Origin of the sequence: Legionella pneumophila subsp. fraseri, assembly GCF_000586315.1 — a bacterium.
Classification (GTDB): domain Bacteria; phylum Pseudomonadota; class Gammaproteobacteria; order Legionellales; family Legionellaceae; genus Legionella; species Legionella pneumophila_B.
In genome coordinates this window covers 133,899-189,909 of sequence record NZ_KK074228.1, presented here as the reverse complement: position 1 = coordinate 189,909, position 56,011 = coordinate 133,899, and the positions used below count along the sequence as shown (strand labels likewise).

Here is a 56,011-nt window from a genome sequence, read left to right as displayed (position 1 = left end):
ATCCTGCGTAATAACCCATGCTTTGAGTTAGTAGGAATAGACAAGGCTCTGTGACAGCAAGCAGTGCAAGTGCTGTACAAGTTAGGCTGGTATAGATTTCAGTCGGCTCTCGAAGCATATTTTCAACAGGATATTGGTTCATTACTATCTCCACCAAATCAATAATTCAAAAAAGACTAAAGCAGCTAACAGATACCATCTGGCTTGCAAGGCCAATTTGATCTGGGATTCATTAATCTCATGTTTGCAACGATTTATAAGAACAGTAATCAGCCTTGGCCAGCACCAATATAAAGCAAGATAAAATAGGCCATGAATGATAAGAAAACTCATTTGATGAGTTTGAAAAAAACGGTTGGCCATACTTAACTCTAAATTAAACCGAATGAGTTGAGGTGTCAGTAATAAAAGCAGCACTACTGGCAGAAGGATTTTGCTTATGCCTATAATGGATTTATGAATACGTTTATTTAACATGGAAAAGCTCCTTATGATTAAGCACATCAAACCCACACAATCGGTGGTTTTTAGGGGATTGAAAATTCTTGGTAAGGTCAGTGTTTTGGCCTTGCAAGCCATTGCAGCCTTTGTCTCTGATGAATCTAAAAAACCACGTTTGACTGCAGGGAAAGCTCAGCAGCTTTACGAAGATGGAGTAATTAGCGGAACAGAGCTTGCTGAACATATCCATGGGGATTAGTACTGGGATATTCATCGTACTTTCCCCATACTTGCTATTTTTGCTCCCTGTTTTAACGTCTCCGCTCCTGAGTTTGCTACCTTATTACTGTGCTGACCGGCATCATAGACTAAGCTGGCTAATCCAGCCCCAGCTTCACCACCAAAATGACTGGACAGTTTCAAGAGCAGCATGGGCGCAATAAAATAAAACAATACGGCCATATTTCTCATGGCTGAAATCGCATCATTTTGTCCTAAGGGATCTAGCACGCTTCGTTCTACAAAGCCTACCAGATGCCACAAGTATTGCAGAAAAATCGCCATGATGAATAACCCGCATAAACTGCCCAGTGCTTTAGGGTTATAACCACTTAGAGCCAAAATCACAGGAGTTAGAATAATCAGGAAAAAGTACAAAAAAGCCTGCATGACTGGGAGTGTTTGCATGATGGCTTCACGCTTTAAAGGCGTTGATGTCCATGATTTAGTCCATTGCCCGATATTAACCAGTCCATGAGAAATAGCACCTCCAAAAGCACCATTGGTATTATCCATCAGATTTTTAACACTATTAGCCTGCATATCACGACTGTCATTAAGCAGCATCTTGGCTATATAGTCTTCTGAACTAAGCTGTGAACCCCAGGATTTAGGATGATTGTTTTTAAAAGAGCGTACTCGTTCCAGCACAGCATAGTAGTTAAGGTGACTGTCAAAAACACTGGCGTTGTTGGCTACCTGTACCAAATCTGTTTTTAGTTTTTTCCACCACTGATTGCAGTTGGGATAACCTTGCTCTGGTAAATGTTTGGCATCAATGTCGCCACGTTCCGCTGCTTTTTCCAGATTCTTGTTGGGGGCTTCGTTGAAAGTAAAACCTGGTACAGGCTGTCTGGCATAAATTTTATCGTAATAGAGTGTTTGATAAACTTTGGAGCCAACCCATTTCAAATCTTCCTCACCACCATACTTCTTTAAAATTTCATTAACCTTTGCTTTGTCATGAGGCACATTATGGTATTGGCTTCTGGCCTCAAGAAAGCACTGCCTGTGAAAATTCAACGCCTGTTCGCGTACATCAGAAGGTAAATAAGTAGAAATTAAATCACCTTCAATAGCTTGCAAACTGTCAGTACAACCGGTAATTTTCATCAGACCATAAGTAATACCGGACATGTAGTTTTGCAAAATGGCAAAACCTATAGGCATTTTCACGTGAGGCGTTAATACATCAGCAAAGGCTTCATCATACGTTGTTCCTGTATCTTTCAATGTCGATGTTTTGGGGTCACTTCCTTTTTTAATTCCACACATGGGTTTAAAGCTTATGGCCTTTTCTTCCAATGGCACACAGGGGTAAATAAAAATCCCGCAAATCAAAAAGGTGACGGCCAGTTCATACAGAAAGTGGTTCAAGGCATGCTCTGCTGCGTGATGCGTGGCACCAGAAGGTGCCAACACATTTTTTAAGAAACGATACCCCACTATTAAAAAACCAAGGTATAACAACCCTGTTTGCCACAGGGCATTGAAAATAACCTCGTACTGTTGCCAACCTAAATACGTTGTGTAAAGTGATAAAGGGCTAAATACAATCATCTTATTGTCCTTTGGAATCGGGTTTAACGTAGACCGCGCCATTTTTAACCTGTGATTGTTCATGGTCATCACCAGGCAAGCCTTTGGCAATGTCATTACCCCGTATATCCATAAGCAGGCCTAAGGTTTCGGTCATCATTTTTTTACGTACTTCATTTTCAAAAGCAAGAGAATGAATGTCATCATCGAGTTTTTTTAAGGCAAATTTCACCATGTCTAAAGCGGGTTTTAAGTTTTGTACTTCTTGTACCTGCAATCCTGCTTGTAAAATGCGACGCATCATCAATGCTTTGTCCAGCATGTTTTGTACGGCAATTTCTTCTGCCAGTTTGGAAACTGTCAGAATTTGTTCCTCACGCGGCATGCGCTGAATGGTGATAATGATTTCATCAGTAATCATCAAATTGGAGGCACTGACCATTTTGAGTTTTTCTTCAGTTAGTGGCCATTGCCTGTCTACCAGATTCCATAAGGCCTTGGATACGTTGGATGTACAGGTATTAGAAGTGTCGCAACTTTGCAGGAGTGCAGATAGGCCAATGCCTGCCTTGGCATCGTGTTTGGTTTTGTCCACATCATCTGCAGAACTCACATGAATATCACCCAAGACCTTGACCGCCCAATTGCTGGCATCCACAGGCGTTGGCCAGGTTTGGGTCATGGGCGTTTTACTGTCCGGTTTCTTATCGTTATTGAGTGGTTTGCGGTTCAGTAAAATGTTATAACCCGCAATCACCACATCATTAATGACTTTGATGGGGCGTTGGTATTTGCCGCCAGCATTACCACTTTCTCTACCTATCCAGGGTAGCCCGTACTCATCCCTTTTTTTGGCTATGCTTTTAGCAGTGGAGGTCACATCTACATTTTCAGTTTTTGCACGTTTAGCCGCTTCAAGCCACCCCTGACTGTCAGAGACAGACAACATACTTTCCATAGGTGATTGGCCTTCTTCCAGCGTCTTTTTAACGTCCTGACAATCTTTGACTTTGACGCTAAATTCATTTTGTGCATACGATGCGGTATTTTGCAGTACGTTATAAAGGGCTGGCATGGATTGTTGCAGCTTATAAAGTGGAAAACCAGCAACCGAACCCTTGAGGTTATCAATAATCCCGCCAGGGATATTCATGGCTGATGACTTCATATCTTGAAAGGTATTGGTAATGGATACCACCGGATTAAATCCGTTACATGTAAATCCAAGCCGTCCATCCACATTACCGCCTATGGTAATGGTTTGGTCATTATTTACAGGTGGTACATACAAGTTGGATGAACCACCCAACTTATAGTAATAATCCGATTCATTGGGCATGAACGAGCTTGCCAATAGTGTTTGCGGCAGCAGTAGCGCAAGTAAAGAAAAGGATAGTTTTTGCATCGTTAGCTCCTATCGTTTTTGGGGTTGACCTACTTTGGGGAATGAAAGCGCACGGACAAGTTTTCCTTCATGCTGGATACAGCCTCGGTACTTACGCCAGATCGCAAAAACATAATTACCATTTCCAGCCTTTTCATCGTTTATCCCCATATCACTGGTATCATTGAAATTGATGTTACGATTTCTGGGATATACTTCCTGCCAGATGATATTCTTGTTATGTGCATCAAATACCACATTGGATACCACGCAATTAGCACCACAGGCATTGCTGGTACTTTGGGTGATATGAAGGCTGTTTTTGTTGGTAACAATGTCTGCTGCATGAAGCGCTGCAACCATGGATGCTCTAAAGCGTGAAGGATGAGTCACACGCATCAGTCTGGGGATTTCATGCCCCCATACCTGGGTAGTGCTACCTATGTCATGGTTAAACAGCAAATGGGGATGAGTTGCTATATAGACAATTTCAGCCAACTCTGTACGGTCTGATACGGCATCAGCCTCACTTAAATAATAAGGATAGCCAAAACGCGTTTCAGATTTATGTGATAGATAAGGAAAGCGATACAGTCCTGCAGGGCTGCCAATGACATCTACAACTCGCGTGCGTTCTTCATTGATGTGCATGGCACCCGTTTGCCCCGCATCATCACCAAAACCAAGCTCAGAACCAGTCGCTAATTTATAGGTTTTCTGATACAAGGCTTGGCTTGTGGGATTTTCGTAAAGAGCTTTCGCTTCAATCCATGGATTGGTTTCAGGACGATTGGCCACAGTGACAATCAGATCCGGCAAGAATTGCTCCACCGCGGGAACGGCTACCAGCTTAGGTGGTAATTTACCTACCGCCCAGGTACAAGAGCCTATAACTTTATAGTGGCTGTTGGTAAAGAGTTTGCTCAATACTTTGGTTGCAATGCCAAAACTGCTGATGGGATGAGGCGGCTTTATACTCTCTGTTGCATGAAGATTTGTGCTAATCATCATAGAAACAAGCATCATTGCCTTGGCTTTGCTTTTTGTTTTCGAGTTGTTCTGCAATAAGTTCGGCAGCTTTAAGGACATCATGGTCTTTCTCCAGGGCATAACGCTTTGCTTTTTCTGATTTTTCATTCATAAGAAGTGCAAGCAGATAACGAGGTGGAATGACACGAAATAATCCCTGATAACGTGAACCTAACAAGACAGCTTCCGCATATAAGCCTTTTTGTGAGTCAATATCCCTGATTAAGGCTTCCTGTTGCGGGGTTAACTGTTTAAATTGTTTCACGTCACTAATTTCCTTTTCATCCAAGCCTAATAAAATCCAGGTTTCAACCAGAGATAAAATCTTGGTGGCTTTTTCTGAATTCATGTCGGTGACGTTTTGTGTAATTGCGACGAGCCACAATCCGAGTTTTCTTGCGACTTTAGCCACCAGAAGACAACTGGTGACGACTGATGGAATTTGAAATTGCAGATGCGATTCGTCAATAAAGAGAAAGGTAGGTCTGTTATCGTTTTGGGTTGCCTCTGCCATAGCTAGGATTCTAGGCAATAGAGATACCATAACCAAAGCCAACTTTCCGGTATCATCTTTAATTGCTGAAATATCAATATGGAAGATATCAAAATCACCTAATGGTTCTGTAGGTACATTAAAAAAGCGTGATTTGGCGCTGTTAATCACATAGCTGTTTAAGCGGTCGTGCATATCAAGAATTCGGTCTTTCTTGCGGACAACCGTTTCTTTCTCCATACGCCGTTTAAAAGCAGCTACGACATGCTCAGTCAGCATTTGCAGTATGTCATTCTTGAATGAAGTTAAAATGGCATCACTCAAGACCTCGATTAAAAGCGTTTCATCAGCCAGGGTAAATTTTTTTTCCTCTAATTCATTCGCTTCAGTAATCATAGTACGCAAAGCCAAAGCAAGTTCCGCGAGATAAGAACGAGAGCTATCATCACAAGCAAGCTCTTCAGGATTAGCAGGCTGTGCCAAATTTTCTTTTAAATCCACTATCTTTTGCGCAATTAAAGCCGCTTGTTCTACATCCAGATTATCAGTGATTTCAGAAATCGCTTTGTAAGCCTCACAAAATGGGTTTAACGGAACCGCTTCACCTTTTTTATTGCTGAGTAATAACTGTTTGGTATTTTTGCCATGTGCCTTGGCATGAATGAGCATGCGGTCAAAAGAATTACCCATTTCAAAAAGAATGATGCGCGCATTTTTGGTGGCCATAAGAGAATTAATCATCCACCCCGTGGCAACTGATTTCCCACCACCTGAGTTGGCAAATAGTGCCATGTGAGAGTTTTGGCTGATAAAATCGTGATGTAAGACATCAAACAGCACTGGTTCACCCAAACGGTTAAAAAAGGTAAAACAGGGCAAGTGCCTTGCACCCTGATTACGACCATAAACGGGTAGTAGTGCTGCCAATTCTGAGGCATACATCAGTCGATCAAAACGCAAATATTGACGGGCGTAATGAGGGATAAAATTAAACGGCAAGGCATTCAAATAACTGTTCATTGGGTGAAGGTCATAACAGGAAGGAATCAAGGGCATTTTGGCTTCAATAAATAATTCCTTGAGTTCTTTTTCAATGTGTATTGCTTCTTCCTTTGTTTGAGCGCGGTAGAATATGGCCTGATTTACCCAAAACAGGCGATTTCCCATAGACAGTTCATCACGCGCTGTTTTGATATCCTCTCTGACTTGCTGCGGCTTGATACTGGTACCAACAATTCCTTTTTCCAGACGAATCAAATGGGAATCCAATGCTTCATCACTGCCAAAAGTAACCTGAATGGTGTAGGTTGCCCCTTCTGGTAACTTATCCAGCAATGCGTATCGGTGTTTAGGATTGGCCTGTGGTTTTTCACGGGAAAGAAGACCGATTTCAGGGGCTTCTTTTAAGCCATCAACATACAGGATGCGTTGATGAATACCATCGAAGATAAAGCCTTGCTCATCACTTTGGGGTTCATGGAACAAAATGTTCTGACTTAAGCTGTATCCAGCAGGCTTGTTGTCTTTTGGGTAAGGAAAACGAGCCAGGATTTCTTCAGGATTTGAGTTAAACCAGCGCACCCACCATTGGTAGTAATCTTTACCGGTTAGTTTTTTCAGTTGAAGCCCAGGCGATTTTAATTTGCTTTCAATCTGTGCCATGACTTCTTGATGTTCGGAAAGCGCTTCTTCACACGTTATTTGTGCTTGTTGATATAAACGGTAAAACAAAACCCGTACTCGTCTTCGTCTGCCACGGTACGGTGCATCTGTTTTGGGATCAACAAACAAACCATCGGGTCTGGTCATCTTGGAAAACAGATCATCAAGCCGTGACAAATAATCACGGGTAAACTGTGTTTCGACAATTTCTGGAGCGATGCTCTGTTTGATATGATGAAGTACCGGTTTTAAACTGTACTCATCATTCACATACATTTGCATAATCCAAGGATCTTCCTTATGTAAGGGTACAACCGTTGCAAACGTGTCTCTGATTTTGTTAAAAACAGCGTGCAGATGTTCTGGTGAGGCTGCCTCTGCCGGAATGCTGGCCAACTCAAAACCCGAACCAATACTGATACCATCGTTGAGTAAAAAGAAATTGAGTTCGTCATTGAAATCAACAACGGAAAGTTTGTCAGAAAATGAAGGATTATAGTTTTCAAACCTTTTTTTAATGCTTTGCTCTGTAAGTGCTGTATGGTTTTGCTTGCCTACTAGCCAGTCGCTTATTTGATTCAATAGTTGTTTCATTGCGCTCCCCTTAATAACGCTCCGAAGCCAGCGCAAACTGGTTTTGCTTATAAAGGAAAAATCCGGTGGTGTAGCCTGGCTTTAACAACTGTTCATCACCAATAAGTGCTACATGCGGAAACACGTAAATGGGAACTTGTGGATTATCCAGAGGCTTGAACAAGTTTTGAATTTCATTGGATGCCTCTCTTGTATAGCCAGCATAGCTTACCGGTTTAGCCTGCTTTTTACGCACAGACCAGCCAGGCATAGGTTCTCCCAAGCTTTGCTGATAGAGCTGGCTTACAGTTAACCCACCTTCGGGGATAGCTGTGGAGCTAATCGAGTTTGAGGCACAAGAGCTTAATATAAATGCACTACCTAAGACTAAAATCGTGTGCAGTTTGTTGTAAATGACCATGATCCAATACCCTCCCATTGGTTTCTTTATCTAGTTTGATGGTTTGTGTGACATGAAATGAAAGTTGTGTTGGTCTGTATCCGATGGAAGCAGGAACAAAAACCATATCGAAGCTGCCCTGAATCCGTTTTTCGAGCCAATCAGCAGCTTTAACTGTTCCCTGAGACAAGGCACCGCCCAAGGCATAATTACCCATAGATCCAGTTGGTGTACCGGTCGCACCATTGGCATTGGCGGTATAGGTCATTTGCCATTGAGATAGTGCATTACCAAAACCTTTAATACCATCTGAAGCCATGAGCGCCGTTAATACTCTAGGGGCATTGGTAAAATATTGACCTTTGATGCAGGGATTACCAAAAGCGGTGGTGAGATAGCCCAAACTTTCATTATTGACCATCTCGGCAGTTCCCGTCATTTGCTCTTTACCTACGGTGACAAAATGTCCATCATCAAACACAAACAAGGCAGAAGTCACATAGGCACGGACACAACTGATGTTATCAAGGAAAGAACCTACTCCTATGGCATAACCATTCACTTTCATGCCGGAAATATTGGTTGGTAAGGGGATGCCATTGGCTGACATCAAATCACCGCGGTTAATGATGGCTGAAAAAGAGAACAATGGTTGCATTAACTTTCCCTCAACCGGTACTTCTCCAATCAGCGCAGATAGCAAAGTAGTTCGCCCTAGATCAGAACCGGCTGGAATGGTGTAATAGGGAATACTTTTTTTATCTTCATTTTTGGGCTGTGCCGTTTTGGCTTTTTGGGTCAATTCATGGTGTTTTTTCCTGATGCGTTCCCAATAAGCCAGTTCGTTAGGATTATTTTCATGTTTCATTAATAACAAATCGATATCTTTAATGTTTTGTTCTTTGGGTAGATTATTTTCTCCATTGACGGCGTAAGATTGATGTTCCTGTTGGTTATCCTGATTATTCTTAAAATTGGCCAATTCTGCTTTCAGTGTTTCAATTTCTTTGATGACCTCAGGATTATATGAGGCTTGAATATCAGAGCCTTGGAGTTTTAATTGTTTGTTCTCCGATTCAAGGCTTGCCAGTTTCTTTTCTGTTTCTTGTAGTCTTGCTGCGACATCCCGAATGTTGTCATTAAACTGACTCGCAATGGCTTCATTTAAGTTATTCGGATCATTATCTTGCTTTGAGGATTCGCTCTCATGATGATTGCTGTTCATCATAATGAGTGCGACTACTGTAATCACAGCGCCGGTTAATACCTTAAGTCCAGTGTTCTTTTTCATCGCACATACTCCCGACTGGAGGCTAATGCAGTGCCAAAAGGTCTGTCTGATACCAGGAATACGGTGGTGGTATCTTCTTTGCCACGAGGTGCCAACGTATTGGTTGGATAAAAGGTTGCCGTTTGCCAATTGCCAGTCATTTGACGGGGATCAACAATGACTTCCTTGTTAAGAAGATTTTTTAATTCCACCGCAGTCACATAAAAAGCATCGCCATGCCATGAAATGAGAGGTCTTGCCTCAATACTTGCCCCATAAAAAAGACTTACCTGTTTTCGGGTCTGCATGGGAACACGACCTACACCTTCAGGGATAACTAATAATCTTTGTGGTGCATATAATGATTGAATGGCAAAACGGGTGAGCGTTACGGCATTCAAATCCAGAGGGTTGCTTGCTTGTTGCGTGGTATTAGCGGCGTCTTCTTTAGATTCCAATAGAATATCGACCGGCTTAACGTTATGTGTTTTATCATTAACGCTTAAATTTAAAATAATGACCTCACCCTGAGGCATTAACTGCACTAAAAGTCGTTTGTTTTGAAAAATCTCTTTGCTTTTCAGGTACAAAGTATCTTGAACCTTCAAGACGGCAATTTTGTCGGCAGCTTCATTGTCTATAATGCTTACTGCTTGTGGAAAATGCACCAGTCGTTCTTCATTTAAAGGCAATTCAAGCGGAATGGGTGTTTTATCCCACAAGACGTGTTCTGCATTAAGGGCCAATGCGTGCATACTGTTTGCTAAAGCAAGCAAGGTCAGTAACCATTTACCTGTTTTCATGTTGTGTACCTCCTGAATCAGTTGCCAATAAATCTTTAACCAGAATTTCTGGCTGGGTGTAACCATCCAGAGCCAATTGAAAAGGATTTTGAAGACGCGACAGACTTATCTTGACTACACGCACATGGTAGTCCACCACCTTGTCCGCAATGACCATGGGGCTGTCGTCTTTGAGTCTTTGAGTAATGCGTAAAACCATATGGACTTCCCATGTGTTATTACCAAGAGGTTTCACATCATCGTCTTCCATAAAGCGATACAGACTTGCTACTTGTACCCGATTAAAAAGCTGGGCATCTTTGTAGGCGTTTAATGTTTTATCCATTAATGCCTGATGACGTGGCGTGAAATAATAATGAAATCCTGAAAGATTATTGGCAAACTCCGTTTTTCCTCCATTTGACCAGGTGTTCAACGTAGGCAAAAGGGTTGCAACAAAACCTTGCACGTATTCTCTGGAAATTTGGTTTTCCTTGATTAAACCACCATTGGCACTCATTGCAGGAGTTAACCAAAACTCAAAGCGTTTGGGCATGTTGGTAAGCGTTATAATCAGGCCTACCACAATCAGAATGAGGACTGTAACAAAGGCAAGTAACAAGCGATTGATATGATTTAAACTGTCTACTTTTTTCCAATAATGAAACATGGGTTTACCTCACGAGTTTGGATTTTTGCCAGACACCAATATGGTGAAGATAGGGAGAGCGCCTTAATCCCCAGCGCGCTAACAGCAGCATGGTCTTTTTCATCATATAACCATGGGGTTTTCCTGCCTTGATAGATGCTGCATGTTTGGGGCAGAGGGTAATGGATACAATAAAACCCGCGATGAAACCAACACAACCACAAGCCAGTGGATATCCAATAAAAAGACCGGCCAAAGAGAAAAAAACACTAATGATCGGTGTTGTAACAAGTACTATCCAGAATAGTTCTCTCAGGCTTAGCCCTTTATAGGCCTCATAATCATGAGACAGATGGCGTGAGGATGGTTGATTCATAACGCTTCCTAAATCTTGAATTTGGTGATCATGCTGTAACCGACGTAGCCCGCTACAATACTGATGGCAAGATAAGTAATTCCCATGACAGCAAAAGTACCAAAGGCTACCATTGAGCCATCATTTTTCTTTGATTCTTCAATCCCATGCTGAATGGTGGTAATGAATTTGATAAAGCTCATGACTGCTGCGATAAAAAGCAACAAACCTAAACCTTGTCGGACATAGTTACTGGTTACGGTCATCATGCTTTTATTACCATCACTGATATCATCTGCGTTTGATATTTTAGGAAACCAGTTATCCGCAAAAAGTGCGGGCGCATAATTTAAAGTAATCAGCCCCAGACCCATTCGTTGACCCCAAAATTTCATGCTTGCAACCGACTTTTTCATCTCAACTCCCCTTAACGATTAAAATAAGAATGAATAAACAAAACCCCAGCACGATACGGATTAGGCGCGACCCGAGCAGAATGAGAAACCCTTCCTGTTCTTTTTCCGTATTGCCCATAAATTGATTGATGCACCAAATTAGTCCGATAATGACCAGCATGATGGCTACAAACCGGATACAACCTGAATAGGCACTTGCAGCAGTGTCGCCTGCTGCCTGCTTGAAACTTGCTGCAAAAGTTTTAGCAATATCCACTTTGCTCATGATTACTTTCCAACAAAATCAAGCGCTAGAGGCTTAATGGTTTTAGGCTCAATGGCGGGTTTATTGATGTAATCAATCAGCGCATTGCGAATAGTCAACAGGTCTGTACGAAGCCCTGCGTGGGTTTTACCGTCAGAACCTTCAAAATTCTCGATATGCAATTGAATACGGGTATTAGGTTCGATTTCGATCTGTGCTTCATCCAGCAATGGCATAATGGCATTAATTTGATTAATAACCCTGACCAAGGTCTGGTTAAGTGCGTCTTCTTGTGCATAGGTGGCTAGAGGTAGGCTTAATATTAGTACTAACAATAATCGTTTCATGTTTCCTCCTTACAAATATTTTTTGAAGCGGCTTGCGGTGACGGAAACCATAATGCTTAACAACAGGCTCACCGGCACAAAAACAAAAGCGGGGGTTATGCTTACTGGCAAAGCAAGCCATAAGCTCAATAACAGCAAAAGACCACGTTTGAAGTAGCGGTTTAGCTGATGGAATACGTAGGATGATTCACGGCCCAGAGATGCTGTGCGTATGGCGCGTTGATTCAGCCCATCAACAAGCCCTGCGGTAGTCGCCAGCAAAAATAAAGGGATAGCCGAGACAAGAATAACGAACTTGATGAATATGACCTGAGTTGTTAATCCCATAAGTAACCAAACTTGTTTGGCTATGTAAATAAAGTCTTCCGCTATATCATTTAATTCATTTTTTTCGTCAGGAAGCACCTCATTCAGGCCGTTTTTAATTAAGGAATTGGTTTGAACTGCCTTATCGGTCAGTCCTTGTGTGGGCATGTTGCCAAACCAGGACTTCACTTTGTTGGCGATTTTCATACCATTAAACTCTGTGATAACTTGTGTTTGTTTTTGCGAAAGGGTCATGACAGCATGTAATGCCTGATCAAATCCTGAGAAACACCAAAGACTGGATACCCACCCCATAAGAATTAACCAACCAAGCAGGACAAGTAACATGAGACTCATGACTACTCTTTTGGATGGTTTGGGAGTTCCCGTCTTTATTGCCATAATTCCCCCTCATAAAAAGCAAGCGGATAATGACTCTCTTGAAAAATATCCATCAAGTCATCCACATTGGCAGGTAATAAAGATGCTTTGGTCAAACGTTGTAGCGATTGCAATTGTTCGCTGTTGTTGATATTGGCGACAAATCCCAGAGCCTGAGCTTTCTCCAATTTTTTTATATTTTCCTGCAACCATTGACGTGAAACAGCATCATCTCCAATGATGAATACAGGGTTTGAAAAATTAACGAGTGTTAGTTTTCGTCGCTCAACTTTGCCAACCGTAGCTTTACTGGATACAGGCATTCTTGCGTCCAGTTTTTCTTGCAGCTTTAATGAGTCTTCGGTTAATTGTGCTTCACTCTCTTTGATGTACTGTTCCATGTTGATGATTTGCCAGGCATAGCAAGAAGTAATCATCAACAGCCCAAAGATTATGGCGGTTTTTCGCATATTAGAATCTCCCCAAATCAACGATGCTGGAATGACCATTTTTGGATAGTAGCAGTAGAGGCAGCAGCTTTTTGTTTACTTTGAGTGTCTGATAATTTAGCTCGCCATGGTTCAAGCTGATACGGCTGTTGTTTACAAGATGTTGCGGAATTTGATGCTGGTTAGCCCAGATTTGGATTGTTGCATCATCCATATTCAATAACATCAAATGCAATCGGGTATCTGGTGTTTGCTCTATGGCATCAAAGAGCATCATTAGAATGGTTTTTACTGCGTCTTTTTCTTTGATGAAGAAGTAAAGCGTATCGCCTTGACTTAATTGCACCGGTTTATGGGCATAAGGTGAATAGGGTGAAGGATCAAAGTCACCTATCACAGGTACATTGGTAAACAGTCTGTTGTAGGTTTTGTAAAAGGCATTGTTCCAGGCAATGTTTTTCGATACCTTCTGGGCTTCCTGCCTGGCTGCCAGTTCTGCAAAGTGATCACGCTCCACTTCATTTCTGGCATTAAGACCTAAAATATCAATCGGTGTTTGTCTTAACCCTTCATAATAGAATTTGCTTTTGTTTTGCATGAGCAAGACATAGCGTTTTTCTTCATCAATTGTTAATCCCCAAACTTTCGCTTCATGAAGTTGTGCTTCGGTAAGCGTGAGTTTATTGATGTCTTGTTCGGAGGTCAGATCATCTTCATTAACCGCTAATCCAGTTTTTTCCAGCGTTTGATCCTGAATAGCAAGGTGATTCAGGGGTTGTTGGTTTAGCCCGGGAATATTCAGTTCGGCATGTACTATTTCACAGACTAACAAGGGAAGCAGAAAGACTGAATACTTAAACATCAGAGTCTCCTTGCACTACATCCATTTTTACAACAACATGTTCTTTATTGCTGTTTTCCAATTCCATGCGTTGTAGACCAAAATCAATGCTTAACACTATCCAGTCAGCCAGTTTGTCGCTTTTTTCCAGGGGTATGGTTTTAAAGTTGTAGGCCACTGTGGCAACACTGATCTGCTGGATGCTGTCTATGCTGATGACTTTAAACGGTAAGGAAGTAACAGGCAGATATTTGATGGGGTGACGTTTATCATCAAGAGCGGTAACTATTTCATGCAGCGAATCAAGTTTTTGCACTAATTCTGCGCGATTTTCACTAACCAGGTGATTGAGGGTAGTTTCATCTTTACTTTTGAGTTGTTCAATCAATGAAGCCAGTTTATTGAAGTCCTGATTGATTGTGGTTAAATTCACTGCCTCAGCCGGTTTTTTTACTTCCTGATGTAATGCCCCCAACTGAGCCTGAATGGTATCAAGGCGATTGGCAATGACCTCTGAGTCTGTGGGTTTATTCGTTGAATAGTATTTAATGCCAACAATACTGCAAGCTAAAGTCAGACCTAAGCTCGCTACTAATAGGTATTTTAAGGTGGTTGTGCGATTAATCATGATTTACTCTCTGTTTTGATGCCAGGTTTTAATTTGAAATTCACTTGCCGTAGCAGTGGATCTTCAACTAGGAGAAAAGATTGTTGACCAACAAGTATTTCGAGTCCGTCTTTAACGGTTAGAGGCCCAAGATTTCTGTCAATTTGAGGTAACGGTTGGCGCATGACTGCTTGCAGGCTTTCAGGTTGTTTTTCTTTGGATACCAAGATAAAACCTGAAAAACGCAACCACCATGCAATGGCTTGACCTATGCTTTGAATTTCTTGAGGAAAATGGACTTGTTGAACTGCTAGTAAAGGGTTGATTTGTGCTGCCAATGGTTTATTGGCAACAGTAGCGTAGCGATTAACTTGTGTTACATTGGCAGCAAAAGAGTAAAATGCTGCCACACTCAATATGCAAATAAGGGACAGCTGAATCGTTGATCTCATTTTTTCTCCTTGTCATCTGTTTTTTCGGGATTCGCTTGTTTTCTTAAGAAAATTTCTTCTCGATCAACATCAATATGAGGTGGTGCTTTAATGCCCAAAGCAACCACGCCTCTTCGCTGATAGATGACTTGAATTTGGATTTGTCCTTTATCAATTAATATTTGCTCACCCTTGCGTCTTGTTAGTACCAACATAGTTTTTCTCCGATTGATTATTGTTATTTCATGTTTAAGAGTTTTTTTATTTTTTGTAGGTGAGAGTGGGCAACGCTAGGGTCACAGGGTTTGTAGACTTCTCTCTGAAAAAACTGTTTTTTCCTGGCTGAGAGCTGCTTACAACACTCAATAAATTGCGCTAATGCTGGCGGCATTTCACGGTTTTTTAGACACTCATCAATGGCTTGTTCAATCAGCTTTTCATCAAATTCCTGCAGAGCTTTCGACCATTCTTTGCGCGCAAAATCTGAGTAATATTCATTTTTGAATTGACTACGCCAGATGTGTCCATAAAAGGTTGAAAACTTCAAAAAAAGTTTGTTGACTTGCTCAGTGCATTTTCCAGAGTTTTTGGAACTCTGTGTCGCTGAAGCTCGTACTTTCACTTGATTTTGTAATCCTGGCAAGGTGGTCAGATGATTGGTGTGCACGATTTGTTTCATGGATTGCATAGTCATACTCCTTGGCTTTAATAATCGTTGATGTTGTTTCCCAGCATCGTTGTGCTAACCAGTTCGCTGGGTATTTCCAGGCAGGCATCCAAACACCTTCTGAGCGTTTCTGCAGGTCAAATTGAATTTGTTCTGTTAAGCGAGCCATGATTTCCTGGACTAAGGCATGAGAGGGTTTTAGTTTTTTAAACATCTCAAAAGCATTTTCTTTTTCTTTTTTCAGTGGATACAGATCCCAGAACTCTTCAAAGGCTTGAGATAAAGAAATAAAAAAATAATTATTATTATCTTGAGGAGTGGTGGGTTCTGGCTTTTGGAATGTGTCCTGTTCTGATGTGTTTATATTGGATTTCGTTGAATCCATTAGATTTCTTTCTGGTGTATTACTGGCGGTATGCTCAAGCGTTTTTATGGCGGGTTTGTTTTGAACAGATTCATGCCTATCTAATAATAAGCAACGTAAAACCAGCTTTCTCTCCCATGATTGGATTTCAATTAATCCTGCTTTCTCAAGTCCTTTTAATGCACGACGCAATTGATCTTTACTGGGACTGCCGCTTTTAATGCCCGAGTGAGGCTCAATATAAAGTGCTTCACTCATTGACTGATAACTAATACCTCGACGAATACCTACTAATCCTGTTTTGTAATCTACGTAGGGTTTAATGCCGTGAAGGTAAGTCAATTGTTGTAGGTAAGGTAATCCGCTTAGTGCAGAAAGTTCCCTATGGGTGATAATAATAAATTCCATGTCCTGACCTTTTTATCAATGAATAAAATAGTTAAAATAAAACATGATGTGATTTTTAAATAAATTTATGATTAAATATGCTAAGTATTACTATTTTACTAAACACAAAACGTTTTAATTTATTCATAATATAAAACAAATCGTGTTTTAGTCAATGGGTATGTATTATTTTTTTGAAGGATCACAATGGATATCAGAGAACAAATAGGTAATCGCATTACCAAATCCCGCAAAGAGCTGGGTATTACCATTAAGGAATTAGCAGCAAGAACGGTGCAGCTTTCACCAGCAAGAATTAGTAATTGGGAACAAGGAACGCGAAGCCCTGGACCATTAGAAGCCAAATTGCTTGCAGATCAGTTAAGTGTGTCGGCATCCTATTTGTTGTGCTTAACCGATAATCCACAAGGGGAGCTTATCCAGAGTTCTGAAAATAGCCTCCGACATATTCCTATATTGAGCATGAAAGAGGCCCCGCATGCTAGAGAAATTTTAGGGCAACAAGACACATTTGCGTTTGAAAAAACGGTCGTTGTGGATGTTTTTAATCCTTCCATTAAAAGCGCAGAACTATTTGCAGCAGTAGTGGAGGATGGCAGTATGCAACCTGAACTTAATCCGGGTGACATGGTGATTATTGATACTCAATTGCAACCCAATCCAGGTCAATTTGTCTTGGTTTATCTGACACAAAAAAAACTAACAATACTACGCAAATATGGTGAAGCAGATGATTGTTTATTCCAACTATTGCCAAATAGCGAATTATGGGCCACGGTAAGTATCAAGCAAGCCAATGAAGCACAGCTGATTGGTGTTGTTACTGAAATCAGAAAATATTTGCGATAGATGTTTAGGTTATAGCTATGAAAAATCCCATTACCCTATTAACATCATGGATTTCTGAAGAACTGGAAAAAGGAGCACCCAATCCCCAGCACGCTATATTATCTACAACTGGCAAAGATGCTATTCCCCATGGACGTGTTATTGCCATTCGTGAAATCAACGATCAAGGCTTATTATTTTTTACTCAAAGAGGAACCAGAAAAGTTGTCGAGATAACCAACAATCCTATGGTATCGCTCACTTTTTGGTTTGAGTTATTTGAAAGAGAAGTCATGATAGATGGTACTATCAAGGCGTTATCCCAAAGCGAGAGTAAAAGGTACTGGGATACTTATCCAACCTGTGCACAAATCAGATTTCATAGTTACGCACCTACTTCATCGCAAGTGATACCCAATAAACAATTGCTTGAAGATAAAAGAAAAACTTTGATTGGCCAATTTCAAGATAAATCATTACCCATGAGCGAATACTATTGTGGTTTTAGGGTTATTCCTGCACGCATGGTTTTTTATACTTATAGAACCGACGAATTGTCCGACGTGGTAGAATATTGTTTTATAAAAAAAAATTGGGACAGGAGACTGCTTTCTCCTTAACGTTACTGCGTTCTCATGCAGTTTATCTCGTTTTCGAGATAAATAATGACATTGGTGTCTGCATACCAAGGTAATTATTGCAGTTGACGTACGACCTATGAAAGTCAACTGAAAATAATGTGTAAATTTAATGCGCTAGGTAAGAATATTCATATTTGTCTAAACTATAATATAGATTTACTGAGTAAAAATTAAGATGTCAAAATCTATTAAATTAGCTGTAGCCGGTGAAAGCGCAGGGATAGTTGAAGTAGTTATGGAGAATACTTTATCTGAGCTTACAGCAACATTTATTTATACGCCAAATCTTGAGACTCCAACCCCAAAAGAAATGTTATTAGGCTATCGTGATGCATCTGGAAAAGGTCATATGCTTTCCATGACCAAAGAGGAAAATGGTCAATGGACTGCAAAAAGATCTATGGCTCCAAATGAAAGTAGCGATTTTTTTATGCATCCAGATGTGAAGCCTGGAGAATTGACTCAAAAACCGAATATTATCAACAAAATTTCCTTATCAAATGGGAAAATTGTTACTTCTGTGTATGAAAATCCTGATTTGTCCCAGGAAAACAAAGGCAGCATACAAAAACGTGTGCTTAATCCAGAGGGCATTTTAAGTGAGCCAGTGGATGAGCACTATCAATTAAAACCTGGGGAGCAGTTAGTTGAAGTCTATTTTCCAGCAGGATATCAGTCTTCAGAACCTAAAAGGTACAATATTCAAGTGATGCTAGATGGCGACATGCACTTACGGCAGGATGCTTTTGGAAATAGCATGGGTACAAAAGACATCTTAGATAATTTAATTTCTGAAGGAAAAATGGAGCCTGTCATTGCAGTGTTTGTGTCACCTACACAACCTACAATGGAAAAAGGGAATTGGGTATCGATGCCAAGGCTTAAAGAATATGGTTGTGATCCACAAACCGATGAGATGCTTGCTAAAATTCCAGGCGCGCTAAGACAAGCAGGTATCCCAGTTACAAGTGATCCTCAAAAAATAGGGCTATGTGGACAAAGTATGGGTGGTCTTCAAGCTCTGTACACTGCTAAAATGCATCCCGATATTTATGGGCAAGTGATAGCTCAATCTCCAGCTATTTGGTGGGGACCATCATCTTCGCGATTAAATGGTGAAGCGGTAGATGCTCCCGTGCAGTATGAGGATGATCGAACTTGGCGTGCTCCTTTGGCAAATAAAGAAGAGCAGCAATATTTATTGCACATGCTAAAGACTGGTTATGACGAGCTTTCCAAGCGAGAAGTGCCGAAAGGTGACGTCAATATTAAACTACAGGCTGGAACTCATGAAACAGGTGATCGTGGACTAGGTGATGAACCTTTGACCCAAGCAACTATGTTATTAGCCAAAGAGTTACATATTGGATGTAGACTTCATAATGGAGGACATGCTGCAGAGCCTTGGGCAACCGGGCTTGCTGTACTGTTGCCACAGGCACATCCTAGATTAGGTGCCCAGCTTAAGGCTACTGAAGTCGATGAAATGAATGGGGTAACTCGAGAATCAACTCAACAATTAATGACATCAGCGAAAATTCCAGGAGTGGCTATTGCATCATATGGTGATGAGGATCTTTCGACTATGTCAATCGGGAAGACTCAAGGCGGTAAAGAAACTCCTTCAAATCCTGTTGATGCAGAAACAGTGTTTGGCGCTGCCTCACTCAGTAAACCTGTGTTTGCTTATCTGGTTCTAAAACTCATAGAAACTAATAAAGCCGATGAAGCCATACCTGGTTTTGGAAAATTTAATAAATTTAACAGCGAATTTAATTTAAAAACTCCTTTGTATGAAGTGTTTCGAGATGGAAATGGAAAGACATTACCTGATGATGAAAATCCTTTTCTTAAAAAATTTATTCCTGAGCATCGAGAATGGGCAAAAAAGTTAAATGCTGAAATGGTTCTATCTCATAGAACTGGCTTGCATATTGTGGCTAAAGAACCGTTTTCATTTCAGTTCGAGCCGGGTACACATTATGCTTATTCTGGGCCTGGCATTGATTGCTTGCAGGAAGTAATTAAGACTGCTACTGATACCGATTTGGAAACTTTAGCTTGGGCCAACGTATTTGGGCCCCATGCTTTGAACATGCCCCACACCACCTATGGACCTGAGCCTGTAGCTGCAAATAGTTTAAAGACAACAGCGTCAGACTATGCAAAATTTATAACTTCCTGGATCAACGATGACAAATTGAATTATGCATTCAGATCTGTTGAGCCAATCTATTCGATGAAAAAAGACTATTTTCCCCAGTCAGAGGATAAGCTCGTTGAAGAGGTAACGGTGAAAGATATTGATAGGGAACAAGTAACCTGGGGATTGGGCATAGGACTTGTAAAAAATGATCAAGGAGAAGTCATAGGAGCTTATCATACAGGGGATATGAATGAATGGAGGGCAGGATTTGGTGCACAAATAAACCCTGAATCGAGACGCTGCATTTCAACTACAGTTTATTGTGCTAATTCACACAATGGACATATTCTTGCTGAACATGTCCTACCTAAAACGTTAGCACCTGCACTTAATTATTTTTTCCCCAGCTATGGTTTTGCTCGTAACGTGGGTGAGTTAGATGGAACGGATTTCCACGGGATGAATCCCCAAATTCTAAAGCCCGAATTAAGAGAAAAAGCTTATCAGACAAAGGCAGTCACGCACCACTATAAAGAGCAAATACAAAAAACAAAATCAGATGCTCCTCATTATTCACCACCTGATTTATCTACTTCTTCTGAGGCAGAGAATCAACAAAAGCATACGCCGCTTTCAACGATTCCTAAACCACCATGGGAGCAATAACAGCACAAAGAAGCAAGAAGATAATTAGAGACAAAAATAATTTCGGACATAATAATATTGACATTTCCAATTGTTTTACTTTAAAATTAAGCGTTAATTAGAGAAATCATTCCAAGATAGGTTTACAGAGTCATGAAAATTACATCTTAAGTACGCCCAATCTATAGGGCAAAGCGAACAAAGTCATTTTTGACTTTTTTTACTGTCCTAACAGACATGCTTAAGAGTAAATTATGAACCATGAACCGATTCAATTTAAAGACATAAGTCTTATTCATCCTCATAAAACCAGTTTTGAAGCACATCGTTTGCCAAATCATCTAGGCTTCTTTATCTGGCATTTTTTAAAACCGTATCGAGCCACAGTTGTTGTGTTTATCCTGCTTGCCATGTTAGCTGGATTTTGGGGGCCATTTAATAGTTTATTGGTTAAATCCTTCATTAATACTTTGGCCTCGAAGACCAGCATGGATATGTCCTCTCTGTATTGGATAGCCGGATTGTTGGTGTTGAACTTTATCGTTTTTGACAATATAACCTGGCGAACGCTCGGGTTTTTGAACTATAAATATGAAGCGGTCATCAAAAATCAAATTATTAGCCAAACCTTTGAGTATGTGTTGGGATCTTCCCATCAATTTTTTCAGGATAATTTATCTGGACGTATTTCCGATCAAATTACAACACTTGCCGATAATCTGGAAATTATTCTTCATCGGGTGTCTGTGGACTTTATTCGCGGAGCTTCTTTGCTGATTGTTTCATTTATTATGGCATATTACGTCAATGTCCTGTTCTTTTATATTTTGTTACTCTGGTTCATTGCCTTTGCTTCGTTTAGCATTTGGATGTCTAGACGATTGGTCCATTTGTCGGATGATCATGCAAGCAGTGAATCCCAGCTTTCTGGTCAGCTGGTTGATGCTCTAGGTAATCAATCGAATGTCCGTATTTTTTCTCAAAAGACGTATGAAGTAAGCCGGATGAACGGCTATTTTCGATTAGTGCAACAAGCGTTTCAAAGAAAAGAGTTATTTATTGTTTTGTTATGCTGTGCACAAGGCGGCATGATTGCTGTGATGATGGGTTGTGCTGCGTTTACTTTAATCCATTTGTATGGCAAGGGTCTTATTAGCATTGGTGATTTTGCTTTGATTCTCGGGCTCTCCATGGAGTTGGGTCATATGATGTGGTACACCATGTACCAGGTAGATCAATTTAACCAAGCCCTTGGTAAATGTAAGCAGAGTTTGAAGTCCTTAGTCATACCGCATGACATCAAGGATAAAAACAAGGCATCACAATTAGTTGTCACTCATGGCCATATTGAGTTTTCCAAAGTGAAATTTCATTATCAAGGCGCCTATTCTCTTTTTCAAAATAAGTCAGTGACAATTTCCGCAGGTCAAAAAGTAGGTTTGGTGGGCTATTCCGGTAGTGGCAAATCAACCTTTGTGAATCTGATTTTAAGACTTTATGATGTGGTGGATGGTCAAATTCTTATCGATGGTCAAGATATTCAGTCCGTCACTCAAGAGAGTCTTAGGCTAGCCATTGCCATGATTCCACAAGATCCAACGCTCTTTCATCGAAGCCTAATGGATAACATACGCTATGGCAGGACAAATGCTACGGATGAAGAAGTGATTGCAGCGGCACAAAAAGCACACGCTCATGAATTCATTAGCCTTTTGCCAGAAGGCTATGAAGCCCTGGTGGGGGAACGTGGGGTTAAGCTTTCGGGCGGTCAGCGTCAACGCATTGCGATTGCCCGAGCCATATTAAAAAATGCTCCGATTTTAATGCTGGATGAGGCGACCTCCCAACTGGATTCCATAACAGAAGCGAATATTCAAGATAGTCTCTGGGAGTTGATGCAAGGAAAAACAACCCTCGTTATTGCTCATCGCTTGTCTACTCTTCTGCATATGGATCGAATTTTAGTATTTGATAAAGGGCATATTATTGAAGATGGCACGCACAGCGAATTGCTCAAGGAAGGTGGTTTGTATAAAACCTTATGGGATGCCCAGGTGGGTGACTTTTTGCCAGATAAACAGAATGAAGAGAGTGGGGAATCACTAGAGAATGGAGTGGTTGATGAATAAATTACATCCTAAGTTTTCGACAGAGAATCGTTTATTGACTGAGCTCCTATCTGGATTGCAATCGATTTTAAAAGAAAATTTGCTTGGCGTTTATGTGTATGGTTCCTTTGTTTGGGGTGACTTTGATGAAACGACTAGCGACATTGATGTCTTTGTGGCATTGAACCAAGAAATAACTCCACAAGAATTTGAAGCTCTGGATAACTTACATAATGAGCTCGTTAAACATTTTCCAGTTTGGAATGACCGGATTGAAGTAGCTTATGCTTCTTATAAGATGTTGCAACATTTTAAAACAGACATTGGTAAGATTGCTGTCATTAGTCCGGGCGAGCCGTTTAACATCAAAAATGCTGGTACGGATTGGCTCATTAATTACTATTTGCTGCAAAACAAAAGCTTAATTCTTTATGGTCCAAAGCTTGAGTCAATTATTGCCTCTGTCTCAAACAGTGAGTTTGTAGCACATGTCAAAAAACAAGCTATTGCGTGGCAAGAATGGGTTGTCCATACAAAGAAGTCTCTAGGGTATCAATATTATGCCGTATTAACCCTATGCAGAGCTATGTATGTTATCTACCACCATGAACAGGGTTCTAAATTACACGCAGGAACTTGGGCTACAACCCAATTTCCAAAATGGCAAGTTTTGATTCAAAGAGCACTGACAAAAGCTGGGCTAAGTGATGCGGGCCATGACGTTATTAAAGAAACGTATCAAGAAGTCACTGCATTTGTTGATGAAATGATTCAGCATATTCAGGATGGAGAACAAATCATGTCAAGCAAACAAGAACAACGACTCATCGAAGTGGTGCCTTATGATGCCGGTTGGCCTATGCAGTTCGTGCAGGAAGCTGAAGTGATTAAAAAAGCATTAGGTGATAATTGCATTGAGATTCATCACATTGGTTCAACATCCGTTGCAGGCTTGAGAGCAAAACCGGTAATCGATATGCTTCCTGTTGTTTTGGATATTACCAAGGTAGATAGTTCTAATGCTTCCATGCGGGCACTTGGCTATGAAGCAAAGGGCGAATATGGTATGCCTTTTCGCCGCTACTTCCAAAAAGGAGGCAATCAAAGAACGCATCAGGCTCATGTTTTTGAGCTCGGAAATCCTGAAATCGAACGGCATTTAAAATTTCGGGACTGGATGAGAACCCACCCAGAGGATAGAGATGCTTATGCTTGTTTAAAACAGGATTTGGCACTCCAATATCCTGATGACATCACTGCTTATTGCTTGGGTAAAGAAGACTTTATTGCAACAATTGATAAAAAAGCAGGTTTTAATGGGTTAAGGATAGTTAAGACATTAACAATGCGCGAATGGAATACGGCACGCCACTTGAGACAATTTTATTTTTTTGACAAAGCAGGACTTTCTGATCCTTATACTTGGACTTTTGAGCATGATGCTCATGTTCATTTTGTTCTATATCAAGGGAGCGAAATAATTGGTTATGCTCATCTGCAATTATGGCCCAAAGAGCGAGCTGCCCTGCGTATCATTGTTATTGATGAGTTCAAAAGAAACCATCAATACGGTAGCCAATTTTTGGCATTATGTGAAAAATGGCTCAAGAATCAGGGATATCAAAGTTTGCATGTCGAGTCGTCACCTGATGCGCTAAAGTTTTATAGAAATAATGGTTATATCGATATGCCATTTGATGATCCAGATGGCTATGAAAGTGATTCTAGGGACACTGCTGTGGGGAAAATACTATGATCCAAATAGAAAAAATAACGGGGGAATTAGCTCAATCGTTGTGTCGAAAAATAACAGCGGATTTACCTGAATACTTTGGTTTACCAGAAGCAAACGAGCACTATGCTGAAGGAGTGAAAGCACGTACCAGTTTTGCAGCGAAAAAGAATGATAATTATCTGGGCCTTATTTCTATTGATTTTCCTTACCCTAATAATGCCAATATTTATTGGATGGCCGTTTTACGTGATTTCCAAGGTCAAGGTGTTGGACATCAATTGATTGAAGTTGCCTGTCATTTTGCAAAACAAAGTAGCGCAAAGACGATAACCGTTGAAACTCTGAGCCCATCAGAGTCGGATGAAAACTATCTAAAGACTTATCATTTTTATCAATCCGTCGGATTTTCACCTCTAATCAATTTAAAACCGCAGGGTTATGAGTGGACCATGGTTTATATGGAAAAAAATCTTGATATAACGAATTCAGTTCTAGGTGTTAAGAATATATCCATAAAGGCATTGGATAAATCTGATATTCCAGCAATTGTTGATGCTTTTCAGAAAGTCAATTGGTTAAAACCAGCGTCTCTGTTTGAGGCCTATTATCAGGAACAACAAAAGTCAGAACGTTTCATTTGGTTGGCCTATAGCAATGATCAATTAGCAGGATACATAACACTTAAATGGATATCTCAATACAAACCATTTGCTAATAGAAACATACCAGAAATCATGGACTTAAACGTGCTTCCTTCTTTTCGCAAGTGCGGTATAGGGGGACGTCTGCTTCAGGTAGCAGAAAAGAAGGCTGCCACTCAATCTAATGTTGTTGGTATTGGAGTTGGTTTATACGGGGGGTCTGATGGGGGATATGGCTCTGCACAAAGACTTTATGTGCGCTCAGGTTACCTACCTGATGGTCTTGGTGCTACCTATAACTATGAATCAGCAGTTCCTGGCAATATCTACCCACTGGATGATGATTTAATTCTGTGGTTTACAAAGAAATTGCAATGAGAGGTGAGGATGACTAAAAGATTTGTTATTACAGGAGCAATGGGTAGTGGAAAATCTACCGTATTAAAATTGCTGCAAGCAGAAGGGTTCTGCGTAATTGAGGAGCCAGCAAGACAAATATTAGCAGAACAACGTAGCATTGGAGACGAGGGTGTACCGGAAAAAAATCCTAAGTTCTTTACACAATTACTATTGTCGCGTGCTATGTATCAATATAAACAAATGCAAAATCTTGATAGGGTTGTTATTTACGACAGGGGCATGCCTGACATTATTGCTTATGCTCGATTATTTAATCTGGATTATTTACCAGCTCAACAAGCTTCGAAATTATATAGATACGAAACGAATGTTTTTATCTTTCCAGCATGGGAAGAGATATATACTACCGATGATGAAAGAATTATGTCATATGAAGCAGCAAAGGAGTTCGGGATCGAAATTCAGAAGATTTATAAAGAATATGGTTATTTACTTATAGATGTACCATGTGTATCACCTTCAACACGTGCGCGATTTATTATAGAACGAGTAAAATAATATTATTGTTGATGGATAACATGGACGGAGTAAACACCTTTACACAATATGAGATACCAAGTCCCAACAGATATCCATTTTTGTTTTTGGGTTAATTAATAAGTTGTCGGGAATTCCGGTAGTTTGCATATAGGCCCTCTATGCAAACCAAAACCTTTGATGGATTAATCTTTTCAGATGGGACTATTTTTGTAGCTCCAAGCTAATTATCCGAGAAACTCCCAAAAACCATTTTTTCCATAACTATTTCAATCCTACTATTTTTATAGTAGGATCTACTAAAAAAATAGTAGGGTATATTCTATCTAGTTTCTGGAGAAAAAATGTCCACAAAAAAAGGGTCGCAGACTTTTGCCCATGATCGCCTCCTTACAGAGGTAGAGCTTGAATTAATGAATATCATTTGGGGTCTTAATAAAGTAACAATCAAAGAGGTTGTTTCACATTTGTCTAAAGAAAGGCCTTTAGCTTACACGACAGTGGCAACAGTAGTAAAAGTGCTTGAACAAAAAGGATTTCTTGAATGTCAAAAAAATTCTTATGCTCATGTTTTTGTACCTATTGTTACAAAGTCTGACTATGAAAGTACGTGTATTGATCATATGGTTGCCAATGTTTTTGATGGTGAGCCGGTAGCGCTTGTCCAAAGACTCTTGATGGCTAAAAAATTAGAACACGATGATATTCAAGCAATAGAGGAAGCGCTTAAACAATTAACCGCTACTGACAAAAAAGTAGAGGTGCTCTAATGTTATTCCTAGAAATTTTATTGAGTATCCATTGTTTACTCTTGATAAGCTCATGGCTGGTCGGCAGGCCTTGGCTTGCGAAACAACCTTCTTTTAAACTTAAATTAGCGCGTCTTTTATTAGTCAGTTGTGTGATTTCTCCATTAGTGGTTCATTGTATTAGTCATCGTGAAAAACCAGAACGGCTTCACTATGTATCACTTGATGCTCTGCAAGAGTATGTTAACCAACCTATCTTAAAGACAGAATCATTAGTATTTACTCCCGAATCATTACCTGCGTTAACAATTAGCAGCATGAGTTATTGCCAATTGTTTTATGTGATGTTTGGTTTATTGATTTTATTTCGTGTTTATCGAGTATTGAAGGGTTTAGGTAATTTAAGATTGATGTTAACTGAAGCAATTCCTTATCGAACTTCGGGCAAGCTTATTATTAAAGTGTCTCATCGCTGCCATATTCCTTTCTCAGTATATTTCTTTAACAAAGCTTATATCCTATTGCCAGTATCGTTATTTTCTTCTTCCAAGAATGTGAAGATTGCGATTGCTCATGAGGGGCAACACCACCGTAATGGGGATTGCTTATGGGCCTATTTTATTGAAGTCTTGCACATCATCTTCTTTGGGAACCTAGGTGTTACTCGATGGCGTAACGTTTTAAGCGAATTACAAGAATTTTCATGTGATGAAGTATTGGTTGGCCATCCAAAAATTTCGGCACATGACTATGGCCGCTGTCTGTTTGATGTTGTACAGACAGTATCTCAATGTTCTTTGTCATCTAGCCGAGAATTTGCATGCACGGTGGGTATGGCTTTGGGCAAACAAAACGAAGACTGTACTTTTATCATCAGGAGAATTTCAATGTTATCAACTTATCCACTCAATGCATCTAAGCCCTTGTTGTTAGGGATAGCATTTGCGGGGTTTTCTATCTTAGCACCAATCTGTGTTGCTTATTCAGCAGTAGGATCTTTGGCCAGTTCTAAGGCAAAAGAAGTCGATATGACCCATTTAGATCCTAAAATGCAACAGATTGCTGAGAAAGAAATTACAACGGCCGTCAAACAGTATCACGCGAAATCGGGGGTTATTGCAATAGCTGATCCAAGCACTGGAAATATTATAGCATTTGCTGAATCAAGTAAGCATAAACAGAACAGTTGGAAGTCACGTATTTTTTCACCTGGCTCTACGATAAAACCTTTTATTGCAGCAGCAGCAATCGATTCGGGTCATAGCTCTGAAACAAAGACCTATGATTGTCATTCACCTTATCACATAGAGGGAAAAACATTTACAGATCTCAATCCGAATGTTGGTTCCGCTTCCCTAAAAGAGGTTATCGCAAAATCAAATAATGTATGCCTTATTAAGGTCTCTCAAGAGACTGGAGCACCTGTAATTCGTAAAACACTGGCTGAATTTGGTCTTGACATGAATACCTGGTGGCAAACAAATCAAAATGAAAACTTACAGCTTGCAATGGCTTCAGTTGGTGAGAATGTACCGGTCACCATTGAATCTTTAACAAAGTCTTATGCCATTCTTGCAAATAAAGGACGCCGATTTGACGGAAGAGGTACTCCTGTTATTTCTGAAACAACCTCAGATTCAGTAACTCATATGCTTGAGAATGCTGTGACGAATGGTACTGGAAAACTCGCTGTTATTCCTGGTATTGCTGTGGCTGGTAAAACAGGAACAGTCGCAGAAAATATTAATTTTGCTAAGGGAAAACACCTTGCCCTGTTTGCTGGATACGTGCCAGCTAATGCTCCACGTTATGTCATGTTAGTCGTCATTGAAGAGGGTTATTTAAACAAAAATGGCAAGACTTTGACTGCAGGTGGAGAACTCGCGGCTCCTGTATTCCGTAACGTAGCGATAAATAGTCTGGATAGTGCAAATCGATGAGCAGCTTATAGGTGCGGTATGTCTTGCCGCACCTATATCGGTATGAATTGAAATGATGTTGGGTTGTTATGAAGAAAAGCATTGTATTTTTATATACCTGATTAATGAGTTGGAATAATAATTTACCTAAAAGTGTAAAAAAACGCTTGACCCTATTGTTGCTATATACCTTACCTTTGTATTTAAGGAGGGAACACGATGACTCAATGGTTCGTAAAAGACTTAAGCAAATTAACCGGTGTTTCGGTTCAAACACTGCATCACTATGACCGCATCGGTTTACTTACGCCTTCATTGCGACTAGCCAATGGGTATCGTGTTTACTCTGAGAAGGATTTATTGAAATTGCAGCAGATTATTGCTTTAAAGTTTTTTGGTTTTGAGTTGTCACAGATCAAAACCTTACTCACTGAGGAAAGTAGTGCGCTCAAACATTTTAACAGCCAAGCGCAGGTGTTAGAACAAAAAGCAGCCGCTTTGGCTGCGGGAGCTAAAACTTTGCGAAGCATTATTGATTCTGTTGACAATAATCAATCCATTCCGTGGGAAACTATTATTCAACTTATAGAGGTATATCAAATGACAGAACATCTTGAACATGGCTGGGTAAAGGAAATATTCACGCCGGATGAATTAAAGCAGTACGTAGAGTTTGAAAAGGAAATGAAAGCCAATGCAAGTCCTGATCAAAAGGCGGCGTTTGAAAAACAATGGCATCAATTATTGGATGAGCTAAAACAAAACCTGAAACAAGATCCCAACTCAACTATCGGTATTCAATTAGGAAAGAAATACATGGAGTGGGTTAATGGAATATACGGTAAAAAATATGCCCATCTAAGAACCAAAAAATGGGAAAAAGGGTTTGGGGAAGGAAAAGGTCTTGATGACATTGGTTTAACCCCGGAGATCATGGCATGGTTAGAGAAAGCTTTAGATGCTTATTGGAAAGATAGGCTTTATGGCATTCTTGAGCAAGTAGGAAAAAAATCTTCTTCTACCGTGTTAACACTTTGGAATGAAGCGCTGGATGATATGTATGGCGAAGAAACTTCACGGAAGTATGCCGTTTATGAAATCGCTTTAAATGATGATAAGGTCAGTCCAGAAGCAAAGGATTGGCTTAAAAATCTCTTAAGGTCTTAGAAACCAAAGACGGATCGGTATTATTTTACCGATCCGACCGAGCTAGTGTCTCATCACCAGTAAGCTCATCGCATTTTATCATGGTTTAATATTCCTATTTAGAGTTTTGCCTAATTTCATGGTTGTTCATGATATAAAGCAATTAATTCTTTACTCGAGGAACATCCTAAGGATTCCATCAATTTAGCAATCATTCCCTCGACTGTCCTATAAGAAACATGGGTTTCACGTGCAATTTCTTTAGCTGTTTTTCCTTGTGCAAGCAATTTGAGGTATATGGCTTGTTGTTCAGATAACTCAACTTTCGTGTGGAATTCTTTATGGTATAAGGTGAAATCTTTTTTCTCCAACATTGACTTTAGGTTTTTTTGGGGCAGCATTTTTTCATTTCCAAAAATAGCCTTCACAATACAACGCGTATGCTCTTCTAATTTGCCATCATCACCATGAATAGTCAGTATAGCCACCTCTTTGTATAAATTATCTCGCTCATCATGTAATTGATCAAAAAAATTGCACAAACTTGGTATAGGCAACAAATTTGCTGCATTGCGTGAAGTACGATCGATTTGAACTGGAGTACTCACATCCAAAAATACGGTCATTTCATCTCGCAATAATTGACGATTTTTTAAAGACAAAACAACGCTAGAATCAGTTGCCACGACAATGTACTCTTGGGTACAAAGGAAAGTTAATATATCGAACTGACATCCATAAAAAGCATCACTCCCGGGACCCCCGAGTATTTCAGACAAATGACGTCCAACATGAGGTTCTAATCCCAAATCGGCATCGACAAATTGCCACCCTAATGATTGGGCCACGGACTTTGCTAATAATCCTTTACCAGCACCATGATGACCAACAATAAAAATTCGTTGAGGTTGCTTCATTCTTACTATCTCCTAAATCCAAATGATGCAATAATTATACAAATAGCCCATAAATTGCATCAATACGTAGAACTACGTAAGTACACGAGTACAGGATTATTAGCTTTATCTAACAGAGAAATGAATTTTTGGAAAAATAGCAATGTTTTTCTCTTACAAGCATTCGCTTTAGAAGATACTCATTGCTAATATAATAAACAAAACATTGATAACAATTTCTACGAGTAAGTATTCTATGCCTAACTATCTGCACCTCACCTTAAAATCCGAACGACTTCAGTTAATACCTGTTTCACTAAAATATGCAGAAGATTTATGTAAAGAATTTACAGCTGAAATTACAGAGCATATGTGGCCAAGTGCTCCGAAAACACAAGAAGAAATTAACCAACATATTTCCGAACAGCAAATCAAAATGCAGATAGGTACTGAAATCGCATTAGTCATCATAAACAAAGCGAACCAAGATTTTTTAGGATATGCTTGCCTTCACCAAGCGAATACGAGCACACCCGAATTAGGCATTTGGCTAAAGAAAAGTGCACATGGATTTCACTATGGTTTTGAAGCAATGAATCTATTAAAAACCTGGGCTGAAACTAATCTGGTTTATGATTATCTAAAATATCCAGTTGTAAGACAGAACATTCAAAGTCGCAAAGTGGCCGAAAAAATGGGTGGTATCATTGAAGATCAATACATCAAAAAAAGTGAATCAGGTAAGTTGCTTGATGAAGTAGAATATCGATTTTATGGTACAACTATGCCGGATACAAAATCCAATGAAAAAATGAATATTACTGAAAGCTTAGTGCGCGAGCTCATTGCTCAACAATTTCCACAGTGGAGTCATCTACCTATTCAAGCGGTGAAAAATAGTGGTTGGGACAATAGAACCTTTCATTTAGGTACTGAAATGCTCATTCGCATGCCAAGTAGCGCCGAATACGCAGGACAAGTAGAAAAAGAGCAAACATGGTTACCAAAACTAGCCCCACAACTTCCTCTTCCCATACCAGCACCTCTTGTGATGGGAAAACCCAATGAACTGTATCCTTGGAAGTGGTCCATTAATCGTTGGCTTCCTGGAGAAACGGCAGCGGCTACCCCCATTAATGATTTGTCTGAGTTTGCACATGATTTAGCTCTATTTCTTAAGGCACTCCAAAGCATCAATTCAATGGGTGGACCTCTTGCGGGTCCCCAGAGTTTTTATCGCGGTGGTGATTTAGCAGTTTATGATTCAGAGACACGCAAAGCCATAGAACACTTGCAGGGCAATATAGACTCCCGTGCCACAACGGAAATTTGGGAAAAAGCACTATCCACCTCTTGGCAAAATCCACCAGTGTGGGTTCACGGTGATGTGAGTGTTGGCAATTTGTTACTTTCTCAAGGAAAATTAAGTGCGGTTATCGATTTTGGCCAACTCGCAATCGGCGATCCTGCTTGCGATCTTGCTATTGCCTGGACATTATTTAAAGGAAAAAGTCGGAATATTTTTTTAGAAACACTGAAGCTTTCCCCAAACACTTGGGCACGAGGACGAGCATGGGCTTTATGGAAAGCGGTGATGTATCTTGTTAACCAACAAACTGATATGAATTTTGAAGCAAAAAGAGCATTGCGCACGATTCATGAAGTGATAGAGGAGCATAGGCAATTATCATGAAGAATCCTCACATAGAATGGGCACTTAGTGTCCTAAACGATTTAGGGTATCAACTTGAAATCACGAAACCCGAAATAATTCTCAATACAGCCTGGTCAGAAGTGTGTCGCTTTCAAACGAATCTTGGATTGGTTTATTTGAAAAAGGTACCTGCTGCATTGTCATTAGAAATCAGCGTGATTCGGTTATTACAGAAACAATTCAATGCCCCTGTTCCACATATCTTGGCTCATAATCAGGAGCTTCACTGTTTTTTAATGCAAGATGCAGGCATCCCTTTGCATGATGTTTTTAAACAGGAATTTAAGCCCAATCTTTTAATTGATACCCTGCATCATTACACAATGCTTCAAATAAATTCTGCAGATAAAATAAATCTGTTTCTTGATTTAGGTGTCCCTGATTGGCGCCTGCAGCAATTGCCAAAACTTTATCACCAATTAATGAGTGAAGAAGAGTTGTTGATTGGAGACGGATTAACCCAAGAAGAATTAAAACAATTAAAATGTTTGGATGAGAAACTACAAATTCTTTGTGAACAATTAGCCAGTTTTAAAGTGCCTGATACATTTGGCCATGCCGATTTTCATGATAAAAACATTTTGGTGAATCCAAGCACTTATCAAACCACGCTGATTGATTTAGGCGAAGTGGTTATTACGCATCCTTTTTTCTCATTCGTCAATTGTTTATATCGGGCAACAGAACACTTAAAACTACCAAGTGATCAATATAGACAATTACAGGAAGCTTGTTTTAAAAACTGGCTGTCGTTAGAGTCATCCAAGCATTTGTTTGAAATCATTGCAATCATTGAACAATGTTGGTCTATTCATGCGGTATTGGGCGAGTATCGCCTAATTAAAAGCATCGACCCAATCGCATCAATGACATTGCGCCGACAAGGCCGATTTGCTGGAAAATTAAGAGCTTGGATAGAACAATAAGTCACTATTTACTGCCGAACTAATCGGATATTTTTTCTATCAAAAGCACTGTTTTTTGTGGAACGATAGGGGTTAATATCCAATCCTCCTCGTCGGGTATAACGCCCATAGACAGTTAATACTTCAGGTTTACAATAATTCATAATATCCACAAAAATCCGCTCTATGCATTGCTCATGAAATTCGTTATGGTTTCTATAGGAAACAAGGTATTTTAATAAGCCTTCTCTATCTATCTTTTTTCCTTTATAAGCAATTTGCACGCTTCCCCAATCCGGTTGATTGGTGACTAAGCAATTTGATTTTAAAAGATCAGAATACAACTGTTCTTCCACCAACACATCATGAACGTTAAGAAATGATGGCTCAACCAAATAGACAGAGCACTCTACATCGAGGTGATCAATGCACTCACCTGTCAGCATTTGTGATACTGCGTATTGTTTCGCTTGTTCCAAAGGATAAATTTTAACTAAAACTAATGCTTCAACACGTGCTTCTAAGTCTTTTTTAATCGTATTTTCTAACTCATCAATACTTTTTATCTTGGTGTTATTGAATGAATTAAAATAAAGTTTTAATGATTTGGATTCGATGAGCTTTGGTGAGTTACAATCATAAAAAATTTCACCAATCCCAACCATCGGTTTTCCTTTTTCGTTAAGCCAGGAGACTTCATAATGATTCCAGCAGTCAAAACCCACAAATGGAGGGTTGGCTGGATCAATGCCAATTTCTTGCCGCTTGCCCGCTCTGGGGATAGGATAGAGTCGATTGGGATTATAAGTGGAATCATAGTCCGATTTTTTACCTAACTCTGATTCATTAACGGATTGATATTTTTTTAATACAGCATCGCTCATAGTATTTAACTCCAATATTTCAATAATTTTTGCACTACTTTGCCAATTGATTGGCTGGTTTATTTCCAATTGGCTGGCAATATAGGTTAACAAGGAAGCAGCTTCATTTATTTTAATAGCCTTTTCACTCAATTCGCGTGCTTGAAGGCTCATTGATGCGGCTAGATTAAAATTCGGATTCCTGATGATTTCTTTGATGTTAGATAAAGAGAATCCAAGGAATTTTAAGGTGATAATTTGTTGTAAAATGAGCAAATCAGCTTCAGAATACAGACGATAACCCGAATCAGAACGCTTTGTTGGTTTTAACAAACCCACTTCATCATAATATTGCAATGACCGAATTGAAAGGGAGGTCATTTGGCTGATTTCTTTAATCTGATAATATTTCATCATCATCTCCTTAATTGAAGATTCTAAGCTGTCACGCAACGTGAGGGTCAATACTCATTAGAGAATTATTCAAAAAAATAAAAAATTTTTTGTTTCATGTTAAGATGTGCAACCTTATAGATAGATTTACTGCATAGTGGTTATTATGAGAACAAGAATTATCCAATTAACTCAAAATCATGGAGGACCGCTCCATTACCTCGGTAATAGGTACCTCACTCTTCCGGATTTGACTGGGCATATGTCCCCTGATAATAGCTGGTTGAATGAACATTTTTCTGTATTATTAGCGAATAATAAGGGTCAAAAGTACAAGAAAGCAATTGAACCTTTCGCAGGCTCTGCTTCTTGGAGCATGGCTGCAATGGAGGTCGGCATTGCAGAAAAATATATCATCAATGACAGCAATAAAATTCTGATTAACACACTTCAATTAATTAAAGACAACCCCGATCTTATCAAAGAATCCTATGCTGCATTAATAGAAAAATATGATGTCTCGTTATCGAAAAAAGATTTTTTTCTTGAGGTGATTGAGAATTACAACCGGGCAACTGACGATGAAGAAAAAGTATCGCTACTCCCTTTTATCATTAATCATTCATGGAGCGGGATCCTTTTTTACGATAAGAAACTGAACATTATCTACCGTGAAGGTGAGCTATTTGAAGGAAAAAAATCCGATAGATTTCTTGAGAAAGCGAACTTGTCTTTGGAACAGTTCTTGAGTGAAATTGACAGAGTTTCTAATTTACTTAATGCGAACCAGGTTACCTTCAAAAGTGGCGACTTTATGGAAGTGATTTCTGATGCAAAACTGGGTGATTTTGTGGCGCTGAACCCACCTTATCCAGAGAATGAACGTTCTACCTCCGAAAAAACAGGTATGTATACTGAGCTTTATTCACCTGAAAAACTGCATCAAAATTTGATGCAAATTATTCAACATCTTGAAAACCAAGGTATTCATTATTACATGACCTATGGATTCTATAATCCAAAATTTAAAGATTATACTTTACAGAATGAAGACCATCAGCCTATCAATTACTTTCGTGTCTTGGGCTATAAAAACTGTGCTTTTGGAATTGGTCTTGATCAGATGTATTTTACTTCCCAATTTTCAATTCCCAAAGGTGTAAACATATTCAAAGCAGAAGAGGTTTTTGGGAGCCAGAATTTAACACCTGAAGAAGCACTGGAACAGTTTCAGCAGATTTCCAAGATGAGAGATACTGAATTTAACACAATAGACATGGGCTATTAGATCTATATTTGATGTGTGCATTTGATAATTTAAGGAATAATTGTAAATGAGCTACCAATTAGAACTTGTTGTAGATACTAAGCTTCTAGAACAACAAGATAAAATTATTCGTGATGGAATAATAAATTTTAATGCTCCTTTTACAGGGACTAAGCCAGAGCGTTATTCAATCTATGCAAAAGACAATGAGAGTAATATTATTGGCGGAGCTATTGTTTTTGCTCATACGAATTCAATATACGTTGATGTTCTCTGGGTTAACGAAAAACACCGTGGTCTGGGTATCGGTGCTGAACTTTTACGAAGCGTTGAAGCCGAAGCAATTAAAAGAGGAATTCCAGCATCAACATTAGATACTTTCTCTTTTCAGGCCGAAGGCTTTTACTTAAAACAAGGTTATAAGCATTTGGGGACTATTAAAAACTATTTAGAAGGACACGATCGGATTTATTTTAGAAAACAATTATAGAAAGAATGGAAGTATAATCTCTATAAGAGAATTATGCCCCTAAAAAATAACAGAACTAATTAATCACCTGTACTCAAAACATCGAACTTTACTATTCGAACTAATCGTAAAAGTTCATAACTGGATTAGAAGGACCAGCGGACACGGCCATGTGAAAAATTTAAGGTTATAAATTTATAGCTCTTTAAATATCAAGCTCAGCAAGCTTGATAGATTTATTAGTATTATTCGATAATTTAATTTCAATAACTTTATTATTAATCTGGCCTATTATAAAGTCAGCACAGGGTTTTATAAATTCCCGTATATCATCCCAATTTTCCTTTTCTTCTCCTTTACAAATTGCTTTTGCCCTTTTCATAACTGGACGATATTTTTCAGGTAAGTGATCAATAGCCCAGTTTGCTGCAGCTGGTTTAGAGCGAATAGTATCACTCCCTACAGTACTCCAGATACGAGCAAATGTTAACAATACGTTACGAGTGTCGCTATTCAGTTCCGACATTAGATTTTGTAATGCATCTGTTGTAGCAATTATAAAATCCTTGTAAGGAACCTTGCAAAGTAATTGATCTGGATCGGCACCGAGTAATGTTTTGCTAGCTAATAAAACTTGAGTAATGAGTATAGCGAGATCAGGCATTTCTTTAGTTGGCCACGGTTCTATAATGCCACTTTCAAATTGTTTGCGAAACCAATCACCGTATTGAAAATCGAAGTTAGGTGGATAATGCCAAGGATTAATTTCTGCTTTCTCTACAATTGTCATTTCAATTGGTAATTTTGTGCTTTTCATATAAACACCAGAAATCTGAAGCAACTTGATAGCTAATTTAGTCTTTTCTTCATGTGTTGTAGATCGATCAGATACTACAAGTAAATCAATGTCGCTATATTTTTGTAATCCACCTAATATTGATGATCCAAACAGATATACACCAAGTAAGTCTTGTCCCAAAATTTCTTTTACTAAATTGAGACACTGATCAATTTGTCTTTCTGTTTCATCATCAAGCTTTAATGTTTTGAGATTTATTTCTTTTTTCATACTATATCTCATTTTTTAATCTAAGATGCATGTTTTTACTTCATCTGCTTGGTGTGTTGGCATGGCTATAAATCCAGCTGGTCCTAGAAGGGAAATGGGGGTAATTGACTCTTATCTTTAAGCCAAAATGGGTGATGCCACTCTTCATAGATTGAAACTGGCATATTGCTTTGCCTGAATTCGTCAAAAGAGAGATCGCAAAGAAACCATTTAAGAAATTCTGCGCAAGTTTTCGGACTAATTAATTGACCGGTCTGATAGGCCTCATCAAACATTTTGTGTAAATAAAACGAGGTTGTTTCTCTTAAAGTTTTTTGAATTTGTGTATCAACCTCACCAGGTATAACACAAGATACGCCAATATTATTTTCTGCCAACTCTTTTCTGGCAATAGCAGTCACCTCATCCAAACCCGCTTTACTTGCACAGTATGTGGAACTTTCTTTAAGTTTCAAAGTCGCAGCTCTTGATGTAACAAATAAAATTCGCGATGCAACCGGCATTTGTGATGCAAGAAGAGCAGTCAATTTCATTGGAGCTAGCAAATTAACCTGGAATACTTCATCAATGCTGTCACAATCGTATTGAGTTAGCGGGCGTGGTGGGCTTTTCATTCCTGCATTTTGCACTGAAAGATGAAGAGGTATTCCAGAATCTTTAATAACTCTTGCAACCAGTTCAATATCACTATTGCGAGTAAAATCTGATTGAATAGGTACAAAGCGGGGAAACAGTGCTTTTGTATCCTCTAAACTGCTCACATCCCGTCCAGTTCCATAGACAACCCACCCGTCACTTAAAAGAATTTTAGCCAGTTCAAGACCAATGCCATGACTGGCTCCTGTTACTAATGCTGCTTTATCACCATTGATGTTCATTATGAAGCTTTCCTTGAAACTTAAGTTAATTTCGCATGCTATGGTAATCAAAATTGGATAAGGTTAATAGATTAAAAATATTTACCGAAAACTTTAATGAGATTTAGTCCCTACACTACATTGCATAAACCTGGATTTTCTCATCTTATCCAGTAAAATTGAAATCCGCCTTATCGGAGTATTAAAACATGTTTGCTGTCATTTACCGGGCTTTTATTAGACCTGGGCTTGAGATGGAGTATCAAGAGGCTTGGCGCCAGGTTGCCTCCTATTTTGTACAATATCGCGGTGCGTTAGGTTCTTGTCTACATAAAACCAATGAGGGCATGTGGCTAGCCTATTCTCGTTGGCCTGATAAAGCCACTCGTGATGCTTCTTGGTCAGGAGAAAATACGCCATCAGAAATTTTGCCTGATGAGATTAGAAAAGCCGTCATAAAAATTCAAGATTGTATTGATGAGAAGCAGAAACTACCTGAGATAGGTATGGAAGTTGTGGACGATTTATTGTATACAAGCCAATTTCAGAAGGTATAACCCATGGGACAATCGCGTTGGAATTTAGAAGGTAAGAAAGCCCTTATTACTGGGGGTACTCGAGGAATTGGTCTGGCAATTGTTGATGAATTTCTCCAATTAGGTGCAGAGGTAGTTATTGTATCTAAAAATAAAGATAATCTTGAGAAAGTTATCAAGAATTGGAGTTCAGATGGTTACCTTGTGGATGGAATCGTAGCGGATCTCAATCAGGAAGAATCCTATTCCCATGTAATCAATACAATTACACAAAAATGGGATGTATTAGATATCCTCATTAATAATGTTGGAATCAATATTAGAAAGCCTGCTCAAGATTATCTATCTCATGAATTTGAAGAGATAATGAAAACTAATTTGACGTCAACGTTTAAATTGTGCCAATTAGCTTATCCCTTATTAAAAAAATCAGATCAAGGAAACATCGTTAATATCGCATCTATTTCAGGATTAATTGATGATGCGTCAGGAGCTCCTTACGGAATGAGTAAAGCAGCGATGATCCAATTAGGAAAGCATCTTGCGGTAGAGTGGGCGCGAGATAACATCAGAATTAATACTATAGCTCCTTGGTATATTGAAACAGAATTAACCAGGCCTGTTTTATCTAATCAAGAAAAACTGAATGCCATCACCTCCCGTACACCGATGCGCCGAGTGGGACAACCCTATGAAGTAGCAACTCTTGCTGCGTTCCTTTGTATGCCAGCAGCTTCTTATATTACAGGTCAATGCATCGCAGTAGATGGTGGTTTTTTGGCAAATGGTTTTGCTAGGCATGATTAAATTTAGCAGGTGATTTTCTATACCTCTGTGTAGTCAGCTTTTCTCACAATTTTTTTGCAATTAATTGAATTAATTCGGAAGTGTTTGCTTTGCCTTGAAAAATGGTAGGTAAAACCTGAAGAATCTGTTCGATACCAATATCCTGCTGTTCTATATCAGAACTGAAAGTTCGTTCTATATTGTAAACTAGCTAGTTGAGTCAGTTGACAAGAACGCCATAAAATGCGGTTTCCAAATGATCTTTATTAATTCTTACTCCAGCAGATACGTATGCTTTTAGCATTTTTATAAAGGCTTATTGAAAAACGGTGTAGTAATTCCACTCCAAATCAAGAGCGCAATTGATTATTTCATAAGTTGGATTGGGATTTCGTGTAACATGAAAATTTGACTGCACTGAAACACTCCTCTACTATCCGATACTGATTCAATAATTGCTCCGTTATAATGCCAAAAATAATTGCTGTCACAGGAATGGGCCTTTGTGGAAATGCAGTATTTTGTCGTTTAATTCGTCTTTTTGAAAAAATTAAAAATATTGAGAATGACTTTACTGTCTTGATATTTGAACAATATCCACAATATTTTGCCACGGGTTTTGCATATTCTATTGATAGCCCAGAATTCTGGACTTTAAATAATCCTGCTGATGGGTTCAAGTTTGTTTCTACTACTGAAAGCCTGACAGAATGGATGGCAGCCAATCCAGACTTACTCCGAATCTATTATCCGCAAGCAGACAAACAATATGTTCCGCGTGCTTTGGTGGGACATTATTTAAACAACCAATATAAAAAGCACAAAGCATTAGCAATATCATTAGGTATAACAGTCAATGAAATTTTTGCACCCGTTTCAGATATTTGTCAGCTACAAGAAGGAAATTATCAGATAACATGCGCAGATCAAACTTATATCGCTGATGGGCTTTTTCTAACAACTGGGCATTTAACCAATCATTTTTTTAATACTGTCGAGAATCAACCTGGTTTTCTCCGTTTTGAAAATACAGCTGAAAATCCGGATACATGGGATTTAGCAGATGACGTTTATATCCTTGGTGGTCAGGCTGCATTCGTTGATGCTGCACTTTGGCTAACAATGAAAAAAAATTACATGGGCCGAGTTCACAGCGTTACGCGAAGCCCTTCAATATTAACCACTAAAGGCAACACGGATGACTGTGACACAACCGCCCAACAGAAATTATCAAGCAGTTTACAAAAACGAACTCCAGGCAGTTTAACATTTCCTGAAGCCAAAATATTATTTTGGAATGCTTATCAAAAAGATGCCAGAGAACCGGTTGACTCTGCCCATCTCCCTGGCGCTACTGAAGCATTACGTTATCAAATGAATAAATTTGATCATCTGGCGGAAAATAATCCCATACCAGGTAATATTGATGAGCTACGAGCATTTATCAAAACTTTTTATTTTAGTGGTTGTTATACTCATATGTGGCAAAGCCTGAATGCTGAAGGCAAGGAGCAATTTCTAAAATACTTCTATTCTCTTTTAATGGCTTATTTGACTGGAATTACACCCGTGAATGCCAGAATCATGCTACATCTCTATGAAAAAAATAGAATCATTGAGCATCAAGGCTTGGTTTCTGTAAGCTATGATGAAGTAAATCACAGGTTCCTATTATTATTTGCATCAGGCGAAGTCTTGCATGCTACAACCCTGATTGATGCAACTGGATACCGCTACAAACCCGACCCCAATATTGTCAAACCCATGTTGTTAGATAAACTGGTGCAAACAGGCATAATCACTGCTAATCTTTATGGTGGCATCCATTTAACGGATCATTATCAAGTGATCGATGCACGTGGGAAAGTACATAAAAATCTATTTTGTGTAGGGCCTGTAGCAAGTTACAATCATCCTGTGCCTACACCCCATTCTTCATTTATGGTTTATCGTGATGTAGAGTTGGTGATAGACCATTTTGCCTCTACATTCAATACGACTGAAAATAGAATAACAGCCAATTCTAAGCCTGAATTTTCTCAATAAAGCGCTCCAGGTTTTCTATAATATAAAGCAGATTTTCATTTAACTTCCATACTTCGTCATTAGGTAAATTGCTGGTAGACAGGTTTTGCATCAATATTCCCTGCTTTTCTAATTCGCGGCAGGCTTTTTTGGCTTTTTCAGTAAGAAAAAAATGATAACGGCGCTTGTCCTGTTCACTTCGAACCCGTGTGACGAGCTGGTCTCTTTCCATCTTATTAAGAATATCAACAACAGTAGGTTGTTTAAGTCCCGCACTTTTTGTGAGCTCCATTTGAGTTTGACCGTCTTTTTCCCACAATCGAACCAAAAAAATAGTCTGACTATAGGTCACACCAAGTTCTTCGAGGTTAAGGTTTGAAACACGTTCAAACAAACGAGCTGCTTTTTTAATCAATACACCAGTATGTTCATTTAAATTAAAGGTCATAAATATTCCCCCTCCGCAATAATATATAGGAACCTATATATATTGACAAGTTCACATTCTATTAATATCATGGCCACGTTTTTGTATTTATAAAGGGATGTAATTATGTTCAAAAAAAGCTGTATGCTATTCATTGCTCTAGGGATTTTCAATGGTTTCGCTCATTCTTCTTATCCCAACCCAACTTTAGCTGTTATTGAAGAAAATGCTGACCGTATTAGTTTCTACAATCCCGATACAGGTGTTAGACAGGGTAGCTTGAAAATTGCCTTTCTTCCTCATGAAATTGCTGTGACAAAAGATGGAAAAACGGCTTATGTTAGCAATTTTGGTATCAGAGACTACGATAGTGGGTCTGGTGTACCAGGTGTATCAATCTCTGTCATCGATCTGCCAAATCAGGTGGAGAAATACCGGCTATTTACTTTTGATTCACTGGATAATAAGGATTATTCGGACATTGATAGCGCTCCCCATGGCGTTAAGTTACGTCCTCCTTTGGAGAAGCAACTCTATGTAAATGTGGAAAAAGGTGGCAAGATTCTCGTTTTTGATGTAGATACCAAAACTATAGTCAAAAAAATTGAAGTCAGTTCCAATACACATAACCTGTTTTTTTCCAATGATGGAAAAACTTTATGGTTAATGGCCGGTAAAGATGGTGTCATAAAAATGGATTCTGATTCAGGAGCTGTTACTGGAAGACTAACGTTGCCATCCGCTGTGCGGGGTTTAAAATATACTCCAGATAATCGTTCCTTAATGGTATCGGCTGTTAATCAAGTTGTCTTTATTAATCCAGATACCCTCGAAATTCAAAAACAATTAACCAATTTAAATCTGGGTCCCATTCTTTACTCCGATATTACACCAGACCAAAAATATGTATTAGCGCCTGCACCTTTTGATCATCAGGTTGCTGTGATTGATGTTGATTCAGGTCAAGTGATAAGACGATTAGTTACTGGCCTCAATCCCATTAATGTTCTGGTAAGCCCAGATGGGCAATATGCTTATGTGTCCAATGCGACTGATAAGCATCTATCTAAAATTGATTTGCATACTTTTGAACTTAGTTCTATTCCAACCCATGCCGGTCCCAATGGTTTGGCGTTCATCCCTGAATTTTCTCCAAAAACACATAAAAAATTGCGTATGGGTGTGGCTTTACCATTGACCGGAAAAGATGGTTCCAAAGGCCGTGAAATGCTAAGAGGTTATGAATATTGGAAAAGTACTGTTATAAAAGGTGGGGGACTTTTGATTGGCAATCAAGTTTATGACCCTGATATTGTTTATCTAGACAATGAATCTGATACAGAGAAGTTGAAAAGTTTGACGCAGGAATTACTCGCGCAATACCAAGTTCAAGTACTGCTATCTACCTATGGTATTGATACTTACAAACTTGAAAGAGAAATTGCAGAAGCAAAACAAACTATCCTCACTTCAGTGCCTGGCGAAGATATGGTTTGGAAACCGGATAATTTTGCACGAGGATATGATTATTTTGTGACAACAAATCTTTACGAAAAAGGCTACATTAACCAATACAACTTTAAACCTTCCTCATGGTCAGCTATGGCTTCTGTCATTGGATTGAAATTCCAAAATGCTTGTCAAACAGCAAATACTCTGGATTATCAACCAATAACAACTTTATTAAATGAAGGAGATTTTCATTTATTTTATCCCTAAATCGCATTACAAATTGGATTTGCTTTAACTTACCAATTAAGGATTATTTTATGAAACTCACTATTGAGAGTAGTTATTCTGAAATATGTGAAAGATTATCTCAACTGACAACACCGCTAATCTGCGATGCCTTACCCAGCGTACGCCTCATGGATTCAGATATTCATTCTTTTAACACTTCCCCGCAAACAAGAATTGTAGGGAGAGCCTATACGGTTAATTCTGCTCAAGATTCTTTATCTACCATGCAGGCTTTGGATGACTTGCCTGATTTTGTACTCTCTCTTGGTTGCGCTGATGAGAGAGTTCCCTTTCTACTGGTCATTGCCTCCTGTGGTACTAAGCTTGCTGTAGCAGGTGGAATGTGTGCAGAGGTAGCAAAAACTAAAGGATTTGGTGCCATTATCACTGATGGAAATTGCCGAGATGTTTCTGAAATCAAAGCAATCAATCTTCCTTTTTTTGCAAAGGGTCAATGTGCTAAGTCTGGAAATAAAAATAAAATTGGCAGTATAAGAAAACCAATAAATTGCGGTTCAGTTGAAGTAAATCCAGGTGAACTGATACTTGCTGATGAGGACGGTATTGTTGTCATGAGTAAAGAAGAGGCTGTCAATGTCATTAATAAAGCAGAAGATATCAAGGAAAAGGAAGCTGTTGCTCTCAATCGTATTCATAAGGGTGCTCGCTTTGATGAAATTTGTAATTTAAAAGAACACATGAAAAAGCTAGAAGAAGGTGAACCTTTTACCCTAAAACTGACTGTTTAATTAAGGAATGAATATCATGTTTTGCTACCTGAAAATGCTCTTAATGTTATTTGTTTTATTCATAGCTTGCACGGAAGTTATGGCAAAGAAAGCTGATTATGTTTTTAATCCAGATGATCCCCATCATAGTCTTTATATTCCTGATGCAACAAACAGATCACCTGCTATTATGTTGCTGCATGCCAGTACGGGCATTGAAAAAGTCAATTATGATTGGGCTAGTCGATTAAAAGAGCATGGATATGTGGTCTATATGATTGACAGCTTTAAACCGAGAGGTTGGGAAGATCGTCGTTCAGTGGGCTGGGAAAAAGCCACCCAAGCTCAACTTGATGATGTCGTTCCAGCTTATGAATATCTTAGGCAACTTCCTTATGTAGATCCTGATCGAATAGGTATTTTAGGATTCTCAATGGGAGGTTTCGATGTCCTGAAAATCATGGAGTCATCTCAACAAGATCCCAAGCCTTACCAACAAATTTCCTTTAAGGCAGCAGCTTCTTTTTACGGTGTATGCCATCGGCTTGAAGAAGGAGCAAAACTACGAGCAACCACTAAAATATTTATTGGGGATAATGACGATAGATCAACAACTCAGGATTGCATTCATTTAGTTAACCGAAGTACTGATAATAATCAAAATGTTTCTATTCAAATTTATCCAAACGCATTGCATGGATTTGATAACTTTGAGTTTCCTACCTCAAAAGAAGTGGTCGATGAAAAAGGAGAGCATTATCATATTGGTTTTAATGAAGCAGCAAGAGCACAAGCATTAAAAGACTTACCCGAGTTTTTTGATGGCTATCTCAAGCTAAGCCCTGGGAATAAATGAAATCAATGGTGTATTTATGATTATTAATAAATCAAAAATCTTTGCTATAAGTTTGTTTCTATCAATTATTAACAATAGCTATGCATTTATTGATGAGCAACAAGAAATGAATAAACAAATAGTTATTGAGTTTTATAATAAAGCAATTAATCAAAAAAATTTTGAAGCAGCATCAAAGTGCCTGGGGACAAACTATAAACAACATAATCCTGCTGCCGCCGATGGACCAGAAGGTTTAAAAGCATTTATTCAATATTTAATTGAATATTATCCTAATTCTCATAGTGAAATTAAAAAAATTTTTGCTGATGGTGACTATGTGATTCTTCATGTACATTCTATTCGTGAACCTGGCACTCGGGGCAGAGCTATTTTTGATTTATTCAAATTAGAAGAGGGGAAAATCGTGGAGCATTGGGACACGATACAAGATATTCCGGAAAAATCAGCTAATTCAAATAGTATGTTTTAATAGTGGTTAATATTACATTCCATAATAGGTCAATGCACCGCAGTAGATGATGGGTTTTTTGCGAATGGTCTTGCAAGACATAATTAAAATTCTAGCAATCGATTCTCTCTACCCTTATGTAGTCAGCTGTCATTGTGTCACAATTCTTGTGTAATTAATGGGCTTAATTCAGAAATACTTGCCCTTACTTGAAAAATGGTAGGCAAAACCTGAAGAACCTGTTCAATTCCAATATTCTGTTGTTCTTTATCAGAGCTAAAAGAACGTTCTATATTGTATACTAGCCAATTGATCCAGTTGCCAAGAACGCCATAAAATGCAGCTTCCAAATGGTCGTTATTAATTGTTACTCCAGCAGATGCATATGCTTTTAGCATTTTTATGAATAAAGACTTATTGAAAAACGGTGTAGTAATTCCACTCCAATCAAGAGCACAATTGATTATTTCATAAGTTGGATTGAGTTTTCGCGCAGACTCCCAATCGACCAAAAAGGGGATATCATTCTTATCCCATAAAACATTTTTCTGATCCAGATCACCATGGCTTACCCCACTGGTACTTTGTAAAATGGGTATGGCTTTTTGAAAGAGTTCATTGATCTCTGTTATAAGCAATTGATTATTTTTTAATCGCTCCTTAAAGACCAAATTTTGACTTACTGATTTGTCTATTAAAGAAATAATTTTTTCATTGGAGTGAATATCAAATTCTTGGGAGTCAAGCTCTGGAACATTAAGATGAATGTGATGAATTTTAGCCAAGATAGCGGCAATTTTAACTGCAAGAGTCTCAGATATGGCGCCTTTATCAAGTGCTTGTGCATTGATCCAAGGATAAACAAGAAATGCTTCATATTCTGAAAAGATTAAATAATTATTTTCTGTTTTTATGGCATGAACTGCTGGAATATTTCGCTGTGAAAATTGAAAGGCAATCTCTTCTGTTAGCTCATATTGGCGTTTTACTTCTGCTGTCAATTGAATTCTGCTATTGAGCTGTTTTACAGCAAATTGAGAACCATTACTTTCTACACACCACATTCTGTGCAAGAGTCCACCGTAAACCCTTTTAGGTGATGCGCAAGGCAGCATAATATTTAATTTTTTACAGATTGTTTTAAGTTGATTTTTATTCACGATAATATTGCCTTAGAATGCCCTTGTGTTTTTTCTCTCAACAGCTGGTTCATCGGTTCAGAAAAATAACGTGCAATATATTGCCCTAAAATTCCTGATAAAACCAAGGTCATAAGATAGCTCATTCCTATTATTAATTTAGTTGGCTGAAAATACATTAGAGTTTTACTTATGACGATAACTAAAAAGGAATGAGTTAAGTAAATTTCATAACTGTTGCGTCCAAGCCAACTAAAGGGAACAGTCCAAATACTGCCCACTCGCTCCCCTTTTACATACCATTCTTGCATGGCAATTAATAATAATCCTGTTCCCATTTCGATTATTGTGACATTTAATCCTACTGCCGCCAGGCCCATTTCAAACGCTTGTTTTCGAAAAATAAAGATAAAAATAAAAAGAAATAGACCTGTTAAAAGGATACATAAAAACTTTATTTTGTTGAGTTTGAAGTGATAAGAAATTAAAGCTGCAAGACAACCGATGGCAATACCATCCATACAGGATAGATAAGAATGGTCACTCCAAATATCATTACTTGTCCAGGTTCTTGCAAAAGGTCCAATCAGAATAAATCCTAACATAGCCAATAGAAACAATGTTCGCTTTCTTAATAAAATGCAAAAGAGAGGGAATAAAACATAAAAAGCTTCCTCAACTGATAAAGACCAAAGAATATCCCAATTACCTGGCAAATAATCTGTTTTGGCTTCAAGCCAATTAATTTGAAAAGTAAGGGCTGAAAAAATGGCTATGCTGAGTGAGGTGGTATGGATAACAAAACCTGTAATATTTAATCGATCCAATAAGGTAAGAATCATCAAGAGACTTATCAAACAAGGCATAATCCTTGCAAAACGCATTTGATAAAATTGACTATAAGAAATACTTTGCAGATTTCCCCATCGTTTCAATGAGGTGGTCGTTATCAAAAAACCAGAAATGACAAAGAATACAATGACACCATAGTAACCACTCCGAAATAGGATGTTTGTGATAGATATTGAAACGGCCTGGTCAATGAATATTAAATCAAGCGGCATTCGGATATATAGATGAAGCAGAATGACCGAGATAATCGATAAACCGCGAAGTGCATCAATACCATCATTTCGATGTTTATAAGTAATAATTTCATCAGACATCATGACTCCAGATTACTCTGTCTTGAGGAGAGTTTGGTGATGAAACGACCAAGAAACAAACAGGGCTTTCGGCCATATTCTTTGCTTTATGGGATATTCTTGGCTTTATGCTCAAGCCCTCATGTTCCTGTAAAATTAGCTCATAATCCTCAAATTCAATGACTAATTGACCTTGTAAACAATAAAAAAATTGTTCTGTTTCCCTATGATAATGCTTCATTTCACAACTGCTTGCAGGCATGGTTTCATAAATCACTGTAAATTGACCATCTTTTTTTAACCACCATCCATCACAACCATGTCCCCATTTAAAATGGGGCGCGTTGTTTTTTGAGAGAGTCTCTTTTCTATCTACAAATTCTGGATCAGGTGATTTCAGGTTCTTGGTAAAGCGCGAGACTAAATTATCCACTGGTGTACTGTTTGCTGATTCCTGAAATTCTTTACGCAAAAAATAAAAAACAGAATTCTTCTGAAACCCATGCCGTTCAAATTCAAGTTTAAATCCTAATTTTTTATAAAATTCAATTGCCTCCCAATCCATGGTATTCACTGTCGCAAAAGCGCAGGCTTTTTCCTTACCATAGTTCAAAGCAGAATGCATGAGCTTCGTTCCCCATCCTTTATGTCTGATACGCTCACTAACCCAAAGATTATCGATATGAAGGCCGCCATAGAGTGTTCCGCCACTACAACCACCAACTATGGTATTGTCTGCGTCACGAATAAAGCACGCAAAAAAATCCAAGGATTCAAAACCCTTTTTTTGTTTGGCGTAAGACTTTATGCCATTTGTTAAAACTTGAACATCATCGGGATCTGGATTTTCTGAGAAAGATAATTTTAATGTCATGATGTTATTTTAAAGTCGGTTGCCAAGCGCCTTGCTTAACATAACTTGCTTCATCACTGCCTGACCAAGGTGGTATAGTAACGCAAATAAACACCAAATCTGCAGCATCACTTCGATATTGAAAATGTGTTCCCAATGGAATATCGATGCTGACCCCAGCAGTTAAAGGAGTAATGCTCTCTTGATCATCCAATTTACGCCAAATAGCCCCATCTCCTGAAAGAACATGCCAAAATTCGGACACAGTCTTATGGCAAACCGTTTTGGAAATAGTTCCGGCCTTTAACGTACAGTGAGCCATACCCCCTAAATGATTACTCATCAGTAATCGAACTTCAGCACCGGCTGGGGAGATGTGTTGATAATCTTTTGGTATTTTTTGTGTATTCATTTGACTTTCTCAATTATTTTTTGCATTCAAAAACAATACTCTCATCAGTTTCATCAGGCGATGCCTGCCTGTCAAAAGCTTTCACCAATCGTACATCACTAAAACCAATTTCCCTTAGCCTATCCAATAAGAAACTAGGCTCATGATAAATACGGATTTTATATTCCTCAACCTCTGTTTGAATGACATGACTTCCATCAATCAGGTCGTATTTGCCGATTGAGTAACAAACATCTTCATCAAGTATGGCCAATTGGCTGAGTATTATGAGTGTTCCATCTTCTTTTGGCCATCTAGAGCCTCTCCAAATACCTAATTCTTTAGGAACAGCATGGAGCGTTTCTGCTTCAAATACAAAAATTCCTTTATCATCCAAATGCTCATAAATTGTTTTCAATGCGTTTTGGATATCAGCCTTTTCTGTGATGAGACTAAATGAACCGCTCGGTATAAAAATCAATTGATATTGATTGGATTGATTTAAATCTTCAATAAAACCATGCCAAACGTTTGGCTTAAGATTTTTGGCACTTGCTTTTGCATACAGTCTTTCTAACATGGGCTGACTTGCATCAAATCCGTGAACGTCAAAGCCTTCTTCAGCTAAAGGCAATAAAAATCGACCGGTACCACACATGGGCTCTAAAATTGGGCCTTTAGCCTCCGCGGCATAGCTTCGATAGAATTGGTATGCATCATGAGGTGCATTGGGTTTACTTAAATCGTATACTTCGGTACAAAGGCTCTGATAGGTATCTAGTTTTTTCATTGGTTCCCCTTTTAAATCCAATACCATCAAATATTCATCATAGAAGATGTTATTAATTTTTAGCGCCTTGGGTTCCGTACCATAAATTCGAAATCCTTGCTTTTCATAAAAAGCACGGGCCGTGTGATTACTTGTCACACAGGTCAGGTGCAATTGAGTTACATAGGTTTTTGCATGCTGTATCATGGCCTGAATTAGCGTTGTTGCAATTCTTTTCCCTCGGTATTCAGGACGAGTATACATACCCCAAAGCACACCACGATGTTTAGATTTAAGAGAATTTAAAATATAAAACCCAGCACAAGATACCAATAAATCACCGACAAAGGCACCCAATACATATCCGTTACTTAATACACTTTGAAAATCAGCATCAGCCCATTGTAATTCTTCATCATATGAAGAGCCAAAACTTTCTGGTGAATGCTTAAGTGCGCTTAACCGTATGTCTTTCCATAAGTTCCAATCAGCATCACACAATTGCCTAATCTTCAAAGCATGACCTCCATGACTGTTACAGGATGTCCTTTAAATTCGTTCATTCCAATCTTGCACCAACCAAGACGGCTGTAATATTCAGGGATAGTTGGATCAAAGGCAAATAAGTAAAGGGTTTTAAAACCCATTTGTTGTGTTTTTTCTTTAGTTTTATTAATAAGTTGTCTTGCAATGCCTTGTTTTTGGTGGCTTGGCGAAACCACTAAAGAACCCAGCCATGGGGTTAATTCAGGGTGAATACCATCATTGACGCGTAAAGAACACATACCAATAGGCTTATGCTCATGAAAAGCAACGAAGGTGAGCGGCAATTGTTCGGTGTTTAAATGGCTGCTTAAATTTTCTTCTACACGCGAAATAGGAACATCAGGGACCCAAATTTTCCCTAATACCTCATGCCAAATTTTGGCAAGTATAGAAATGCTGTCTGAATGATGTTTTAGGTAGTCGATTGTTATCATGTTAACACCTTTAAAAATAAGTTATTCCCTTGAAAGTACGCAGAATCAAGCACTCTGTTTCCAATATGTTCATAATCAATTTGTAGCCAGTGATAAGGATTTTATCATGATGAGATTGTTTGGATCTTTACTGAATCCTGTTTGATTAAAACCTGCTTTTTTATAGCAGCGAATGGCTTGATGGTTATTGATATTTGGATCCACAATAATGGCTTTAAATGGGGTTAAAAACTTATCAATAAATTGACTTATGAATTCTACCCCTAATCCTTTGCTTCTTCCTTTTTCTTCAGCAATAAACAGATCGATTCCTACTAGATCTCTGGGATTGTATTGTTGAAAGAGGAGACTATCATAGCCATCAATCCCATCAGGTAACGATTCTGTGAGCAAATAATATTGAATGAATCCGAAAGGGGAGTTATCGACGTATACAATAAAACTTGGCACATGCTCTTTGCCTAAAATTCTCGGTTCATATTTTTCTTTAATTTCCTTGAGTGTCCAGTTTTTATCTCTTGCATACCAATAGTTAATGGTTGGTTCTTGAAACCATTGATAGAGTTGATTTAAATCTTCCACAGCTAACGGCTTAAATTTAAAATGGCTCATGACTTTTTCTCTTTAGGCAGCTTATCTAATTCAAGAACATCCTTGATAAATCGATTTACCTTTAGATCAGAGCGAAGTTCTATTAATTGAACGTCCGGGTATTTGGATTGCAACTGTTGTAAAATAGGATTGACTCTATTCTCGAAATTCCACATGTATTTTAACAAAGACCAACGTACTGTTTCTGGACAATTTGGTGCTCTATCATCAATGTCTGGATGCTTATGAAATAAGCGCTTAAAAACACGCCAGTAACATAACCATTTCGGAAAATTAAAATAAAGACAAAAATCAGCATATTTATACCGCATTTCATAAGACTTGGTGGAGTTTCCATCAATGATCCAACTTGGATTGGAAATCATTTCCTTTTGCGAGGATAAAAATTCTTGGTAATTACGTTCAACCCAGTTTTTTTCAAAGAAATATTTGTCTAAATGAAAGACAGGGATATTTAATACTTTGCTAAACCATACAGCAAAAGTTGATTTACCACTACCAGGCCTGCCGATGATCATGATCCTTTGAATATTTTGTCTGGAGTGATGGGAGGCTTTTACTGGCATCGTGTGAATAAAGGCTATTTTAAAATGAATAAAGATTATACCATAGTTGCTTGATGATTTATTTAAAGTATTTTAAGTAGCAATTGATGAATAAATGTTATGATGAACTAAAAAAACTTGAAGAGTCTTTATGGCTTGAAGAAACTCGATTCGATAACCAATATATGGATGAGGTTCTTGACATTTCTTTCTTTGAATATGGTCGGTCAGGTAAAAGCTACACCAGAGATGAAACTATGTCTCATCCTTATCAAACAATCGGTGCGAAAATTCCCTTAGAAGACTTTAAAGTACATGATGTTTCAGATAATGTAAAATTGGTAACTTATATAAGTGAAGTGGGACCTGAAAAACTTCGTGCGAATCGAAGCTCTTTATGGGTACACGAGAAAAGTGGCTGGAAGCTAAGATTCCACCAGGGGACACCTATTTGAAGGACAGACTTTTCAATTAATACCTAGCATTTGTTTCCCTGTGTTTTCTCATAGTTACCATGCCTTTTTCTTCCTGGCTACAGTTAGGATATTCAGACTTTTATCGGCTATAAAATCATTTCCATCCATATCATATTGATTTATGATCTCAAACCCACTGTGCTTAAGCGTTGTCTGCAATTCTTCGGCGGTGTAAATTTGCAGGCTGAAAGAGTTTGTGTATGTTTTTTGCTCACCGTGTTCTTTGGAAATTATATAACGATCATGAGAAGTAAGAAGTCCTTTTTCTCTGTCGATCTCAGAATGTTGAATATTGCGGATGTGGTCGCCATTAACAATATTCTCGATATCCATCGCAAAATCATCAATGATATCGTCAGTAATAGCCTGCAGGTTAAAAATGTCAAAAATATATACCCCATCTTCTTTGAGGTTAGCGTGTATATTCTGTAGTGCTCTTTCAAAATCTGCTTTGGTAAGGTGGCCGATGGCATTAAAAATAGTAATAACTGCATCGAATTTTCCTGCTTGTAACTCTCGCATATCACCATCAATGAAAACAATATTACGATTAAGTGCTTTTGCTTTCTTTCGCGCTATAGCAAGTAAAGCAGGATTAAAATCACTACCAACAACGTCATAGCCTCGCTTTGCAAGATAAAATACTTGAGAGCCTGTACCGCAGGTCATATCCAAAACAGACTTAACATTTTGTTTCCTTAATAACTTTTCTATAAGGGCATTTTTAGCTTCGGTTTCTTCACTTATATTATGTGCATCGAAATATTCAGGCATTTTTTGGTATTCTAAAGGAAGACCAAGCTTGTGTTCGTTATCATTCATTTTTTGCTCACAACAAAAGCTGAGCACCTATGTGCTTTTAAAGAGCGGTTATTATAGCTCAGTATGCTTCTTAAGTCCCAAATGTTACCAGGAATAATTGTCCCAAACGTTCGGCAGATTCTTCCTCAAGATAAAGGTTTCCTTGATGTACCTGGATTACTGTTTCAATCGGTAAATCAAGGATATGAGCTAAATGCTCAATATTAGCATTACTAGAGCGTAGTAGAGCGTCAATCCATAGTTTTTGTTTACTTTTATTTTGAATAAAATCAAATCGAAGGTCGTTATTAAATTCTACAATACATCCCATGTTACAACTCCGTGTAAATATTATGACAACATGGTGGAGTATAAAATGTTCGGCAAAATATCCTATCCCCAAATTTGGGTATTTTTATGATAATAGCCCTAGACGAAATGCTTTTGATACCGCTTCGGTAATATTAACGCAGCTCATTTTAGTTCGGATGGACTTGGCATGGGTATTCACTGTTTCGCTTGATAGATGCAGAAATTCGGATATTTTTTTAATCGTCATTCCTTTGGAAATTAAGCTTAAGCATTGTAACTCTCTGGGAGTGAGCTGTGCCAGTGGTTTTTTGACTGCTTTGCGCGTGATGACACTTTTTCTAAACTCACTATCATTGAATATAGCTAACCATTTTTGATTGGGTATGGCTGTCATTATTTCTAATAGCATCGAATCAAAAAAAAGGCATATAAACTGTTCAAAATTATCGCGTACTTGATAATAGAGTTTTTGGGGATCCTCTACCTTTTCAGAATGGTAGGCTTCGATAATAAAATCACATTCTTCACACTGCCTCACCATAGCAAAAGTGGTGCTTAGACTATAACGTGATTCCAGTATTTGAATAATAGGAATTTGCATCGCGTCATATTTTATATCTCGCTGGATAAAAAATTCTTTGCCATTATAAAGGGTGCGATCATGGTCAACGTCCCCACGATATAACCCTTCAGTTCGGTAAGGGATCGCCCATAGGTAAAGATTGGAAATATAATATCGTTGACCACCATGAAAAAACATTGAAATAGAAAAATTAGGGATTTCTTTTGGGCAGTTAAGCTTTTTAATTAGGTAATCAATTTTTGAACGGAATCGAATAGAATCTGACAGTTCATTGTAGTCATTTAAATTAACGCAAAGAGTTCCATCTTCATTGACGCTGTGCATTGATACATCCCTAACATCGATACTAATTACAACCATTCAGTCAATATTTGGTTAATTGTGTCTGGTTGTTCTAACATGGCCATATGACCACATTCCTCAATATAAATTAATTCCGAATACTTGATGTTTTTCGCCATATGTTCCGATCGTTCAATAGGCATAACGTTATCTTGCTTGCTCGCAATCAATAGTGTTGGACATTCAATTGATGATAATAATGATGTATGATCTGGTTTATTGAGAATAGCATTCAATTGATTTTTATAATTATCAACCCCCACTTCCTGAGCCATTTCTTGTGCCAACGATAATAGAACGTTGTGCTTTTCTTTATCATAAATTGAGTTTTTAAAGATAAGTTTGATTAAGAAATCAAACTTCCCTTTGTTCATTAAATCGAGAGAACGCTCGCGTTCCAATTGTCCCTTTTCTGACACTAATTTTGCGGCAGAATTAATTAGGATGAGTTTTTCTATTTTATGTGGGATATGGCGATATAATTCGAGGGATATATAGCCTCCCATAGAAAAGCCAATTAAAGTAAATTTTTTAGGGGCGATTGAGGTAAAGCGATGAGCCATTTCCACAATAGAATCGCTATTGAGCACATCAACATAATGAAGTTGCTTGCTTCCCTGAAAAAATATCTCTTGCTGATACCAAAGCTTTGGGGTTGCCAATGCTCCGGGAATGAGTACTATATCCTTATTCATAGTTTGTGATCACATTATTTACAACCGTTATTAAGATATCCTATGGTGGCAATAATTCAAGCAAAATCGGAGCATTTGAGTCAAATTTATGCAATAATCCTGGAATTGGCAAAGTATGAGAACATTCTGGATAAAATTAAAATAACTGAATCACAGCTCGGTGAACTTCTTTTTTGTAATAAGCCTAAACATTTCGTTGGTTTGGCTTTGGTGGAAGAAAAAATTTGTGGTTTGGTTATGTTTAATTACACCCAAAATAACATTTGTGTCAATGTAACGAAGGGGATTTATATTGAGAATTTATACGTTTCTACGCAGTATCGGCGTCAAGGAATTGGGTGTGCTTTATTCAAGCATGTTGCATGTAAAGCAGCTGCTCACAACTGTTCAAGAATAGAGTGGTGGGTATCTCGAAATAACCGAGAAGCCAGGCATTTTTATAAAAAAATTGGTGGGGTCGCTTTATTAGACTGGCAAATTTTTAAATGTGACCAAATGAGTATTAATAACTTGTTGAGCATAGGAGTTGCTGATGAACATATCCTCTTCGAGTAAAGCATTATTCGCTGGCATTTCCGGCACAGCCTTACAGTGGTATGACTTTGCGCTTTTTG

Annotated in this window: 63 protein-coding genes and 2 pseudogenes (2 of these 65 only partly in view); 25 read left to right on the top strand and 40 right to left on the bottom strand. The window is 38.6% G+C overall.

The features are described 5' to 3' along the window. Positions 1–142: the beginning of a type IV conjugative transfer system coupling protein TraD gene (traD, locus tag CC34_RS0115410; RefSeq protein WP_028379714.1), read on the bottom strand. 1,865 nt of this gene lie to the left of the window's left edge; the window shows 142 of its 2,007 coding nt (coding positions 1–142); the start codon lies at positions 140–142; its stop codon lies beyond the left edge, outside the window. Between the two features lie 2 nt (positions 143–144). Next, a complete protein-coding gene (locus CC34_RS0115405; protein ID WP_028379713.1) occupies positions 145–477 on the bottom strand; it encodes a hypothetical protein in 333 nt (110 codons plus the stop codon). Positions 478–490: 13 nt separating this feature from the next. On the opposite strand from CC34_RS0115405, the gene CC34_RS0115400 reads away from it, so the two are divergent. Further along, positions 491–700: a hypothetical protein gene (locus CC34_RS0115400; protein WP_028379712.1), complete on the top strand. Its 210-nt coding sequence runs from the start codon at positions 491–493 to the stop codon at positions 698–700. An 11-nt stretch (positions 701–711) separates the two neighbouring features. Here CC34_RS0115400 and CC34_RS0115395 read toward each other — a convergent pair whose 3' ends face one another. The 19 genes from CC34_RS0115395 to CC34_RS0115300 form a co-directional block, all read right to left on the bottom strand. Next, positions 712–2,280, bottom strand: coding sequence for a conjugal transfer protein TraG N-terminal domain-containing protein (locus CC34_RS0115395; protein ID WP_028379711.1), 1,569 nt, complete (start codon positions 2,278–2,280; stop codon positions 712–714). Position 2,281: 1 nt separating this feature from the next. Then, positions 2,282–3,664, bottom strand: coding sequence for an integrating conjugative element protein (locus tag CC34_RS0115390; protein WP_028379710.1), 1,383 nt, complete (start codon positions 3,662–3,664; stop codon positions 2,282–2,284). Positions 3,665–3,673: 9 nt separating this feature from the next. Then, positions 3,674–4,669 (bottom strand): TIGR03756 family integrating conjugative element protein, encoded by a 996-nt coding sequence (locus CC34_RS0115385; protein ID WP_028379709.1) that lies wholly within the window; start codon positions 4,667–4,669, stop codon positions 3,674–3,676. Continuing rightward, entirely contained in the window at positions 4,644–7,421 is a 2,778-nt protein-coding gene (locus CC34_RS0115380; RefSeq protein WP_032833182.1) for a conjugative transfer ATPase, read from the bottom strand. The genes CC34_RS0115385 and CC34_RS0115380 overlap by 26 nt, the downstream gene beginning before the upstream one ends. Before the next feature lie 10 nt (positions 7,422–7,431). Continuing rightward, positions 7,432–7,821, bottom strand: a complete 390-nt coding sequence (locus tag CC34_RS0115375) for a TIGR03751 family conjugal transfer lipoprotein (RefSeq protein WP_028379707.1) — start codon at positions 7,819–7,821, stop codon at positions 7,432–7,434. After that, complete coding sequence (locus tag CC34_RS0115370; RefSeq protein WP_028379706.1) at positions 7,778–9,091, bottom strand: TIGR03752 family integrating conjugative element protein; 1,314 nt, start codon at positions 9,089–9,091, stop codon at positions 7,778–7,780. The genes CC34_RS0115375 and CC34_RS0115370 overlap by 44 nt, the downstream gene beginning before the upstream one ends. Next, on the bottom strand, positions 9,088–9,873 hold the full coding sequence (locus CC34_RS0115365) for a TIGR03749 family integrating conjugative element protein (protein WP_028379705.1): 786 nt from the start codon (positions 9,871–9,873) through the stop codon (positions 9,088–9,090). The genes CC34_RS0115370 and CC34_RS0115365 overlap by 4 nt, the downstream gene beginning before the upstream one ends. Continuing rightward, positions 9,860–10,522, bottom strand: a complete 663-nt coding sequence (locus CC34_RS0115360; protein WP_028379704.1) for a DUF2895 family protein — start codon at positions 10,520–10,522, stop codon at positions 9,860–9,862. Before CC34_RS0115360 ends, CC34_RS0115365 begins: the two co-directional genes overlap by 14 nt. A gap of 4 nt (positions 10,523–10,526) precedes the next feature. Beyond that, on the bottom strand, positions 10,527–10,877 hold the full coding sequence (locus tag CC34_RS0115355; RefSeq protein WP_028379703.1) for a TIGR03750 family conjugal transfer protein: 351 nt from the start codon (positions 10,875–10,877) through the stop codon (positions 10,527–10,529). A gap of 8 nt (positions 10,878–10,885) precedes the next feature. Then, positions 10,886–11,272, bottom strand: a complete 387-nt coding sequence (locus tag CC34_RS0115350) for a hypothetical protein (RefSeq protein WP_181443363.1) — start codon at positions 11,270–11,272, stop codon at positions 10,886–10,888. 1 nt (position 11,273) lies between these two features. Continuing rightward, positions 11,274–11,537, bottom strand: coding sequence for a hypothetical protein (locus CC34_RS0115345; RefSeq protein ID WP_028379701.1), 264 nt, complete (start codon positions 11,535–11,537; stop codon positions 11,274–11,276). A 2-nt stretch (positions 11,538–11,539) separates the two neighbouring features. After that, positions 11,540–11,863: a hypothetical protein gene (locus CC34_RS0115340; protein ID WP_028379700.1), complete on the bottom strand. Its 324-nt coding sequence runs from the start codon at positions 11,861–11,863 to the stop codon at positions 11,540–11,542. Positions 11,864–11,872: 9 nt separating this feature from the next. Then, positions 11,873–12,571: a TIGR03747 family integrating conjugative element membrane protein gene (locus CC34_RS0115335; RefSeq protein WP_028379699.1), complete on the bottom strand. Its 699-nt coding sequence runs from the start codon at positions 12,569–12,571 to the stop codon at positions 11,873–11,875. Next, a complete protein-coding gene (locus CC34_RS0115330; RefSeq protein ID WP_028379698.1) occupies positions 12,562–13,020 on the bottom strand; it encodes an integrating conjugative element protein in 459 nt (152 codons plus the stop codon). Before CC34_RS0115330 ends, CC34_RS0115335 begins: the two co-directional genes overlap by 10 nt. Before the next feature lies 1 nt (position 13,021). Continuing rightward, positions 13,022–13,861, bottom strand: a complete 840-nt coding sequence (locus tag CC34_RS0115325; RefSeq protein ID WP_028379697.1) for a TIGR03759 family integrating conjugative element protein — start codon at positions 13,859–13,861, stop codon at positions 13,022–13,024. Then, positions 13,854–14,468, bottom strand: coding sequence for a hypothetical protein (locus CC34_RS0115320; RefSeq protein ID WP_028379696.1), 615 nt, complete (start codon positions 14,466–14,468; stop codon positions 13,854–13,856). Before CC34_RS0115320 ends, CC34_RS0115325 begins: the two co-directional genes overlap by 8 nt. Beyond that, the gene (gene pilL2, locus CC34_RS0115315) at positions 14,465–14,899 is read right to left on the bottom strand and encodes a PFGI-1 class ICE element type IV pilus protein PilL2 (RefSeq protein ID WP_028379695.1); all 435 of its coding nucleotides are present in this window, start codon (positions 14,897–14,899) and stop codon (positions 14,465–14,467) included. Before pilL2 ends, CC34_RS0115320 begins: the two co-directional genes overlap by 4 nt. Continuing rightward, positions 14,896–15,093 carry a carbon storage regulator gene (locus CC34_RS0115310; RefSeq protein WP_028379694.1) on the bottom strand — a complete coding sequence of 66 codons (198 nt, stop codon included), beginning with the start codon at positions 15,091–15,093 and terminating at the stop codon, positions 14,896–14,898. The genes pilL2 and CC34_RS0115310 overlap by 4 nt, the downstream gene beginning before the upstream one ends. Positions 15,094–15,444: 351 nt before the next feature. After that, the gene (locus CC34_RS0115300) at positions 15,445–16,317 is read right to left on the bottom strand and encodes an LvrA C-terminal domain-related protein (RefSeq protein WP_028379692.1); all 873 of its coding nucleotides are present in this window, start codon (positions 16,315–16,317) and stop codon (positions 15,445–15,447) included. 186 nt (positions 16,318–16,503) lie between these two features. Here CC34_RS0115300 and CC34_RS0115295 point away from each other — a divergent pair, with 186 nt between their 5' ends. The 10 genes from CC34_RS0115295 (at position 16,504) to CC34_RS0115245 (ending at position 29,793) form a co-directional block, all read left to right on the top strand. Next, complete coding sequence (locus CC34_RS0115295) at positions 16,504–17,166, top strand: helix-turn-helix domain-containing protein (protein ID WP_028379691.1); 663 nt, start codon at positions 16,504–16,506, stop codon at positions 17,164–17,166. An 11-nt stretch (positions 17,167–17,177) separates the two neighbouring features. Continuing rightward, positions 17,178–17,765, top strand: coding sequence for a pyridoxine/pyridoxamine 5'-phosphate oxidase (locus CC34_RS0115290; RefSeq protein ID WP_028379690.1), 588 nt, complete (start codon positions 17,178–17,180; stop codon positions 17,763–17,765). Positions 17,766–17,961: 196 nt separating this feature from the next. Beyond that, positions 17,962–20,598 (top strand): serine hydrolase, encoded by a 2,637-nt coding sequence (locus tag CC34_RS1000000116785; RefSeq protein WP_050598244.1) that lies wholly within the window; start codon positions 17,962–17,964, stop codon positions 20,596–20,598. A gap of 233 nt (positions 20,599–20,831) precedes the next feature. After that, a complete protein-coding gene (locus tag CC34_RS0115280) occupies positions 20,832–22,706 on the top strand; it encodes an ABC transporter ATP-binding protein (protein WP_080274265.1) in 1,875 nt (624 codons plus the stop codon). Continuing rightward, positions 22,699–24,441: a GNAT family N-acetyltransferase gene (locus CC34_RS1000000117650; RefSeq protein ID WP_231957896.1), complete on the top strand. Its 1,743-nt coding sequence runs from the start codon at positions 22,699–22,701 to the stop codon at positions 24,439–24,441. The genes CC34_RS0115280 and CC34_RS1000000117650 overlap by 8 nt, the downstream gene beginning before the upstream one ends. After that, entirely contained in the window at positions 24,438–25,439 is a 1,002-nt protein-coding gene (locus CC34_RS0115265; RefSeq protein ID WP_028379688.1) for a GNAT family N-acetyltransferase, read from the top strand. The genes CC34_RS1000000117650 and CC34_RS0115265 overlap by 4 nt, the downstream gene beginning before the upstream one ends. 9 nt (positions 25,440–25,448) lie before the next feature. Next, positions 25,449–25,979, top strand: a complete 531-nt coding sequence (locus CC34_RS0115260) for an AAA family ATPase (protein ID WP_028379687.1) — start codon at positions 25,449–25,451, stop codon at positions 25,977–25,979. 323 nt (positions 25,980–26,302) lie between these two features. Continuing rightward, complete coding sequence (locus CC34_RS0115255; protein WP_028379686.1) at positions 26,303–26,728, top strand: BlaI/MecI/CopY family transcriptional regulator; 426 nt, start codon at positions 26,303–26,305, stop codon at positions 26,726–26,728. After that, entirely contained in the window at positions 26,728–28,647 is a 1,920-nt protein-coding gene (locus tag CC34_RS0115250; RefSeq protein WP_028379685.1) for a M56 family metallopeptidase, read from the top strand. The genes CC34_RS0115255 and CC34_RS0115250 overlap by 1 nt, the downstream gene beginning before the upstream one ends. 198 nt (positions 28,648–28,845) lie before the next feature. Beyond that, positions 28,846–29,793 (top strand): MerR family transcriptional regulator, encoded by a 948-nt coding sequence (locus CC34_RS0115245; protein WP_028379684.1) that lies wholly within the window; start codon positions 28,846–28,848, stop codon positions 29,791–29,793. Positions 29,794–29,909: 116 nt separating this feature from the next. On the opposite strand, the gene CC34_RS0115240 is transcribed toward CC34_RS0115245, so the two are convergent. Further along, complete coding sequence (locus CC34_RS0115240) at positions 29,910–30,689, bottom strand: shikimate kinase (protein ID WP_028379683.1); 780 nt, start codon at positions 30,687–30,689, stop codon at positions 29,910–29,912. 235 nt (positions 30,690–30,924) lie between these two features. Here CC34_RS0115240 and CC34_RS1000000116780 point away from each other — a divergent pair, with 235 nt between their 5' ends. Both CC34_RS1000000116780 and CC34_RS0115230 read left to right on the top strand, forming a co-directional pair. After that, positions 30,925–32,361, top strand: a complete 1,437-nt coding sequence (locus CC34_RS1000000116780; RefSeq protein WP_050598243.1) for a GNAT family N-acetyltransferase — start codon at positions 30,925–30,927, stop codon at positions 32,359–32,361. Beyond that, a complete protein-coding gene (locus tag CC34_RS0115230; RefSeq protein WP_028379681.1) occupies positions 32,358–33,308 on the top strand; it encodes a phosphotransferase in 951 nt (316 codons plus the stop codon). Before CC34_RS1000000116780 ends, CC34_RS0115230 begins: the two co-directional genes overlap by 4 nt. A gap of 8 nt (positions 33,309–33,316) precedes the next feature. Here CC34_RS0115230 and queF read toward each other — a convergent pair whose 3' ends face one another. Further along, positions 33,317–34,171, bottom strand: a complete 855-nt coding sequence (gene queF / locus CC34_RS0115225; protein WP_028379680.1) for an NADPH-dependent 7-cyano-7-deazaguanine reductase QueF — start codon at positions 34,169–34,171, stop codon at positions 33,317–33,319. A gap of 240 nt (positions 34,172–34,411) precedes the next feature. Beyond that, positions 34,412–34,531: pseudogene (locus CC34_RS1000000117775) on the bottom strand (MerR family DNA-binding transcriptional regulator); the annotation flags it as partial. A 178-nt stretch (positions 34,532–34,709) separates the two neighbouring features. Here CC34_RS1000000117775 and CC34_RS01000000116675 point away from each other — a divergent pair. Both CC34_RS01000000116675 and CC34_RS0115215 read left to right on the top strand, forming a co-directional pair. Further along, a complete protein-coding gene (locus CC34_RS01000000116675; RefSeq protein WP_231957895.1) occupies positions 34,710–35,831 on the top strand; it encodes a DNA adenine methylase in 1,122 nt (373 codons plus the stop codon). A 46-nt stretch (positions 35,832–35,877) separates the two neighbouring features. Beyond that, positions 35,878–36,300, top strand: a complete 423-nt coding sequence (locus CC34_RS0115215) for a GNAT family N-acetyltransferase (protein ID WP_028379679.1) — start codon at positions 35,878–35,880, stop codon at positions 36,298–36,300. Between the two features lie 184 nt (positions 36,301–36,484). Here CC34_RS0115215 and CC34_RS0115210 read toward each other — a convergent pair whose 3' ends face one another. Together CC34_RS0115210 and CC34_RS0115205 are read right to left on the bottom strand one after the other, a co-directional pair. Further along, complete coding sequence (locus tag CC34_RS0115210; RefSeq protein ID WP_032833181.1) at positions 36,485–37,348, bottom strand: aminoglycoside adenylyltransferase domain-containing protein; 864 nt, start codon at positions 37,346–37,348, stop codon at positions 36,485–36,487. 83 nt (positions 37,349–37,431) lie between these two features. After that, positions 37,432–38,226: an SDR family oxidoreductase gene (locus CC34_RS0115205; protein WP_165481876.1), complete on the bottom strand. Its 795-nt coding sequence runs from the start codon at positions 38,224–38,226 to the stop codon at positions 37,432–37,434. Positions 38,227–38,414: 188 nt separating this feature from the next. Here CC34_RS0115205 and CC34_RS1000000117645 point away from each other — a divergent pair, with 188 nt between their 5' ends. The 3 genes from CC34_RS1000000117645 to CC34_RS0115190 all read left to right on the top strand — a co-directional run bounded on the left by CC34_RS1000000117645 (position 38,415) and on the right by CC34_RS0115190 (position 41,573). Further along, the gene (locus tag CC34_RS1000000117645; protein ID WP_028379676.1) at positions 38,415–38,762 is read left to right on the top strand and encodes an antibiotic biosynthesis monooxygenase family protein; all 348 of its coding nucleotides are present in this window, start codon (positions 38,415–38,417) and stop codon (positions 38,760–38,762) included. 3 nt (positions 38,763–38,765) lie between these two features. Next, positions 38,766–39,548 (top strand): SDR family oxidoreductase, encoded by a 783-nt coding sequence (locus CC34_RS0115195; protein ID WP_028379675.1) that lies wholly within the window; start codon positions 38,766–38,768, stop codon positions 39,546–39,548. 447 nt (positions 39,549–39,995) lie between these two features. Next, on the top strand, positions 39,996–41,573 hold the full coding sequence (locus CC34_RS0115190) for an FAD/NAD(P)-binding protein (protein WP_028379674.1): 1,578 nt from the start codon (positions 39,996–39,998) through the stop codon (positions 41,571–41,573). Here CC34_RS0115190 and CC34_RS0115185 read toward each other — a convergent pair. Then, positions 41,551–42,000, bottom strand: a complete 450-nt coding sequence (locus CC34_RS0115185; RefSeq protein ID WP_028379673.1) for a MarR family winged helix-turn-helix transcriptional regulator — start codon at positions 41,998–42,000, stop codon at positions 41,551–41,553. The genes CC34_RS0115190 and CC34_RS0115185 overlap by 23 nt on opposite strands. Positions 42,001–42,105: 105 nt before the next feature. Here CC34_RS0115185 and CC34_RS0115180 point away from each other — a divergent pair, with 105 nt between their 5' ends. The 4 genes from CC34_RS0115180 to CC34_RS0115165 are packed head-to-tail and all read left to right on the top strand — an operon-like array spanning position 42,106 to position 45,775. Further along, positions 42,106–43,698, top strand: a complete 1,593-nt coding sequence (locus CC34_RS0115180) for a hypothetical protein (RefSeq protein ID WP_028379672.1) — start codon at positions 42,106–42,108, stop codon at positions 43,696–43,698. A 50-nt stretch (positions 43,699–43,748) separates the two neighbouring features. Next, the gene (locus CC34_RS1000000116775; RefSeq protein WP_050598242.1) at positions 43,749–44,468 is read left to right on the top strand and encodes an RraA family protein; all 720 of its coding nucleotides are present in this window, start codon (positions 43,749–43,751) and stop codon (positions 44,466–44,468) included. 16 nt (positions 44,469–44,484) lie between these two features. Further along, positions 44,485–45,303 carry a dienelactone hydrolase family protein gene (locus CC34_RS0115170; protein WP_028379671.1) on the top strand — a complete coding sequence of 273 codons (819 nt, stop codon included), beginning with the start codon at positions 44,485–44,487 and terminating at the stop codon, positions 45,301–45,303. Between the two features lie 16 nt (positions 45,304–45,319). Then, a complete protein-coding gene (locus CC34_RS0115165; protein WP_028379670.1) occupies positions 45,320–45,775 on the top strand; it encodes a nuclear transport factor 2 family protein in 456 nt (151 codons plus the stop codon). A 137-nt stretch (positions 45,776–45,912) separates the two neighbouring features. Here the strand turns inward: CC34_RS0115165 and CC34_RS0115160 are convergent, their stop codons facing one another. The 9 genes and pseudogenes from CC34_RS0115160 to CC34_RS0115125 all read right to left on the bottom strand — a co-directional run bounded on the left by CC34_RS0115160 (position 45,913) and on the right by CC34_RS0115125 (position 52,161). Continuing rightward, complete coding sequence (locus tag CC34_RS0115160; protein ID WP_028379669.1) at positions 45,913–46,914, bottom strand: aminoglycoside phosphotransferase family protein; 1,002 nt, start codon at positions 46,912–46,914, stop codon at positions 45,913–45,915. Then, positions 46,911–48,059 carry an acyltransferase family protein gene (locus tag CC34_RS01000000116665; RefSeq protein ID WP_050598241.1) on the bottom strand — a complete coding sequence of 383 codons (1,149 nt, stop codon included), beginning with the start codon at positions 48,057–48,059 and terminating at the stop codon, positions 46,911–46,913. Before CC34_RS01000000116665 ends, CC34_RS0115160 begins: the two co-directional genes overlap by 4 nt. Then, complete coding sequence (locus tag CC34_RS0115150) at positions 48,052–48,912, bottom strand: GNAT family N-acetyltransferase (protein ID WP_028379668.1); 861 nt, start codon at positions 48,910–48,912, stop codon at positions 48,052–48,054. Before CC34_RS0115150 ends, CC34_RS01000000116665 begins: the two co-directional genes overlap by 8 nt. A gap of 4 nt (positions 48,913–48,916) precedes the next feature. Further along, positions 48,917–49,303: a cupin domain-containing protein gene (locus CC34_RS0115145; protein ID WP_028379667.1), complete on the bottom strand. Its 387-nt coding sequence runs from the start codon at positions 49,301–49,303 to the stop codon at positions 48,917–48,919. 13 nt (positions 49,304–49,316) lie between these two features. Then, a complete protein-coding gene (locus CC34_RS1000000117640; RefSeq protein ID WP_028379666.1) occupies positions 49,317–50,072 on the bottom strand; it encodes a class I SAM-dependent DNA methyltransferase in 756 nt (251 codons plus the stop codon). 87 nt (positions 50,073–50,159) lie between these two features. Next, positions 50,160–50,552 (bottom strand): annotated as a pseudogene (locus tag CC34_RS1000000117635) (GNAT family N-acetyltransferase); the annotation flags it as partial. Between the two features lie 11 nt (positions 50,553–50,563). Further along, positions 50,564–51,031, bottom strand: a complete 468-nt coding sequence (locus CC34_RS0115135; RefSeq protein WP_028379665.1) for a GNAT family N-acetyltransferase — start codon at positions 51,029–51,031, stop codon at positions 50,564–50,566. Between the two features lie 75 nt (positions 51,032–51,106). Continuing rightward, the gene (locus CC34_RS0115130; RefSeq protein ID WP_028379664.1) at positions 51,107–51,643 is read right to left on the bottom strand and encodes a GNAT family N-acetyltransferase; all 537 of its coding nucleotides are present in this window, start codon (positions 51,641–51,643) and stop codon (positions 51,107–51,109) included. After that, complete coding sequence (locus tag CC34_RS0115125) at positions 51,640–52,161, bottom strand: P-loop NTPase family protein (protein ID WP_028379663.1); 522 nt, start codon at positions 52,159–52,161, stop codon at positions 51,640–51,642. The genes CC34_RS0115130 and CC34_RS0115125 overlap by 4 nt, the downstream gene beginning before the upstream one ends. 134 nt (positions 52,162–52,295) lie before the next feature. Here CC34_RS0115125 and CC34_RS0115120 point away from each other — a divergent pair, with 134 nt between their 5' ends. Continuing rightward, positions 52,296–52,643 carry a nuclear transport factor 2 family protein gene (locus tag CC34_RS0115120; RefSeq protein WP_032833180.1) on the top strand — a complete coding sequence of 116 codons (348 nt, stop codon included), beginning with the start codon at positions 52,296–52,298 and terminating at the stop codon, positions 52,641–52,643. A gap of 54 nt (positions 52,644–52,697) precedes the next feature. Here the strand turns inward: CC34_RS0115120 and CC34_RS1000000116770 are convergent, their stop codons facing one another. The 4 genes from CC34_RS1000000116770 to CC34_RS0115100 form a co-directional block, all read right to left on the bottom strand. Then, on the bottom strand, positions 52,698–53,486 hold the full coding sequence (locus CC34_RS1000000116770; RefSeq protein WP_050598240.1) for a class I SAM-dependent methyltransferase: 789 nt from the start codon (positions 53,484–53,486) through the stop codon (positions 52,698–52,700). A 70-nt stretch (positions 53,487–53,556) separates the two neighbouring features. Further along, positions 53,557–53,796, bottom strand: coding sequence for a hypothetical protein (locus tag CC34_RS0115110; RefSeq protein WP_028379661.1), 240 nt, complete (start codon positions 53,794–53,796; stop codon positions 53,557–53,559). A gap of 84 nt (positions 53,797–53,880) precedes the next feature. Further along, positions 53,881–54,684 carry a helix-turn-helix transcriptional regulator gene (locus CC34_RS0115105; protein ID WP_028379660.1) on the bottom strand — a complete coding sequence of 268 codons (804 nt, stop codon included), beginning with the start codon at positions 54,682–54,684 and terminating at the stop codon, positions 53,881–53,883. Positions 54,685–54,710: 26 nt separating this feature from the next. After that, positions 54,711–55,397 carry an alpha/beta fold hydrolase gene (locus tag CC34_RS0115100; RefSeq protein WP_028379659.1) on the bottom strand — a complete coding sequence of 229 codons (687 nt, stop codon included), beginning with the start codon at positions 55,395–55,397 and terminating at the stop codon, positions 54,711–54,713. Between the two features lie 42 nt (positions 55,398–55,439). Between CC34_RS0115100 and CC34_RS0115095 the strand changes: the two genes are divergently transcribed. After that, positions 55,440–55,952 carry a GNAT family N-acetyltransferase gene (locus CC34_RS0115095; RefSeq protein ID WP_028379658.1) on the top strand — a complete coding sequence of 171 codons (513 nt, stop codon included), beginning with the start codon at positions 55,440–55,442 and terminating at the stop codon, positions 55,950–55,952. Beyond that, positions 55,930–56,011: the beginning of an MFS transporter gene (locus CC34_RS0115090; RefSeq protein WP_028379657.1), read on the top strand. 1,193 nt of this gene lie beyond the right edge of the window; 82 of the gene's 1,275 nt are visible here — the first part of the coding sequence; its start codon is at positions 55,930–55,932; the stop codon falls past the right edge of the window. The genes CC34_RS0115095 and CC34_RS0115090 overlap by 23 nt, the downstream gene beginning before the upstream one ends.

Bases quoted from the DNA above. Each gene is read 5' to 3' on its own strand.
- CC34_RS0115195 (WP_028379675.1), top strand. From the start codon at position 38,766: ATGGGACAATCGCGTTGGAATTTAGAAGGTAAGAAAGCCCTTATTACT.
- CC34_RS0115405 (WP_028379713.1), bottom strand. From the start codon at position 477: ATGTTAAATAAACGTATTCATAAATCCATTATAGGCATAAGCAAAATC.
- CC34_RS1000000117640 (WP_028379666.1), bottom strand. From the start codon at position 50,072: ATGAAAAAACTAGATACCTATCAGAGCCTTTGTACCGAAGTATACGAT.
- CC34_RS0115130 (WP_028379664.1), bottom strand. From the start codon at position 51,643: ATGAGCCATTTTAAATTTAAGCCGTTAGCTGTGGAAGATTTAAATCAA.
- CC34_RS0115135 (WP_028379665.1), bottom strand. From the start codon at position 51,031: ATGATAACAATCGACTACCTAAAACATCATTCAGACAGCATTTCTATA.
- queF (WP_028379680.1), bottom strand. From the start codon at position 34,171: ATGAGCGATGCTGTATTAAAAAAATATCAATCCGTTAATGAATCAGAG.
- CC34_RS1000000116785 (WP_050598244.1), top strand. From the start codon at position 17,962: ATGTCAAAATCTATTAAATTAGCTGTAGCCGGTGAAAGCGCAGGGATA.
- CC34_RS0115210 (WP_032833181.1), bottom strand. From the start codon at position 37,348: ATGAAAAAAGAAATAAATCTCAAAACATTAAAGCTTGATGATGAAACA.
- CC34_RS0115150 (WP_028379668.1), bottom strand. From the start codon at position 48,912: ATGACATTAAAATTATCTTTCTCAGAAAATCCAGATCCCGATGATGTT.
- CC34_RS0115190 (WP_028379674.1), top strand. From the start codon at position 39,996: ATGCCAAAAATAATTGCTGTCACAGGAATGGGCCTTTGTGGAAATGCA.
- CC34_RS0115295 (WP_028379691.1), top strand. From the start codon at position 16,504: ATGGATATCAGAGAACAAATAGGTAATCGCATTACCAAATCCCGCAAA.
- CC34_RS0115330 (WP_028379698.1), bottom strand. From the start codon at position 13,020: ATGCGAAAAACCGCCATAATCTTTGGGCTGTTGATGATTACTTCTTGC.
- CC34_RS0115375 (WP_028379707.1), bottom strand. From the start codon at position 7,821: ATGGTCATTTACAACAAACTGCACACGATTTTAGTCTTAGGTAGTGCA.
- CC34_RS0115125 (WP_028379663.1), bottom strand. From the start codon at position 52,161: ATGATCATCGGCAGGCCTGGTAGTGGTAAATCAACTTTTGCTGTATGG.
- CC34_RS0115260 (WP_028379687.1), top strand. From the start codon at position 25,449: ATGACTAAAAGATTTGTTATTACAGGAGCAATGGGTAGTGGAAAATCT.
- CC34_RS0115395 (WP_028379711.1), bottom strand. From the start codon at position 2,280: ATGATTGTATTTAGCCCTTTATCACTTTACACAACGTATTTAGGTTGG.
- CC34_RS0115165 (WP_028379670.1), top strand. From the start codon at position 45,320: ATGATTATTAATAAATCAAAAATCTTTGCTATAAGTTTGTTTCTATCA.
- CC34_RS0115265 (WP_028379688.1), top strand. From the start codon at position 24,438: ATGATCCAAATAGAAAAAATAACGGGGGAATTAGCTCAATCGTTGTGT.
- CC34_RS01000000116675 (WP_231957895.1), top strand. From the start codon at position 34,710: ATGAGAACAAGAATTATCCAATTAACTCAAAATCATGGAGGACCGCTC.
- CC34_RS1000000116780 (WP_050598243.1), top strand. From the start codon at position 30,925: ATGCCTAACTATCTGCACCTCACCTTAAAATCCGAACGACTTCAGTTA.
- CC34_RS0115120 (WP_032833180.1), top strand. From the start codon at position 52,296: ATGAATAAATGTTATGATGAACTAAAAAAACTTGAAGAGTCTTTATGG.
- CC34_RS0115320 (WP_028379696.1), bottom strand. From the start codon at position 14,468: ATGATTAATCGCACAACCACCTTAAAATACCTATTAGTAGCGAGCTTA.
- CC34_RS0115310 (WP_028379694.1), bottom strand. From the start codon at position 15,093: ATGTTGGTACTAACAAGACGCAAGGGTGAGCAAATATTAATTGATAAA.
- CC34_RS1000000116770 (WP_050598240.1), bottom strand. From the start codon at position 53,486: ATGAATGATAACGAACACAAGCTTGGTCTTCCTTTAGAATACCAAAAA.
- CC34_RS0115370 (WP_028379706.1), bottom strand. From the start codon at position 9,091: ATGAAAAAGAACACTGGACTTAAGGTATTAACCGGCGCTGTGATTACA.
- CC34_RS0115185 (WP_028379673.1), bottom strand. From the start codon at position 42,000: ATGACCTTTAATTTAAATGAACATACTGGTGTATTGATTAAAAAAGCA.
- CC34_RS0115360 (WP_028379704.1), bottom strand. From the start codon at position 10,522: ATGTTTCATTATTGGAAAAAAGTAGACAGTTTAAATCATATCAATCGC.
- CC34_RS0115240 (WP_028379683.1), bottom strand. From the start codon at position 30,689: ATGAAGCAACCTCAACGAATTTTTATTGTTGGTCATCATGGTGCTGGT.
- CC34_RS0115400 (WP_028379712.1), top strand. From the start codon at position 491: ATGATTAAGCACATCAAACCCACACAATCGGTGGTTTTTAGGGGATTG.
- CC34_RS0115095 (WP_028379658.1), top strand. From the start codon at position 55,440: ATGGTGGCAATAATTCAAGCAAAATCGGAGCATTTGAGTCAAATTTAT.
- CC34_RS0115215 (WP_028379679.1), top strand. From the start codon at position 35,878: ATGAGCTACCAATTAGAACTTGTTGTAGATACTAAGCTTCTAGAACAA.
- pilL2 (WP_028379695.1), bottom strand. From the start codon at position 14,899: ATGAGATCAACGATTCAGCTGTCCCTTATTTGCATATTGAGTGTGGCA.
- CC34_RS0115325 (WP_028379697.1), bottom strand. From the start codon at position 13,861: ATGTTTAAGTATTCAGTCTTTCTGCTTCCCTTGTTAGTCTGTGAAATA.
- CC34_RS1000000117645 (WP_028379676.1), top strand. From the start codon at position 38,415: ATGTTTGCTGTCATTTACCGGGCTTTTATTAGACCTGGGCTTGAGATG.
- CC34_RS0115380 (WP_032833182.1), bottom strand. From the start codon at position 7,421: ATGAAACAACTATTGAATCAAATAAGCGACTGGCTAGTAGGCAAGCAA.
- CC34_RS0115170 (WP_028379671.1), top strand. From the start codon at position 44,485: ATGTTTTGCTACCTGAAAATGCTCTTAATGTTATTTGTTTTATTCATA.
- CC34_RS0115335 (WP_028379699.1), bottom strand. From the start codon at position 12,571: ATGGCAATAAAGACGGGAACTCCCAAACCATCCAAAAGAGTAGTCATG.
- CC34_RS0115280 (WP_080274265.1), top strand. From the start codon at position 20,832: ATGAACCATGAACCGATTCAATTTAAAGACATAAGTCTTATTCATCCT.
- CC34_RS1000000117650 (WP_231957896.1), top strand. From the start codon at position 22,699: ATGAATAAATTACATCCTAAGTTTTCGACAGAGAATCGTTTATTGACT.
- CC34_RS0115145 (WP_028379667.1), bottom strand. From the start codon at position 49,303: ATGAATACACAAAAAATACCAAAAGATTATCAACACATCTCCCCAGCC.
- CC34_RS0115100 (WP_028379659.1), bottom strand. From the start codon at position 55,397: ATGAATAAGGATATAGTACTCATTCCCGGAGCATTGGCAACCCCAAAG.
- CC34_RS0115390 (WP_028379710.1), bottom strand. From the start codon at position 3,664: ATGCAAAAACTATCCTTTTCTTTACTTGCGCTACTGCTGCCGCAAACA.
- CC34_RS0115245 (WP_028379684.1), top strand. From the start codon at position 28,846: ATGACTCAATGGTTCGTAAAAGACTTAAGCAAATTAACCGGTGTTTCG.
- CC34_RS0115230 (WP_028379681.1), top strand. From the start codon at position 32,358: ATGAAGAATCCTCACATAGAATGGGCACTTAGTGTCCTAAACGATTTA.
- CC34_RS0115365 (WP_028379705.1), bottom strand. From the start codon at position 9,873: ATGAAAACAGGTAAATGGTTACTGACCTTGCTTGCTTTAGCAAACAGT.
- CC34_RS0115345 (WP_028379701.1), bottom strand. From the start codon at position 11,537: ATGAGCAAAGTGGATATTGCTAAAACTTTTGCAGCAAGTTTCAAGCAG.
- CC34_RS0115355 (WP_028379703.1), bottom strand. From the start codon at position 10,877: ATGAATCAACCATCCTCACGCCATCTGTCTCATGATTATGAGGCCTAT.
- CC34_RS1000000116775 (WP_050598242.1), top strand. From the start codon at position 43,749: ATGAAACTCACTATTGAGAGTAGTTATTCTGAAATATGTGAAAGATTA.
- CC34_RS01000000116665 (WP_050598241.1), bottom strand. From the start codon at position 48,059: ATGTCTGATGAAATTATTACTTATAAACATCGAAATGATGGTATTGAT.
- CC34_RS0115250 (WP_028379685.1), top strand. From the start codon at position 26,728: ATGTTATTCCTAGAAATTTTATTGAGTATCCATTGTTTACTCTTGATA.
- CC34_RS0115205 (WP_165481876.1), bottom strand. From the start codon at position 38,226: ATGAACATCAATGGTGATAAAGCAGCATTAGTAACAGGAGCCAGTCAT.
- CC34_RS0115350 (WP_181443363.1), bottom strand. From the start codon at position 11,272: ATGAAAAAGTCGGTTGCAAGCATGAAATTTTGGGGTCAACGAATGGGT.
- CC34_RS0115300 (WP_028379692.1), bottom strand. From the start codon at position 16,317: ATGGAATTTATTATTATCACCCATAGGGAACTTTCTGCACTAAGCGGA.
- CC34_RS0115105 (WP_028379660.1), bottom strand. From the start codon at position 54,684: ATGCACAGCGTCAATGAAGATGGAACTCTTTGCGTTAATTTAAATGAC.
- CC34_RS0115110 (WP_028379661.1), bottom strand. From the start codon at position 53,796: ATGGGATGTATTGTAGAATTTAATAACGACCTTCGATTTGATTTTATT.
- CC34_RS0115180 (WP_028379672.1), top strand. From the start codon at position 42,106: ATGTTCAAAAAAAGCTGTATGCTATTCATTGCTCTAGGGATTTTCAAT.
- CC34_RS0115340 (WP_028379700.1), bottom strand. From the start codon at position 11,863: ATGAAACGATTATTGTTAGTACTAATATTAAGCCTACCTCTAGCCACC.
- CC34_RS0115385 (WP_028379709.1), bottom strand. From the start codon at position 4,669: ATGATGCTTGTTTCTATGATGATTAGCACAAATCTTCATGCAACAGAG.
- CC34_RS0115255 (WP_028379686.1), top strand. From the start codon at position 26,303: ATGTCCACAAAAAAAGGGTCGCAGACTTTTGCCCATGATCGCCTCCTT.